General features: G+C 62.6%; 53 protein-coding genes and 2 tRNA genes (2 of these 55 running past the window's edge). 22 read left to right on the top strand and 33 right to left on the bottom strand.

Features of this window, described 5'->3' with window-relative positions; genetic code table 11:
- Together guaB and IB262_RS14800 are read right to left on the bottom strand one after the other, a co-directional pair.
- Nucleotides 1–427: the beginning of an IMP dehydrogenase gene (gene guaB, locus IB262_RS14805; protein WP_034800902.1), read on the bottom strand. 1076 nt of this gene lie to the left of the window's left edge; 427 of the gene's 1503 nt are visible here — the first part of the coding sequence; the start codon lies at nt 425–427; its stop codon lies beyond the left edge, outside the window.
- 204 nt (nt 428–631) lie between these two features.
- Nucleotides 632–1618: an MBL fold metallo-hydrolase gene (locus IB262_RS14800; protein WP_244546717.1), complete on the bottom strand. Its 987-nt coding sequence runs from the start codon at nt 1616–1618 to the stop codon at nt 632–634.
- Nucleotides 1619–1804: 186 nt separating this feature from the next.
- Here IB262_RS14800 and IB262_RS14795 point away from each other — a divergent pair, with 186 nt between their 5' ends.
- Nucleotides 1805–3214: a DHA2 family efflux MFS transporter permease subunit gene (locus tag IB262_RS14795; protein ID WP_034800899.1), complete on the top strand. Its 1410-nt coding sequence runs from the start codon at nt 1805–1807 to the stop codon at nt 3212–3214.
- Nucleotides 3215–3265: 51 nt separating this feature from the next.
- Here IB262_RS14795 and IB262_RS14790 read toward each other — a convergent pair whose 3' ends face one another.
- The 4 genes from IB262_RS14790 to IB262_RS14775 all read right to left on the bottom strand — a co-directional run bounded on the left by IB262_RS14790 (nt 3266) and on the right by IB262_RS14775 (nt 8036).
- A complete protein-coding gene (locus IB262_RS14790; RefSeq protein WP_034800896.1) occupies nt 3266–5032 on the bottom strand; it encodes a penicillin-binding protein 2 in 1767 nt (588 codons plus the stop codon).
- 298 nt (nt 5033–5330) lie between these two features.
- Nucleotides 5331–5711 carry a VOC family protein gene (locus tag IB262_RS14785; protein WP_090294905.1) on the bottom strand — a complete coding sequence of 127 codons (381 nt, stop codon included), beginning with the start codon at nt 5709–5711 and terminating at the stop codon, nt 5331–5333.
- Between the two features lies 1 nt (nt 5712).
- Entirely contained in the window at nt 5713–6450 is a 738-nt protein-coding gene (locus IB262_RS14780) for an RlmE family RNA methyltransferase (RefSeq protein WP_034800892.1), read from the bottom strand.
- Nucleotides 6447–8036, bottom strand: coding sequence for a Ppx/GppA phosphatase family protein (locus IB262_RS14775; RefSeq protein ID WP_060516471.1), 1590 nt, complete (start codon nt 8034–8036; stop codon nt 6447–6449). Before IB262_RS14775 ends, IB262_RS14780 begins: the two co-directional genes overlap by 4 nt.
- Before the next feature lie 317 nt (nt 8037–8353).
- Between IB262_RS14775 and IB262_RS14770 the strand changes: the two genes are divergently transcribed.
- The 8 genes from IB262_RS14770 to IB262_RS14735 all read left to right on the top strand — a co-directional run bounded on the left by IB262_RS14770 (nt 8354) and on the right by IB262_RS14735 (nt 15983).
- Nucleotides 8354–8427, top strand: a tRNA-Gln gene (locus tag IB262_RS14770).
- A 213-nt stretch (nt 8428–8640) separates the two neighbouring features.
- Nucleotides 8641–11619 (top strand): AAA family ATPase, encoded by a 2979-nt coding sequence (locus IB262_RS14765; RefSeq protein ID WP_110818513.1) that lies wholly within the window; start codon nt 8641–8643, stop codon nt 11617–11619.
- 45 nt (nt 11620–11664) lie between these two features.
- The gene (locus tag IB262_RS14760; RefSeq protein WP_348646917.1) at nt 11665–12792 is read left to right on the top strand and encodes a YcaO-like family protein; all 1128 of its coding nucleotides are present in this window, start codon (nt 11665–11667) and stop codon (nt 12790–12792) included.
- The gene (locus tag IB262_RS14755; RefSeq protein ID WP_034800884.1) at nt 12782–13540 is read left to right on the top strand and encodes a TfuA-like protein; all 759 of its coding nucleotides are present in this window, start codon (nt 12782–12784) and stop codon (nt 13538–13540) included. Before IB262_RS14760 ends, IB262_RS14755 begins: the two co-directional genes overlap by 11 nt.
- Before the next feature lie 62 nt (nt 13541–13602).
- The gene (locus IB262_RS14750) at nt 13603–14814 is read left to right on the top strand and encodes a hypothetical protein (protein ID WP_110818515.1); all 1212 of its coding nucleotides are present in this window, start codon (nt 13603–13605) and stop codon (nt 14812–14814) included.
- Between the two features lie 17 nt (nt 14815–14831).
- Nucleotides 14832–15320, top strand: coding sequence for a hypothetical protein (locus tag IB262_RS14745; RefSeq protein WP_034800879.1), 489 nt, complete (start codon nt 14832–14834; stop codon nt 15318–15320).
- A gap of 24 nt (nt 15321–15344) precedes the next feature.
- The gene (locus IB262_RS14740) at nt 15345–15608 is read left to right on the top strand and encodes a hypothetical protein (RefSeq protein ID WP_034800877.1); all 264 of its coding nucleotides are present in this window, start codon (nt 15345–15347) and stop codon (nt 15606–15608) included.
- Between the two features lie 126 nt (nt 15609–15734).
- Nucleotides 15735–15983, top strand: a complete 249-nt coding sequence (locus IB262_RS14735) for a hypothetical protein (protein WP_034800874.1) — start codon at nt 15735–15737, stop codon at nt 15981–15983.
- A gap of 36 nt (nt 15984–16019) precedes the next feature.
- Here IB262_RS14735 and IB262_RS14730 read toward each other — a convergent pair whose 3' ends face one another.
- On the bottom strand, nt 16020–17159 hold the full coding sequence (locus IB262_RS14730; protein ID WP_034800872.1) for a fumarylacetoacetate hydrolase family protein: 1140 nt from the start codon (nt 17157–17159) through the stop codon (nt 16020–16022).
- Between the two features lie 261 nt (nt 17160–17420).
- Between IB262_RS14730 and IB262_RS14725 the strand changes: the two genes are divergently transcribed.
- On the top strand, nt 17421–17837 hold the full coding sequence (locus tag IB262_RS14725) for a hypothetical protein (RefSeq protein ID WP_210337641.1): 417 nt from the start codon (nt 17421–17423) through the stop codon (nt 17835–17837).
- A 127-nt stretch (nt 17838–17964) separates the two neighbouring features.
- Here IB262_RS14725 and IB262_RS14720 read toward each other — a convergent pair whose 3' ends face one another.
- Nucleotides 17965–18582, bottom strand: coding sequence for a TetR/AcrR family transcriptional regulator (locus IB262_RS14720; RefSeq protein ID WP_034800870.1), 618 nt, complete (start codon nt 18580–18582; stop codon nt 17965–17967).
- A 105-nt stretch (nt 18583–18687) separates the two neighbouring features.
- On the opposite strand from IB262_RS14720, the gene IB262_RS14715 reads away from it, so the two are divergent.
- The gene (locus IB262_RS14715; RefSeq protein ID WP_034800868.1) at nt 18688–19428 is read left to right on the top strand and encodes a 3-oxoacyl-ACP reductase family protein; all 741 of its coding nucleotides are present in this window, start codon (nt 18688–18690) and stop codon (nt 19426–19428) included.
- A 74-nt stretch (nt 19429–19502) separates the two neighbouring features.
- Here IB262_RS14715 and IB262_RS14710 read toward each other — a convergent pair whose 3' ends face one another.
- From IB262_RS14710 to IB262_RS14700, 3 genes are all read right to left on the bottom strand, one after another.
- Complete coding sequence (locus tag IB262_RS14710; protein WP_034800866.1) at nt 19503–20756, bottom strand: FAD-binding oxidoreductase; 1254 nt, start codon at nt 20754–20756, stop codon at nt 19503–19505.
- Nucleotides 20757–20820: 64 nt separating this feature from the next.
- A complete protein-coding gene (locus IB262_RS14705) occupies nt 20821–21324 on the bottom strand; it encodes a TIGR00645 family protein (protein ID WP_082566270.1) in 504 nt (167 codons plus the stop codon).
- A gap of 155 nt (nt 21325–21479) precedes the next feature.
- Nucleotides 21480–21644 (bottom strand): DUF1328 domain-containing protein, encoded by a 165-nt coding sequence (locus tag IB262_RS14700; RefSeq protein WP_034800864.1) that lies wholly within the window; start codon nt 21642–21644, stop codon nt 21480–21482.
- Nucleotides 21645–21868: 224 nt separating this feature from the next.
- On the opposite strand from IB262_RS14700, the gene IB262_RS14695 reads away from it, so the two are divergent.
- A complete protein-coding gene (locus IB262_RS14695) occupies nt 21869–22063 on the top strand; it encodes a hypothetical protein (protein WP_060584342.1) in 195 nt (64 codons plus the stop codon).
- Between the two features lie 106 nt (nt 22064–22169).
- On the opposite strand, the gene IB262_RS14690 is transcribed toward IB262_RS14695, so the two are convergent.
- Both IB262_RS14690 and IB262_RS14685 read right to left on the bottom strand, forming a co-directional pair.
- Nucleotides 22170–22367, bottom strand: a complete 198-nt coding sequence (locus IB262_RS14690; RefSeq protein WP_090294925.1) for a CsbD family protein — start codon at nt 22365–22367, stop codon at nt 22170–22172.
- A 61-nt stretch (nt 22368–22428) separates the two neighbouring features.
- Nucleotides 22429–22752 (bottom strand): hypothetical protein, encoded by a 324-nt coding sequence (locus IB262_RS14685; RefSeq protein ID WP_034800858.1) that lies wholly within the window; start codon nt 22750–22752, stop codon nt 22429–22431.
- A 491-nt stretch (nt 22753–23243) separates the two neighbouring features.
- On the opposite strand from IB262_RS14685, the gene IB262_RS14680 reads away from it, so the two are divergent.
- Complete coding sequence (locus IB262_RS14680) at nt 23244–23492, top strand: glycine zipper domain-containing protein (RefSeq protein ID WP_034800856.1); 249 nt, start codon at nt 23244–23246, stop codon at nt 23490–23492.
- A 46-nt stretch (nt 23493–23538) separates the two neighbouring features.
- Here the strand turns inward: IB262_RS14680 and IB262_RS14675 are convergent, their stop codons facing one another.
- Nucleotides 23539–23757 (bottom strand): NepR family anti-sigma factor, encoded by a 219-nt coding sequence (locus tag IB262_RS14675; RefSeq protein ID WP_060584014.1) that lies wholly within the window; start codon nt 23755–23757, stop codon nt 23539–23541.
- Between the two features lie 188 nt (nt 23758–23945).
- Here IB262_RS14675 and IB262_RS14670 point away from each other — a divergent pair, with 188 nt between their 5' ends.
- On the top strand, nt 23946–24743 hold the full coding sequence (locus IB262_RS14670; RefSeq protein ID WP_034800852.1) for a response regulator: 798 nt from the start codon (nt 23946–23948) through the stop codon (nt 24741–24743).
- Between the two features lie 18 nt (nt 24744–24761).
- Here the strand turns inward: IB262_RS14670 and IB262_RS14665 are convergent, their stop codons facing one another.
- From IB262_RS14665 to IB262_RS14630, 8 genes are all read right to left on the bottom strand, one after another.
- Nucleotides 24762–25907, bottom strand: a complete 1146-nt coding sequence (locus IB262_RS14665) for an AI-2E family transporter (protein WP_034801402.1) — start codon at nt 25905–25907, stop codon at nt 24762–24764.
- 122 nt (nt 25908–26029) lie between these two features.
- Nucleotides 26030–26200 carry a hypothetical protein gene (locus IB262_RS14660; RefSeq protein ID WP_089044705.1) on the bottom strand — a complete coding sequence of 57 codons (171 nt, stop codon included), beginning with the start codon at nt 26198–26200 and terminating at the stop codon, nt 26030–26032.
- A 177-nt stretch (nt 26201–26377) separates the two neighbouring features.
- Nucleotides 26378–26725: a RidA family protein gene (locus IB262_RS14655; protein ID WP_060516475.1), complete on the bottom strand. Its 348-nt coding sequence runs from the start codon at nt 26723–26725 to the stop codon at nt 26378–26380.
- Nucleotides 26726–26905: 180 nt separating this feature from the next.
- Nucleotides 26906–27736, bottom strand: coding sequence for a dipeptide ABC transporter ATP-binding protein (locus IB262_RS14650; RefSeq protein ID WP_034800847.1), 831 nt, complete (start codon nt 27734–27736; stop codon nt 26906–26908).
- Nucleotides 27733–28575 (bottom strand): ABC transporter ATP-binding protein, encoded by an 843-nt coding sequence (locus IB262_RS14645; protein ID WP_082566271.1) that lies wholly within the window; start codon nt 28573–28575, stop codon nt 27733–27735. Before IB262_RS14645 ends, IB262_RS14650 begins: the two co-directional genes overlap by 4 nt.
- Before the next feature lie 2 nt (nt 28576–28577).
- The gene (locus IB262_RS14640) at nt 28578–29486 is read right to left on the bottom strand and encodes an ABC transporter permease subunit (protein ID WP_034800846.1); all 909 of its coding nucleotides are present in this window, start codon (nt 29484–29486) and stop codon (nt 28578–28580) included.
- A 10-nt stretch (nt 29487–29496) separates the two neighbouring features.
- A complete protein-coding gene (locus IB262_RS14635; RefSeq protein WP_034800844.1) occupies nt 29497–30501 on the bottom strand; it encodes an ABC transporter permease subunit in 1005 nt (334 codons plus the stop codon).
- Nucleotides 30502–30705: 204 nt separating this feature from the next.
- Nucleotides 30706–32301 carry an ABC transporter substrate-binding protein gene (locus IB262_RS14630; protein WP_034800843.1) on the bottom strand — a complete coding sequence of 532 codons (1596 nt, stop codon included), beginning with the start codon at nt 32299–32301 and terminating at the stop codon, nt 30706–30708.
- A gap of 647 nt (nt 32302–32948) precedes the next feature.
- Between IB262_RS14630 and IB262_RS14625 the strand changes: the two genes are divergently transcribed.
- Together IB262_RS14625 and IB262_RS14620 are read left to right on the top strand one after the other, a co-directional pair.
- Nucleotides 32949–33662: a helix-turn-helix transcriptional regulator gene (locus tag IB262_RS14625; protein WP_051659566.1), complete on the top strand. Its 714-nt coding sequence runs from the start codon at nt 32949–32951 to the stop codon at nt 33660–33662.
- 10 nt (nt 33663–33672) lie between these two features.
- Nucleotides 33673–34128, top strand: a complete 456-nt coding sequence (locus IB262_RS14620; protein ID WP_090294929.1) for a response regulator — start codon at nt 33673–33675, stop codon at nt 34126–34128.
- Between the two features lie 64 nt (nt 34129–34192).
- On the opposite strand, the gene rirA is transcribed toward IB262_RS14620, so the two are convergent.
- Entirely contained in the window at nt 34193–34657 is a 465-nt protein-coding gene (gene rirA / locus IB262_RS14615; RefSeq protein WP_034801384.1) for an iron-responsive transcriptional regulator RirA, read from the bottom strand.
- Nucleotides 34658–34849: 192 nt separating this feature from the next.
- Between rirA and IB262_RS14610 the strand changes: the two genes are divergently transcribed.
- Nucleotides 34850–35890 (top strand): Fe(3+) ABC transporter substrate-binding protein, encoded by a 1041-nt coding sequence (locus IB262_RS14610; RefSeq protein WP_034801382.1) that lies wholly within the window; start codon nt 34850–34852, stop codon nt 35888–35890.
- A gap of 80 nt (nt 35891–35970) precedes the next feature.
- Here the strand turns inward: IB262_RS14610 and IB262_RS14605 are convergent, their stop codons facing one another.
- From IB262_RS14605 to IB262_RS14595, 3 genes are all read right to left on the bottom strand, one after another.
- Nucleotides 35971–37026: a M48 family metallopeptidase gene (locus IB262_RS14605; protein WP_090294930.1), complete on the bottom strand. Its 1056-nt coding sequence runs from the start codon at nt 37024–37026 to the stop codon at nt 35971–35973.
- Nucleotides 37016–38107, bottom strand: coding sequence for a DUF898 family protein (locus IB262_RS14600; protein WP_090294932.1), 1092 nt, complete (start codon nt 38105–38107; stop codon nt 37016–37018). Before IB262_RS14600 ends, IB262_RS14605 begins: the two co-directional genes overlap by 11 nt.
- A gap of 233 nt (nt 38108–38340) precedes the next feature.
- Nucleotides 38341–39837 (bottom strand): CoA-acylating methylmalonate-semialdehyde dehydrogenase, encoded by a 1497-nt coding sequence (locus IB262_RS14595; protein WP_034800841.1) that lies wholly within the window; start codon nt 39835–39837, stop codon nt 38341–38343.
- A gap of 128 nt (nt 39838–39965) precedes the next feature.
- On the opposite strand from IB262_RS14595, the gene IB262_RS14590 reads away from it, so the two are divergent.
- A complete protein-coding gene (locus IB262_RS14590; RefSeq protein ID WP_034800840.1) occupies nt 39966–40847 on the top strand; it encodes a LysR family transcriptional regulator in 882 nt (293 codons plus the stop codon).
- A gap of 31 nt (nt 40848–40878) precedes the next feature.
- Here the strand turns inward: IB262_RS14590 and IB262_RS14585 are convergent, their stop codons facing one another.
- Nucleotides 40879–42642, bottom strand: coding sequence for an adenylate/guanylate cyclase domain-containing protein (locus IB262_RS14585; RefSeq protein ID WP_060584011.1), 1764 nt, complete (start codon nt 42640–42642; stop codon nt 40879–40881).
- 248 nt (nt 42643–42890) lie between these two features.
- Here IB262_RS14585 and IB262_RS14580 point away from each other — a divergent pair, with 248 nt between their 5' ends.
- Nucleotides 42891–43091, top strand: coding sequence for a hypothetical protein (locus IB262_RS14580; RefSeq protein ID WP_060516485.1), 201 nt, complete (start codon nt 42891–42893; stop codon nt 43089–43091).
- Nucleotides 43092–43140: 49 nt separating this feature from the next.
- Here IB262_RS14580 and IB262_RS14575 read toward each other — a convergent pair.
- Both IB262_RS14575 and IB262_RS14570 read right to left on the bottom strand, forming a co-directional pair.
- Nucleotides 43141–43217: transfer RNA gene (locus IB262_RS14575), tRNA-His, on the bottom strand.
- A 189-nt stretch (nt 43218–43406) separates the two neighbouring features.
- A complete protein-coding gene (locus IB262_RS14570) occupies nt 43407–43856 on the bottom strand; it encodes a phasin (RefSeq protein ID WP_034800834.1) in 450 nt (149 codons plus the stop codon).
- A gap of 230 nt (nt 43857–44086) precedes the next feature.
- Between IB262_RS14570 and IB262_RS14565 the strand changes: the two genes are divergently transcribed.
- Complete coding sequence (locus tag IB262_RS14565) at nt 44087–47785, top strand: PAS domain-containing sensor histidine kinase (protein WP_110818516.1); 3699 nt, start codon at nt 44087–44089, stop codon at nt 47783–47785.
- Nucleotides 47786–47877: 92 nt separating this feature from the next.
- Entirely contained in the window at nt 47878–49560 is a 1683-nt protein-coding gene (locus IB262_RS14560) for an iron ABC transporter permease (protein WP_090295126.1), read from the top strand.
- Nucleotides 49561–49847: 287 nt separating this feature from the next.
- Here the strand turns inward: IB262_RS14560 and IB262_RS14555 are convergent, their stop codons facing one another.
- Nucleotides 49848–51800, bottom strand: coding sequence for an acetoacetate--CoA ligase (locus IB262_RS14555; protein WP_090294935.1), 1953 nt, complete (start codon nt 51798–51800; stop codon nt 49848–49850).
- 186 nt (nt 51801–51986) lie between these two features.
- Between IB262_RS14555 and IB262_RS14550 the strand changes: the two genes are divergently transcribed.
- A complete protein-coding gene (locus IB262_RS14550; protein ID WP_090294936.1) occupies nt 51987–53804 on the top strand; it encodes an AsmA family protein in 1818 nt (605 codons plus the stop codon).
- A 78-nt stretch (nt 53805–53882) separates the two neighbouring features.
- Here the strand turns inward: IB262_RS14550 and IB262_RS14545 are convergent, their stop codons facing one another.
- The 3 genes in view from IB262_RS14545 to IB262_RS14535 are tightly spaced (at most 4 nt apart) and all read right to left on the bottom strand, a layout consistent with a single transcriptional unit that may run on beyond the window.
- Nucleotides 53883–54701, bottom strand: a complete 819-nt coding sequence (locus IB262_RS14545) for an ABC transporter permease subunit (RefSeq protein ID WP_090294938.1) — start codon at nt 54699–54701, stop codon at nt 53883–53885.
- 3 nt (nt 54702–54704) lie between these two features.
- Nucleotides 54705–55616 (bottom strand): ABC transporter permease subunit, encoded by a 912-nt coding sequence (locus IB262_RS14540; RefSeq protein ID WP_034800826.1) that lies wholly within the window; start codon nt 55614–55616, stop codon nt 54705–54707.
- Nucleotides 55617–55620: 4 nt separating this feature from the next.
- Nucleotides 55621–56416: the 3' portion of an ABC transporter ATP-binding protein gene (locus IB262_RS14535; RefSeq protein ID WP_176960278.1), read on the bottom strand. The gene runs 347 nt beyond the window's last position; 796 of the gene's 1143 nt are visible here — the last part of the coding sequence; its start codon lies off the right edge, out of view; its stop codon occupies nt 55621–55623.

Below are 56416 nucleotides of genomic sequence, written 5' to 3'. Positions count from 1 at the left end.
CGAGGCGGCCCTGCTTCTGGCCACCGGCACCGCCGTTTTCAACGACCGGGATGCCGGAAATGCCATGCTGCTTCATCAGGCCGAGCGCATCGGCGAGCTTGGCGTCGGGACCGATGGTCACCGGATTGACGACCATGCCGCTTTCGAACTTTTTGACCTGGCGAACCTCTTCGGCCTGCTCGGCCGGCGTCAGGTTGCGGTGGATGACGCCGATGCCGCCGGCCTGCGCCATGGCGATTGCGAGACGCCCTTCGGTCACCGTGTCCATGGCCGACGACAGGATCGGCAGGTTCAGGTCGATGTCCTGGGCAATGGTGGTCGCGATGTTGGTCTGACCCGGCATGACTTCGGAATGCCCGGGCAGGAGCAGGACGTCGTCGAAGGTCAAAGCCTCCAGACCAGTTGCCGTTTCGATGATGCGCGCCATGGCCAATTCCCTTCAAATAGCGAAAATCCCCGGGGACGGGCTGCGATTTGTCCACCGGGCGACTTCAAAGCGTGTCTTGGAAGTTGGCGAGGGCTCGTAACACGGATATGTCAGGATGAAAATAGCCAAAGCCGGGAAATGTCCCGCCGTCGGCCGATATTTGTTGCAGAGCAGCAATTTCGCGCGAAGAGGCGCGGCAACCGATCAGATATCGAGCTGATAGCTTGCAGGCACGAAACGGTAACCCTCGCCCTGCTTCTCGACGAAACCGACCGCAGGAAACGGCATGTGGTAGCCGATAAAGGGCAGCCGTTCGCTGGCGATCATGTCGAACACCCGGCGGCGCGTCTCTGCTGCCTTCGCCTTGTCCATGTCGAAGCGCACTTCCCAGTCCGGCCGCTGCAGCGACAACACATAGTGGTTGGCGGTATCGGCCGTCAGCATCAGCGCTTTGCCGTCGGAATCGAGACGGAACACCATGTGCCCCGGCGAATGGCCGAAGGCGGCAATGGCCGAAATGCCCGGAACGACCGCGGCACCGTCGCCGATGAAGGTGGTCTTTTCCGCAAGCGGCACGACCTTTTCCAGCACGGCCTTGTGACCGTTTTCTGCTGGCGTGCCGGCGCGCGCCGGATCTTTCCAGAAGGCGTATTCGACTTCGCCCATCACATAGCGGGCATTGGCGAAGGCCGGTTTTTCGGCCTCCATGAGGCCGCCGATGTGATCGCCATGCATATGGGTTACCACGACAACCGAGACCTGCTCCGGCGAATAGCCGGCAGCGCGGATCCCGTCGAGCAGGCGGCCAGCGCCGGTCTCCCGACCGCCCTCGCCCATGCCGGTATCGAAGAGCACGAGGTCCGATCCGGTATCGACAAGAACCGGCGAATAGCTGTTGAGCAGCGCATCGGTCGGCAGGAAGTTCTGCTGCAGCAGTTCGGCCACCGCCTGTTGCGGCTGGTTGGTGCCGTAGGTCTCGTGCGGCTTGTCGCTGACGCGAGTGCCGTCATTGACGACAACGATCTTGAACGCGCCAAGCTTGAGCATTCTTGTCGGAGGGCTGGCTTTCATGCCGGTGTTTTCCGATTTTTCCTGAGCGACTGCAATGCCCGTCATCAGCGAGGGCGCTGCGAGCACGCCGAGCGTTCCCGCTCCCATCAAGGTCCTGCGCTTCATCGACATTTCACTCATGGTTCGTTTCCGCTTTCTGTTGGATCCGTTGCCATCGGCGGCAACTCGGCCAGAACTAGCGTCTTGACAGCAAAGGCCAGTCGGGATCACAGGCTTTTGATCCGCAATCACCGGTTTTGCCCCGACAAAAGCCATGACCGGCATTATTAGCTTCTGCTTATCGCTGACCGTCCGAAGCATCGTTTCATGAACCGTATCGTCCCGATGATCCTTGCCGTCGCTCTTTTCATGGAGCAGATGGACTCGACCGTGATTTCCACGTCGCTGCCGGCAATCGCCCGCGACATCGGCGTCGGGCCGATCACGCTGAAGTTGGCGCTGACCGCTTACATGGTGGCGCTGGCGATCTTCATCCCCTTGAGCGGCTGGATGGCCGACCGCTTCGGCGCCAAGAGGATCTTTCGCGCGGCGATCCTGGTCTTCATTGCCGGATCGATCTTCTGCGCCATTTCGAACAGCCTGCCCGCCTTCGTCTTCTCCCGGTTCCTGCAGGGAATGGGCGGCGCGATGATGACGCCGGTCGCTCGCCTCGTGCTGGTTCGCGGGACACCGCGCAGCGAACTGGTGTCGGCCATGGCACTGTTGACGATCCCCGCGCTCGTGGGTCCGCTTGCCGGACCGCCGCTCGGTGGCTTCATCACCACCTACTTCTCCTGGCACTGGATCTTCCTGATCAACGTGCCCGTGGGCATCGCCGGCTACATCCTGTCGGGCATCTACCTGCCGAAGATGGAGCCGCTCGATCCGCCGCCGGTCGACGTGCTGGGCTTCCTGCTCGGCGGGATTGCTGCCTCCGGCATCGTCTTCGGCCTGTCGGTGATCAGCCTGCCTGCCCTGCCCCCCGTTGTCGGCATCGCCTCGGTAGCGATCGGCCTTGTTTCGGCCCTGCTCTACATCCGCCATGCGCGGCGTCATCCGGCCCCGGTCCTCGACCTGAAGCTCTTCCGCGACAACGCCTTTCGCGCCGCTTCGATCGGCGGCACGATCTTCCGCATCTCGGTCGGCGCCGTTCCCTTCCTGATGCCGCTGATGCTGCAGGTGGGGTTCGGCCTCAATCCGTTCCAGTCCGGCCTCATCACGTTCATCGGCGCGGTCGGCGCGATTACCACGAAGTTCTACGCGCGGCGCGTTCTGGCCTTTGCCGGCTTCCGTACCACGCTCATCATCGCTGCGATCATTGCGGCGATCACCACCTTCGCCAACGGCTTCTTCACGCCGGAGACGCCCTATCTGGTGCTGATCACTATCCTCCTGATCGCCGGCTTTGCGCGCTCGTTCTTCTTCACCAGCGTCAACGCGCTGTCTTTTGCCGATATCGACGATGCGGATGCCAGCAAGGCGACCTCGATGAGCGCGGTGCTGCAACAGATCAGCCTGGCGCTCGGCGTTGCGGTCGCCGGCGCGATCCTCGAAATCGAGACGAAGCTCAGCGGCGGCCCGTTGCAGCTCGACGATTTCCACACCGCTTTCATGATCATCGCCGCCGCCAACCTGATCGCGGCGATCCCGTTCCTCACCATGGCGAAGAACGCCGGCTCCTCCGTGTCGGGACACCGGCTGCCGGCGCGCGAAGTCGAGACGGCTGCGGGGAAATGATCCCTTGGGCACCGACTGATCGACGGTGCCTTCCCAGCAACGGTGCCGGCCTTAGTAGTTGGCCAGCCACTGTTCGGCGCCCAGGTCTCCAAACCGGGGCTTCACCCCAAGGAGCGGCGCAGACCGACCGATGATCGACTTGACCATCGGAGCGGCGTTGGCCGCGGCCGTCCGCCCGCCGTTTTCTCCGGTTTTCGGCGCGTCGATGATCGACAGCACGATGTATTTGGGCTTATCCATCGGGAAGGCCGCAAGGAAGGCGTTGAAGTTGATGTCCTTGGCATAGCGGCCGTTGATGACCTTGTCGGCCGTGCCGGTCTTGCCGCCGACATGGAAGCCTTCCACCTGCGCCCGCCTGCCGGAGCCCTTCACGCCGTTCCAGTTGTAGAGGAAGCGCATGTCGGCGCTGGTCGTTTCCTTGATCACCCTTTGCGAGACGAACTTCGTTTCCTCCGGCGAGCGCGGCAGGAAGGTCGGCGGGATCAGGTGTCCGCCATTCATCAGCGCCGCGGCGGCGACGGCCGTCTGCAACGGCGTGGTCGCCACGCCGTGACCGAAGGAGATCGTCACTGAATTGATCTTCTTCCACGTGCGCGGTTGGGTCGGGATGGCGACCCCCGGCATTTCGGTTTGCATGCGGGACAGGAGGCCCATCTTCGTCAGGAACTGCTGGTGACCTTCGATCCCGACCATGTCGGCAACCGCCGCGGTGCCGATGTTGGAGGAGTACTGGAAGACCTCCGGGATCGATAGCGGACGGTTCTTGCCCTTGAAGTCCTTGATGGTGAAGCCGCCCATGCGGATCGGCCGCGACGCGTCGACGACCGAGTTCAGGTTGACCTTGCCCGCGTCGAGGCCCATCGCCAGCGTGAAGCTCTTGAAGGTCGAGCCCATCTCGAACGTGGCGTTGCTCATCCGGTTGAACCAGCCCTTTTCGTACTCCTTGTCGACGCCGCCGCCAGGCAAGGTTCGCGAGGGTTCGTTCGGATCGTAGTCGGGTACCGAGGCCATGGCGAGCACCTCACCGGTCTCTGCATCGAGAACCACAGCGCCGGCCGCCTCGGCCTCATAGTCGGTCATCGCGTTGGCGACCACTTCGCGCACGATGTTCTGGACGCGCAGATCGATCGACAGCCGCACAGGCTCGAGCGAGGCGTTGCTGGTAAGGCCAGCGGCCCGCAGATCGGCAAAGCCCTGCTGGTCGAGATAGCGCTCGATGCCGGCCAGCCCCTGGTTGTCGACATTGACGTGACCGAGGATGTGCGAAGCGGTGACGCCGCCGGGATAGAAACGGCGCTTTTCCGGGCGGAAGCCGATGCCGGGTATGCCGAGCGCCAGAATGTCCGACTGCTGCTTCGGCGTGAGCTGGCGTCGCAGCCACTGGAATGCCGATCCGGACTGGAGCTTGCGGTGCGTATCGCGCCAATCGAGATTGGGGATCACGGTCGCGAGCTTCTCGACGACCTCGTCGGCGTCGACGATCTTGCGCGGTTCCGCATAGAGCGACATCGTGTTGAGATCGGTCGCCAAGAGATGGCCGTTGCGGTCGACGATATCCGGGCGAGAGGCGATGACATGGCCGCTGCCGCCGATCGACGCGGTTTCGGCCGGCGCCGACAGGCCATATTGAACCAGCCGCCCGCCGACGACGAGAAAGACGACGGCAAAGCCGGCGATCAGGATCCCCACCCGCTGCCGCGCCTGGTTCCTGCGGCCGGCGCTGGTGCCGATGATCACCCCCGGCTTGCCGGCACCATTCCTCTTGACGGAAAAATGCGCGCGGCTTCTGAGCCGAACGGCAAGCGAAATCATCGACATCCAGGTACTTCCACATGCAGCCAACCGGGCACGTGCTCGACCCGTCGCCAATCGTCGATCGGCAGCCAGCGCTCGGTGAAATTTAAACCTTAGGAGGTCCTAATGGACCAGATAGTAACACCAGAGTTGCACTCAACTGGTTAATGGCCGATTAACCACGATGCGCCGTCTTTGGGGGGACCGGGTTTTGGAGGGCGATCAGGAGTGCGGCCGATCGGCACAAGCCGGCCTGGCCCCGTGGCGCCTGCGTGCTTTCGCCATCAGGAAATCGTTGGAAACTCGGCGCCCAAGCGGCAGGTTACTCCGGCCGCTCGCAGACGGCGGCGATCTTGTTGCCGTCGTGATCGCGAACCCAGGCACCATAAAAATTTGCGTGAAACGGGCGTAGGCCCGGCGCACCCTCGTCCGTGCCGCCATTGGCAAGGGCTGCGGCATGAAAAGCGTCGACGGCGGCGCGGGTCTCGGCGGCAAGCGCGATGCTCACGCCATTGCCATAGGTGGCAGGCGCGCGGTCGAAGGGCGTCACAACCCAAAAGCGGATGCGATCGCCCTCAGCGCCATAGCCGATCTCGGTCTCGTCCCGGCGCTGCCGGTGGTAGCCAAGGGTCGGCATTACCGCATCGTAGAACGCACCGGCGCGTGTCAGATCGTTGCTGCCGACGGTGACGTAAAGCAGCATGTTATTTGGCCGCTTCGTCTTCGGTTTCCGTTTCGCTGCCGGCCTGCTGGCGCCCCTTGAAATCCTTGGCAAGCAGGAACATCTCGACCGATTCGGCGCGCGAGGAGGCCGGCTTCACATGGATGACCTGACGGAAATTCTGCTTGAGCATGTTGAGCAGCTCGCGCTCGGTGCCGCCCTGGAAGGTCTTCGCCAGGAAGTGCCCGCCCTTGGCCAGCACGTCGACGGCGAAATAGGCCGCGACCTCGCACAGATGCATGGTGCGCAGGTGGTCGGTCTGGCGGTGGCCGGTCGTCGGCGCCGCCATGTCGGAGATCACCAGATCAGGTGTTCCGCCGATCGCTTCCATCAGCTTGCCCGGCGCTTCCGGATCGAGAAAATCCATCTGAAGAATGCGCACGCCCGGAAGAGGGTCGACCTCGAGGAAGTCGATCGCCGCAACGCGCGGATCGGTATCGGTGGAGTTGGTGACCTTGGCGGCAATCTGCGACCAGCTGCCGGGGGCAGCGCCCAAGTCGATGATGCGGCGCGCGCCGCTCAGGATCTTGTGCTTCTCGTCGATCTCCAGGAGCTTGAACGCCGCGCGGGCGCGGTAGCCCTCGAGCTGCGCCCGCTGCACATAGGGGTCGTTGATGTGGCGCTCGATCCAGCGGCGGGAGGATGCCTTGAGCTTGCCCTTCTTGACCTTCTGGCCAAGCTTGCGGCCGCTACGGTTGGCGCCGACGGGGGGTTTCGTCATGGTTTGTTTCCTTCGTGGCTGCCGGAGGCATTGGAACCGCGCTGGTGGCGGCGCGGCCGCGAGCGGCGCCAGGCGCCGTCGTCCGCCATCATATCGGTGAGCAGGCCTTCGCGCAGGCCACGATCGGCAACCCGCATGCGGGTCGACGGCCAGCGCCGGCGGATCGCTTCGAGGATGGCGCAGCCGGCAAGCACCAGATCGGCGCGATCAGGGCCGATGCAGGGATTGGCGGCGCGCGCGTCGAAATCCCAGGAGAGAAGCCGCGCCTGCATGGCCGAGACTTCGTCGTCCGTCAGCCACAGGCCATCGACGCGGCGGCGATCATAGCGCGGCAAGTCGAGATGCACGCCGGCAAGCGTCGTCACCGTGCCTGACGTGCCGATCAGGTGGAAACCGCTGCCCGACGTGCCGTTCGCCAGAGCTTCGACAGGCGGGCTGTCGAAGCGGGAAAGCATGCCTTCCACTTCCTGCACCATCGCCTCGAAGCTTGCCGGCGTCACATGCTGGCCGCCATGGCGCTCCGAAAGCGTCACGACGCCGACCGGCAGCGAGGTCCAGTGGGTGATGTGGTTGGCGAGCCGGTTCGAGCGCGAATCACCGATGCGGATGACGGCGATCTCGGACGAGCCGCCGCCGATATCGAAGAGCACGACCGAGCGCGTCTCGCGATCCACCAGCGACGAGCAGCCGGAAACGGCAAGCCGTGCCTCGGTTTCGCGGTTGATGATTTCGAGATCGAGACCGGTTTCGCTCGCAACCCGCTCAAGGAAGCTTTCACCGTTTTCAGCCGCGCGGGCAGCCTCCGTCGCAATCAGGCGGCTGCGGCGAATGGTACGGGCGCCGAGCTTCGACGCGCAGATCTTCAGCGCCTCGACGGCACGCTCCATCGCCTCGTCCGACAGCCGGCCGCTGGCACCGAGCCCTTCGCCGAGACGGACGATGCGCGAGAAGGCGTCGACCACCCGGAACTGGCCGGGACGGGTCGGCTGAGCGATCAACAGACGGCAATTGTTGGTGCCGAGATCAAGTGCGGCATAGAGCGGCGCGGGCGGTTCGCTAGCAGCGATATAGGGTGCACGCGGTTGTTCGCCGCGATTGCCCGAACGCGGCTGTGCGCCCGCCTGACCGCCGCCGGCGGCAGAAGTCTGCCGCGCATTGCCGCCGCCATCGGCGCCACGCTGCTGCGCCGGCTGGCGCTCGCCGCTCGTCAGCGGGCGCCCCTGGAGCCCGCGGCGGTGCTTGGCCTTCTTGCTGCGCTTGTGGCCCTTGCGTTCGCCAAGCGACGCATCGACGACCTGAACGCCGCTGCTTTGCGACGCGGATCCGGCCTGAGCCTGCTGTTTTGCTGATTTCGAACGACGCCGCCGCTTGCGCTTGCGCGCCGGCTCCGTTTCGTTCTCTCCTGCGGGACGCCCTGCCAAACCGGCTGCGCCGGACTGGCTGGCAATTGCAGACGGCGAAGCAGACGACTTGCGTCGTTTACGCTTGCCCTTGCCGTTGCGCGGACCGAGCTTCGATCCATCACTGCGGCCTGCTGCCGACGCCCCGGATTCGGACGGCTTATCGCCGTGATCGGGGTCTTTCACTTGTTTCAACCATGGCGCCGCGCAAGGCCTTAGGGCCGCTCAAGGCGCTCTCTCGATTTTTCGTTGGCGCGACTGTACCAGCGCAACCCCCATTCGCCAAACTTTTTTTGAGAACCGGCTTGTGCACAACAAAGGCGTCGGGCGCCCGAACCCAGCAAACACACCGGGTTGAGCACCTGGGTCCCTGTTCCGGCCACCCTCGATGGCTGCGATCTCACTTCAGCCGCGATTTTTTTTGCAAAAGGTATTTGCATCAGCCGCCGATTTGTTTATAAGCCCGCCAACCACACCGACGGGCTTCGCTCCGACGGCGGCTTTGGGGAATAGGTTAACGGTAGACCCACGGACTCTGACTCCGTTAGTCCTGGTTCGAATCCAGGTTCCCCAGCCAATCTTCTCTCTTTAAATCCTTGATTTTCAGATCGCGCTGGATGTCGCTTTGACATCATTGGCGGCCCGATACGGCGCCGAAATCCCTGCCCACCGTAAGCTCCGTCACCTCTGAGGTAGGAATATTAGGATATTCTGCCCCATGGTCGCTTGCCTATGCGTGGCAAATGGAGTGGGATGTGGTCAACTCGGCTGACGTTGGGCGATGGCGAGAATGAAGGGGTCCGATTCGCAAATTCAGCTCGGCGGCGAAAGGCGCCAGGTGACGGCGGTTTTCTACGATATCGTCGGTTCGACCGAGCTGTTGCTCAGCAACGACCCGGAGAAATACCTCCGCTCCATCGCCAGTCTCCACAACAGTTCGGAAGACATCATTCGCCGCCATGGGGGCAATCTTAGCCGGCGGCTTGGCGACGGCGGATGCGGCTACTTCGGCTATCCGGCGCAGGTCGAGGACGCAGCCGAAATGGCCGTCCAGGCGGCTCTGGAGCTCATTGAGATGGCGACCCGGCAAAGCCACCGCCCGCGCACGGTACCCTTCAAGTTGCGCGTCGGCGTCGCAACCAGCGTCGTCGTCCTCTCCTCCGACGGCAAGGATATTGTCGGCACCGCACCGATACTGGCGGCGCGGCTTCAGGCGGAAGCGCAGCCTGATACGGTCCTTGTTGCCGAGGCAACCTACCAGCTCACTCGAAACAGGTTCGACTATACTTTCTTGCGCGACGCCGCTCTCAAGGGCTTCTCTGAACCGTCGGCGCTGTGGCAGCCTCTTGCCAGAAGCCCCGGATCTCTCCGCGACCGGTCGAACCCGGCGCGCGGCGCGCCGATGGGCGGGCGCGAGAAAGAACTGGCGCGGCTCACAATCGAGTGGAACGCCGCAAGCAGCGGCGCCGGCAGATCGGTCGCCGTCACCGGGGAAGCCGGTATCGGCAAGTCCCGGCTCGTCGCCGAACTGCGCCGCTCGCTCGGGCGCGAAAACGATGCCGATATTCTTCTGCAATGCGATGCACGGATGACCGGCGAGCCCATGCAGCCGCTGATCGGCTTTCTGGAAGCAAGCGTGGGAAAGGATGTCCTGCAGCGCGGCAACGCACCGCAACTGCGGGAGGCCCTGCACGGCATAGGGCTTCCCGTCGATGAGCGCGCGGCGCGCGCGATCGCCACGTTTACCGGCGGCGATTCGCGACGCAAGGCCGGCAATATCCAGGTTGCCGATCTCTCCGGCGAGGCGTTCCGAAAGGATGTCATCCGGGCGGCCGTGCAGATCCTGTGCGCCGGCGAGGCGGCCAAGCTCATCGTGATCGAGGACGTGCACTGGGCCGACAGCATGACCCTGACGATGCTCGAGCACCTGGTGAGCCACGCTCGCCATCGTCCGGTTCTCGTGGTCCAGACCTCGCGTGGACCGACGGCGGTTGCAGCCGCCGAAAGCCTGCCCCTCCAAGGCCTCGGAACCGCGGCGATGAAGAGCCTAGTCGCCTCCGTATGGGGCGGCGCGCCACCCGCAGGCCTAGTGTCCTTCATTCTGCAGCAATGCGACGGACTGCCGCTTTATGCCAAGGAGCTCGCGCTTCTGCTTCGCAGCCGGCATTCCGTCGCGCCTGCCGCCGCCAGCTGGACGAAGCTGCTCGTCGAAGAAGGCGTTTCGTCGCTGAACGATCTCCTAGCCGTCAAGCTCGCGAAGGTTGGAAGCGCGCGCCGCGTTGCCCAACTGGCAAGCGTCATCGGCAGGGAGTTCAGCGTCAGCCTGCTCAATCGGCTGCTCGATGGCGCAGCGGCAGCCTCGCTCGAAGCGGACCTTGCCGCACTCGTCGCGCATGGCGTGATCGAACAAGGCGCCACATCCAACGACGCCTTCCAGTTCCGCCACGTGCTGCAGCACGAGGCGACCTATGGCAGCCTGCTTCGCACCGACCGGCGCAGGTTCCACAAACGCATCGCCCAATTGCTAAGCGAGGAGGACGTGCCGAGCGTGCCGCCAGCCGTGGCCGCCTGGCAATGCGCCGAAGCTGGCCTCCATCTCCAGGCGGCGCAATTTGCAATGAAGGCGGCGGAGGCGTGCGTCCTGCGATCGGCGATGCGCGAGGCCCGCCAGTCGCTCGATCTTTGCGCCCGCGAGATTGCGGCGATGCGGCGGCACGTGGATCGCCGTCCGTTCCTGCTGGACCTGCTGCAGCTTCAGGGCGTCGTGGCGACGGCGCTCGAGGGCGAAGGGTCGCAACTGGCCCGCCGGACCTACGCGCGCGCCATTTCACTGCTCAAGCGCGACGGCTCCGCCAACCGCGAAGAGCGCCTGCCGCTTTATTGGGGCTGGTGGTTCACCGCTCCGAACATTTCTCTGCAACAATCGCGGGCGCGCGTGCTGGTGAGCGACATGGAGGGCGCCCGGGATCCCGAAACGCGGCTTCAAGCTTATCATTGCGGCTGGGCGACGAGCTTCCATGCAGGCCATCACGACTACTGCCTGGACTGCGTCGGCAAGGGCATCGCCCTATATGACGCGGAACGGGCGCTTCGCAATCGCGCCTTCTACGGCGGCCACGACGCCAAGGTCTGCGGCCTTGGCGAAAGCGCCTTGTCCTACCTTCTGACGGACGCACACGAACCGAGCGAGGCGGCCATCCGGCAATGCCTGGAGTGGGCCGACAGGACGGAGCATGTCGGCAGCATGGTGCATGCGCTCTACTACGGAATCGTGTTGCGTCGCTGCCAGCAGCGATATGAAGACGTGCACAGCCTCGGCGAACGCATGCTGGCGCTCGCCGACGAAAATGGCCTGGTGGCGAGCCAGGCGCGCGCCAATATGTACTGCGGCTGGGCGGAAGCCATGGCCTCGTCACCGGAGCGGGGCGCTGCGCGCTTCGAGGAAGGGCTGCGCCTCCAAAAGCTCACGGGGACCGACGACAATCTGTCGATCCACAGCGACATGCACTCCGAGATCCTGGAACGCATGGGAGATCCCGGAGCGGCGGTCGTCCCGATCGAGAACGCCATCGCGCTTGGCCGCAAGAGCGGCCAATGGTTCTGGCTTGCGGAGCTCTACCGGCGAAGGGCGCATCTGCGGCTGGCGCTCGGCGACGCTCCTGCGCGGGCACGGCGCGACCTGCGATATGCCTTGCAATCGGCCGAGACGCAGGGCGCCGAATGGCTGGCCAAGCGCGCCGGGCACGATTTGCGACATCACTTCGGCTAGTCGGCGATGGCGAGCGTTTCGTTCCAGGACCGATCGCTCGAGGGCGTGCTGAACGCCCCCTCCCCAGCCCCTCCCGACACCTGGCAAACCGTGGAGAAAATTCTCGCCCTCCGACGGGATTTCGGGATCACCCGCCTCGGATCGGTAACCGGGCTCGATCGGATCGGCATACCGGTCGTGCAGGTGGTCCGCCCGGCCTCGCGCTCGGTTTCGGTCAATCAGGGCAAGGGCCTCAGCTATGCCCAAGCCGCCATCTCCGGCCTGATGGAATCGCTTGAAGGATGGGCATCGGAGCGCATACCGGCGGAGCGCGTGTGGCGGGCCAGCCTTGCGGACATGAATGCCGACGGGATGTGGTCGCATCTCCATCCGGCTGCAACGCCGCCGGCCGACAGCAACGATCTCGCCTGGATTTCAGGCTGGGATCTGATCTCCGGCTCTTTCCGGCCCGTGCCGCTGGCGGCGGTCGACACAAATTACGTCATCCCCTCTCCGCATCCGCACTGGCTTCAACGCAACACCACCGGGCTTGCCGCAGGCACGAGCCTGCAGCAGGCACTGATTCACGGCTGCCTTGAGATCCTCGAACGCCACGCGCATCATCTGGCCACCCGGCGGCCGCACTTCTTCGACCGCTACCAGATCGGTGTCGACACCATTGGCGGAGGCAAATCCGGCGAAATCCTTGGCCGGCTGCGCCAGGCGGGGCTGGCTGCGGGCGTATGGGCGTTACCAAGCCCGAGTGGCCTGCCCGCCTATTGGTGTCATGTCATGGAAGACCCGGCGCGGGTTCCGCTGGCCCCCTTGCCGGCGTCTGGCTTCGGCTGCGACATCGATCATGACCCCGCCCTTGCCAAGGCTCTTCTCGAGGCGTGCCAGTCGCGCCTCGGCGCCATCGCCGCGACCCGGGAAGACGTGATTGGCCGCTTCTACGCCCCACCGGAACGAAGCGAACTGATCGCCTGGTTCGAAACCCTGTCGCGCGGCGGTCTGCCCTTTCCCGAAAATGAGCCTGCGCACGGGGGCGAAAACCCGTTACCGGCCATTCTCGAGGCGATGGTCGCCGCTGGTGTCAAAGCGGTCGTCGTCGTGGTCCTGTTCTCGGACGAAGCGCTCCCTCTGCATGTGGTCAGAGTGGTTGCCCCGCCCCTGGAGGTGAGCATTGAGGAGTGAAACGATCGTCTTCCTCGGACCAACGCTGAGTGCCGCCGAGGCGCGAGCACAGCTCGATGCGACCTATCTTCCGCCAGCCGGGCAAGGGGACGTCGTGCGCGCCGTGCTGAAACATCGTCCAGCGGTGATCGCGATCATCGATGGCGAGTTTGCGCAGCGGCCGGCGGTTCGGCACAAGGAGATCCTCTGGGCCTTGGCAAAGGGCGTGTATGTCTGCGGCGCATCCAGCATGGGCGCCGTCCGCGCGGCGGAACTCAGCGACGAAGGAATGATCGGCTATGGCTTCGTCTACCGTTGGTATCGGCGCACGAGGCTTGCCGACGACGCCGACGTCGCTGTGGCGATGGCGCCGCCCGAACTGGGTTCAAGAGCTCTCACCGAAGCCCTCATTGACATCAGACTGACACTGAAACAGTCTGAACGAAGGGGCATCATCACACACGAACTGCGCGTTGCACTCGAACAGGCGGCACGATCGCTTCATTATTCCGAGCGCAGCTACAGCACCATCCTCGACAGTGTCAGGAATAATAACAACGACCCTGATATTGAGCGATTAAGACGTCATCTCGCAATCGGATTACCGAGACAGAAGAAACTTGACGCAATCGAACTACTAAAGGCGATCTCCACCTTTAAACTTCGGCGCAAAGGCCCGGACAAGAGCAACGCGTTCGAGATGACCGAGGCTTTTGCATACGATCTTCAATACGCTGAGCTGCTCGATGAAATATTCCGAGCGGATTAGTACGAACAAGTTAATCGAATTCTACAATCACAGGTGATATTGAAACCGCGAGAGAGGCCAACATGGATGCCGCCGCTCACACGTCCGACGCCGACCCGGGCAGAGCCGCTTCACCGCGTCTCGGAACGCGCTTTCTTGTCTTTCCGCAACCCCCATACATTCCAGGTTACGAGAAACCCGAGGTGGTCTGGCTCGCCCCTTCGGCAGGCGGAATTACGGCCGGCCCGTCCGACCGGCGCATGTATGTCGCCGATCCGCTCGAAACCAAGAGGCCCTATGCCTACCCTATCCTGCCGCCCTATGCCGGCGCACTCTGCCCGCCGGTGGAACCGGACGCTGACGGACATTTCGATTACATCACGCCGGACTCGCCTGCCTTTCTGGCGACACACAGCTTTGCCTGCGCACGGCGCGTGCTGGATATCTTCGAGGGCTATGTCGGGCGCGAAATCAGATGGTTCTTCGAACCGACCCTGAGCCGGCTGGAGATCATTCCGCACATTGCCGACTGGGACAACGCACAATCGGGCTTCGGCTTTGTGGAATTCGGGGAAAGCGAACCTGCGAGAGTGACGTCGCGATTCGCGCTCAATTTCGATTCCGTCGCCCATGAGATGGGCCACCTGATCCTTCTCAGCGAACTGGGCCTGCTTGAGGGCGACGGCGCCGGCAGTGAGTTTTTTGCCTATCACGAAGCGGTCGCCGACTTCGCATCGCTGCTCGGCTTGCTGCATTTCGATACAGCCGCGGAGCGCATCCTGCGCCGCACCGGCGGCAACCTTTTGATCAACAACGAACTCGATCGCTTCGCCGAGCTCAGCGACGAAAGGCAGATCCGCACCTTCAACAATTCGCTGCGCGCGGGCGACGTCAGCCATGAAGTGCACGATCATTCCAAGCCATTTGCCGGAGGGCTCTTCGACTGCTTGGTCGAGGTCTATCAGACACTGCTCTTCGAGCGAGGACTGTCCGACCTCGATCCTCGCCAGTTCGGCAACCTGCGCCAGCAACTGGCGCCAGAGCTCATCGAAGCGACGTTGCGCCCATCAAGAGCGGACTACGAGCTGAAGCACTTTGCCAGCAAGGCTGCCCTAGAAGAGGCCCGAGACATCGTCGGCGAGAGCGTCGTTCGCTCCTGGCGGTTTCTGGAACCCGACGACGTCACCTTCGAAGCGGCAGCGGAAGCCTTTTTGACGGCCGCCGATCGGGGACGTGGTCGAGCCTATGTCGAACAGTTTGAAGATTGCATGCGATGGCGCGAAATTCTTTGGTGAAACAGAGGGAGAACGAGATGGACTACGAACATGTACCGGCACCGGCAACTGGCAGATACAAAGCGGACGAGCTTGTTCTCTACGGCGTCAAGCTCAACGCAAACGATGACTACGGCAGGTTCGATATCGGTGAAGGCCATAGTACCGAGCTTCGGGTCCAACTGTTTAAGGATGGTGGCGGCCTCAAGGCGGGCGACTACTCTATCGTCTTGGCCTACGGCTACGCATTCGACGGTCATTGCTACAGACTGGATTCGCATCGAATCTTCATCGTGACAGGCCCGAAGGCCGAAGCAGCGGTCGGTTGCGGCTTCGATTCGATCGCAGGTGCATCCTATCAAATGTGGCGCATTCGGGCATCGACAGAGTTGATTGAAATCGCGACTAGCTTTGGCGATGCGCAGACGCTCATTCTAGACGCGAACCTGCCCGGAAAGCGGTCGCCGACCTCATATGCGATCACCCAATCGATGGCGCATCGCGACCGCCGACTAAACCGCGACTAGCCGGACTCTCTAACGGAGAATGTCATGTCGATCACCTCAACCGTGAAATTTAAGCAGGACTGCAACAATTTAACGATGATAGACGAATTGCCCGGCAGCTACTGCGTGGACGACAAGTTGGAACCTATCGTCGGGCGCAGCGTCAAAAAGGACACAAGCCTCAAATTCTCGGCTGATACAAACAACGGCATCGCAGACGTGAGGATCACTGGGGACATCAACGGAACGCCGCATGACGACAGGTACGATCTGGAGGACCTAAGTAAGGGAATCACTTTCCCCAAGTAGGTGTCGGTACGCACTCGGTCGAAAGCCGCACGCTATTCATCAGGTGGCTAAGGTCGACATTGGCGGCTTCGGCCAAACAAGCGCATGATCACACCTCTCCCGAAACGATCAGGCGGAGGAAGACTTATGCTCGATACCGATAGAAAAGCGGATGCAGCCTATGCGATCGAGTACATCCAGGAACATCCGGAAGCCGGACTTTGCCAGGAGGGTCGGCGCTGGTGGATTACCCCAAACGCCAACGAGACGGATGGGCGGGTTTTTTCCATGGATACGGTGGAGGCCATACGGCTCCGGGATGATGCGCGCCTACGGGCCGTGCCTGACATTGCGCATGCGGGTCGGTCGCTCTGGGTTATGCGGGACATGACATAGTGACCGTGCAGACGCGTTCGGCCGTGAGCTTGCTCCTTACAGCAGCCGCCGTCCTGCCAGATTGCGCATCAGCGCCGCTGCGCCAAAGCTCCAGGGCGCACATTCGGTCGAAAGCCTGACCGTGTTGGTCAGCGACCCGAGTTCGGCACTGGCGATCGTCACCACGTCGCCGAGCTTGTGGGTGAAGCCCTGGCCGGGCTCGTCGCGGTCTTCGACGGGCGCAAAGAGGGTGCCCATGAACAGCATCAGGCCATCAGGATACTGGTGGTGCGGGCCAATCGTCTGAGCGACGAGGTCGAGCGGGTCGCGGCTGATTTCGGCCATCGAACTGCGGCCGGTCAGGCGGTAGCCGTCCTCGCCTTCGACCAGGAGCGTCAGTTCGGCCTTGCGGACATCGTCGATCCCGTAGGTTTCATCGAAGAGGCGGATAAAGGGACCGACGGCGCATGAGGCGTTGTTGTCCTTGGCCTTGCCGAGAAGCAGCGCCGAGCGCCCCTCGATGTCGCGCAGGTTGACGTCGTTGCCGAGGGTGGCACCCCTCACCTGACCGCTCGACGAAACCGCGAGCACGATCTCCGGCTCCGGATTGTTCCAGCGTGAGGCCGGGTGCAGGCCGACATCGGCGCCCGGGCCGACCGCCGAGAGAACCTGCGCCTTGGTGAAGACCTCCGCGTCCGGGCCGATGCCGACCTCCAGATACTGCGACCAGACGCCCTCTTCGATGAGGGCTGCCTTGACGCGGGCCGCCTCCGGCGAACCGGGCTTCAGGTTTCGCAGACTGTCGCCGATGACGGCTGTGACGCGGGCGCGGATCGTTTCGGCGCGCGACGCATCGCCCGCCGCCCGCTCCTCGATGACGCGCTCGATCATCGAGCGCGCGAAGGTGACACCACAGGCCTTCACCGCCTGCAGATCGCAGGGCGCAAGGAGATGCAGGGCGGACGGATCCGCCTTCTGTCCGAGGCAATCCTCGAGAGCGACAAGCCGCTCGCCCTGGGTGGAGCGGACGTGCGCAACGGGATCCGGGTGTTCGAGGAGGTCGCGCATGGTGGGCGCTGCCTTCGAGGTGATGTCGAAGAGCGCGCCGTCACGGATCACAACTACCGACGGGCCGCCGACATCGGCTCGCCAGGCGCGACCGACAAAGGTGCCATTTTGAAATACCGGATCCGCCATGCCGTTCTACCCTCCCGTGAGCGCTACCATCATGCAGCGGAAACCTCCGCTGTAAAGCGGGCGACGACGATCGAACGTCCCTTGGGTTGTAGCGGTCGGAACATTGCAAATTTTCACGCGTTTACGGTTACGGCGCGCCGATCCGAGCGCGCCCCGCCGCTCTGTCTCGCGAGCGCACGAAATCCGGCGCCCACCGCTGCCCCGGGAAGGTTCAGGAGCAGCCGGCCGAGGCCACGAGGAGATCAAGAAAGGATCAACGCAATGAACCAGCACGAAGAGTTCAAGGAAAAGCCGGTCATCGACCCCGTGACTGGGCAGCCGCTGCCCCAACCCACTGCGCAAACGCACCTCAGCGACGTACCTGTCGAGCCCCCCAGACGCAGCAGCTGGCCAATCATCATCATCCTGCTCGCCGGCTTGGTGCTGGCGTTGATCGCCTGGCTGCCGGCCGAACTGAGCCGCGACACCGCCAACACGGCAGCGCCGCCGTCGACCACCGACCAGCCGGCAACCGGAACGACGGGCCAGGCCACACCGCCGGCCGATACGGGCACGGCTCCCGCCGGTGGAACGACGACCCAGCCGGCCCCGGAAGCAACGCCGCAGCAGGGAACACAGGGCGCTAGCCCGAACTCGACCCCTGGCACGACACCCGAAATGACGCAGCCGGCGCCGTAAGCAGGACGGAGCACGCGCAAACCGGTGGGCCGGAGGCTTTTGATCTCCGGCCCTCGCGTCGTCGTTCACCTGAACAAAAATCATGAGGCCGAATGACGGATCGGCTGTGTCCGTTAGACGTCGTTCGTCAGTCCGGCCGGATGTTTGCGGATATCATCGCGTCCCAGCCGGCTGCGGCGCAGTCGGCGATCGCGACCAGGGTTTCCCGCGTGGCGCCGTCGCGCGCCTGGATCGACATGCCGTGCTGCAGCGAGGCGACGTAGGCGGCAATCGCGGCGCAGTCGACACCCACAGGCAGTTCGCCTTCCTCGACTGCGCGCTCGAAACGCTGCTCCAGAGCCATCTGCTTCTCCAGCCGACGCAGCTTCAGTGCGTCACAGACCTCCGCATCACCACCCGCCATCTGCGGTGCCGACAGAACCACCATGCAGCCTCTCGGCTCGCCACGCTGTGTAAAATTCTCGGCCGTGCGTCTCAACAGGTCGTGCACCGCCGCCTTTGCGGTCGGAACCGTCTCCAGTTCATCCCAGATGCCGGCACCGTCGGTGCGGCCGTAAAGGTCCACGGCCTCGATGAAGAGCTGCGCCTTGCTGCCGAAGGCAGCGTAGAGGCTCGGCGGGTTCAATCCCATGGCCCGAGTCAGATCCGACAGCGAGGTATTGTCATAGCCCTTGTCCCAGAAGAGCTGCATGGCGCTTGCAAGCGCCTCGTCCCTCGAAAAATTGCGTGGCCGCCCGCGGCTCATCTCGGCTGATCCTTTTTTGTATCGATCAATACATAAATCGCTTGACAGCGGATGGCAAGTCGTTTCCCCTTATATGTATCGATCACTACAGATTTGGAGAAACCAGTGACGAGTTTGAAAGACAAGGTGGCCCTGGTGACGGGCGGCAGCCGCGGCATCGGTGCAGCGATCGCAAGGCGCCTGGCGAGCGACGGCGCAACCGTGGCGGTGACCTACAGCCAGTCGAAAGAAAAGGCCGAGGCGCTCGTGGCGGAGATCACGGGGGATGGCGGCAGCGCACTGGCGATCCAGGCGGACAACCGCGATCCGGGCGCGGTTGAAGCCGCCGTCAAGACGGTCGCGGAAAAACACGGTCGCATCGATATCCTCGTCAACAATGCCGGCATCTTCGACGCCGGAACGGTGGACGAGGTGACTGAGGAGGATTTCGACCGGACGATCGACGTCAATGTGAAGGCGGTGTTTCTCGCCACGCGCGCCGCTTCGGCGCACATGCCGGATGGCGGGCGCGTCATCAACATCGGCAGCAACCTCGCCGCCCGCGTCCCATGGCCGGGCATGAGCCTTTATGTGCTGAGCAAGAGCGCGCTGATTGGCTTCACCAAAGCGGTGGCGCGCGATCTCGGGCCGAAGGGCATCACCGTCAACATCGTCCATCCTGGCTCGACCGACACGGACATGAACCCGGCCAACGGCGAACATGCCGGCCCGCAGCGCGGACTGATGGCGATCCCGCGTTTCAACGAGGCGAGCGACGTAGCAGGCGTCGTCGCCTGGCTGGCGGGGCCTGACGGCCGCAGCGTAACGGGCGCCGAATTCACCATCGACGGCGGCACCAACGCCTGATCAGGCAAGGAACAAGGCCGGAAACGCAGCGTCCGGCCTTTTCCTACTTCGTGATGCTATGGCTTCGGACCGTGTCAGGCCAGGAAACGCTCCGGCCGGTAGGGCGCGATGTCGATGACCGTCTTTTCGCCGGTCATGGCTTCCGCCAGCGCCCGACCGGTGACCGGCCCAAGCGTCATGCCGTGATGGGCATGGCCGAAGGCAAACCACAGGCCCTCGTGACGCGGCGCCTTGCCGATAAGCGGCATCATATCCGGCGTGCAGGGACGCGCGCCCATCCAGGGTTCTTCGTCGCGACGTTCGGCAAGCGGGAAGAATTCGCGCGCCACCCGCTCGGCCCGCGTCAGCTGCACCGGCGTCTTCGGCGCATCGCGCCAGGCAAATTCCGCACCCGTCGTCAAACGGATGCCGCGCAGCATCGGCGCCAGGAAGTAGCCCTTTTCGGCATCGAGCACCCAGTTGTTGAGCTGCGCGCCGTCCTGCATGCCGTAGTGCATGTGGTAGCCACGCTTCACAGCCAGCGGGAAATGATAGCCGAGCTTGCGGGTAACCGTATCGGCCCAGGGGCCGAGCGCCACGACGACTTCGCGGGCTTCCAGCGGCCCTTCCGGGGTGGCGACGCGCCAACCGGGACCTTCGAGTACGTGTTCGGTCGTCGCCGCATCGCCGGAAATCAGCCGTCCGCCCAGGGACTGGAAGTAGGCGAGATAGGCCTTGTTGAGGCTGTGCGGATCGCGGATCGACCAGGGATCGCTCCAGCGCAGACCGCCGACGAGATCGGCCTTGATCGACGGCTCCAGCGTCTTCAGCTCGCTCGTCGAAAGCTTCTGGTGGTTGACGCCGAAGCCCGCCGAGAGCTTTTCCGCTTCCTTGTACGCGGCGTCGCGTTCCTTCTCGGTGCGGAACACCTTCATCCAGCCGTCCTTACGGATGAGGTCGCCGGCTCCGGACGCCTCGATCAGATCCTGATGTTCGGTGATCGAATGCTCGATCAGCGGCGCATAGAGCTGGGCGATGCGCCGGTGCTGGGTAAAGCCGGAATGCCACCAGTAGCGGGCGAGGAACGGCACCAGGCCCGGAAGGGCGCGGAAATGGTAATGGGCGTCGATGGTGTTGTTGAGCGCGTAGCGGAAGAGTGCGCCGAAATCATGCGGGAAGCCGTATGGAAAGACGCCTTCGCGCTGGATCAGGCCGGCGTTGCCGTAGGAGGTTTCCTCGCCGGGGCCACGACGATCGAGCAGCACCACCGACTTGCCGCGGCGGGCGAGATGGATGGCGGTGGAAATGCCGACGATGCCGGCGCCCAGAACCACTACGTCAGTCTTCATCTCAGGCTGCCCCGTTGCTCGATCAAGACAAACCGCGGCTTTGCGTGAAGCCGCGGCACCAATATCACTTCTTCTTCAGCGCATTCATGATTTGCTCGAGATAGCCGAGCAGTACGGCCGAGACGACAAAGGCCAGATGTATGATCGTCGCCCACATCAACTGCTCGCTCGAATATTGCTGCGCGTTTAAGAAGATCTGCAGCAGGTGGATCGAGGAAATGGCCACGATCGACGACGCAACCTTGATCTTCAGGCTGCCGGAATCGAGCTTGCCGAGGAAGGAGACCTCCGCATCGCCTTCGTCGAAGCGGCTGACGAAATTCTCGTAACCGGAAATCATCACCATCACGATCAGGCTGGCCACGAGCGCTGCATCGATCAGGCCGAGCATCGCCAGAATCATCTGCGCATCGTCATAGACGAAGACCATGCTGGCGATCTTCAGCAGCTTGAAGGCGAACGAGATGCCGTAGAGGGCAAGTGCCGCGACCAGGCCAAGGTAGAAGATGACGAGAAGCCAGCGGCTGGACAGGATGATCCGCTCGACGAGCAGTTCCAGCGATTTCATGATGTTCGATACCCCGGGGCGAAAACGACAATTGGGGCATCAATAGCCAAGCGGGCCAGCAAGGGCAAGCAAGACGATTCGGCCACCAAACACATCGAGGGCGGCTGTGACGCCGCCCGTTTCCTGTTTATGCCTAACAACTCAAATAGGGCCGCTCAGCCGCGGCGCACCAGGCCGGCAACGAGCGAAATCACCAGAAAGACCAGGAAAAGGAAGAAGAGGATCTGCGCGATGCCCGCGGACGTGCCGGCAATACCCCCAAACCCAAGTACACCCGCTATGATTGCCACAACGAGGAAGACAAGCGCGTAGTATAACATAGCAATTCTCCTTGCCTAAATCACTGCAATGCAAACGCGATAGCTTTCAATTTGTTCCAGTTCTCGATCAAAATCGGCGCGCGGAATTCCGTGGCGTCACTCGACATTAATATTCTGTTTACGATGAAAGACGAAAGAGTCCCAAATCGGCACGGTTTGCACCGGAAATGCCCGGAACCTTCGCAATACTCTGACGTTCTTCATCCATGGAACGCAGGGTCGAAATGAAGATGCCGACAGCACATATCTGGAAAACGGCGACCGAAGCCGGACGGGAGCGGACGCATCTCTCCGATAGAAATCTTCACATCGGAAAGACGATGCGCGACCTGTACACGGACGGCGAAGAACAAAGCGCCAAGCTTCAGTCTCTGCTTGAAGAACTTCGCAGGCGAGAGGCCAAGGCAAAGAAGAAATAAGCGCGATGCGCATGACAAACAAAAAGCCGCGCGACAGGTGTCGCGCGGCTTTTGTCTTGGCGTCGTTCTTCCGGGGAAGCAAGACTGACTGCTTGCCGCGAACCGCCTAGCGGCGCGACATCCAGTCGTCGATCTGCCGCTCCGCCTCGTCACGTGCAACGCCGTATCGCGCCTGGATCCGCCCGGCGAGTTCTTCCCTGCGGCCATCGATGATATCGAGGTCGTCGTTGGTGAGCTTACCCCACTGCGACTGAGCCTTACCCTTCAACTCGTGCCATTTGCCTTCAACAATGTCCCAGTTCATTTCCGATCCTTTCGGTTGATGCAGTCGCCCTAGCGCAATTGCCCAAGAGCTACCGGTGAAATCAGTTGCGAGCCTTGGCGCCGCTTTCGCTTCGCGCGGCAACGGCATAGCTGCCGTCATCGACCTTGACCTCGACCTGCAGACGGCCAGGCGCCTTCACCTGCCACTCGATGGTCGCGTCTTCTACGAACAGCGCCGGATCGACTTCCGCGCAGGCCCCGTAGGCGTGCTTGAAGCTCGTCGATGTCGCCTCGATCGCAGGCGAAAGCAGTTCGCGGCATTCGTCTACGGTCTCGAAAGCCACGGTGGGCGCCGGCACTTCGCGGCAGGCCTCTGTCGTCTGCATGCAGCCGACCAGGACCATGATGGCGGCAATGTGTTCCATTCGCATGCTCCCTTGCGTCAAACTCCAACAGCAAACGGAAATGTGCGATCTGCGGTTCCGCGAATGGGCGCGAAATATTTCCTGGAACCTTGGCGTCAGCTGCGCGTTTGAGCGGCCCAGAGACGGCCGGGAGGCGTCATTCGCCCACAGCGTTCAGCGGGCGACCACGGCCCACAACCGGGACGGACATCGCCCGTCGGCCACCCCAACAATGGAACAAAAATGCCCCGGTCTCGTTTTCGCAACGATAACAAGCGCTGCGACCGCGGCCGAGCGACGGAGGATATACTGGCGAGGCAAGGACACACCACAAGCGGCTCGCTCATTGCGAGCGCCGAAAGGTAACATCAAAAGTCGATCAGGACGGCGCGGCATCGGGTACGGGCTATGCCTCATTGTCGTCATTCTGTTCGTCACCAGTCGCGGGCAAATCGATTTCACCGAAAATTGATTCTCAGTTCAACAAAGCAACCCTCGGATAGGAACGCGTCATGAAGAAGATACTTATCGTAGCAAGCCTGATCCTCCCCCTCGCGGCATGCACGCAGACAGAAAAGGGCGCGGCGATCGGCGCAACCGGCGGTGCCATCGTCGGCGGTGCGGCGACGGGCAATGTCAGGGGTGCGGCCGTGGGCGCGGCCATCGGCGGCGTCGCCGGCGCGCTCATCGGCAACGCCAACGAACCGGGCCGCTGCATCTATCGCGACCGCTACGGCCGCCGCTACGAAGCCGCCTGCTGATCGGCGCATCTCATAAAGAAACGGGCAGCCGCCCGTTTCTTCCCCCTCAAAGCGGAACCCCACCCTTCGACGGGACTTTGGCCGCAGCCTCCGCTTCATCGAGTTTTTCAAGAAGATTGAGAAAGAGTTCCGGAACGGGCTCCTGCTCCAGCGACCGATAGAGCGCCTTCAAGCTGGTGCCGATCGAGCCGCCGATTTCGAGCGTTTCGGCAGTGCCTCCGCGCTGTTGGCCTACGCCGCCGTGCTTTCCGGTTTCTTCATCCATGCTGCGTCCCACCACCGCTTAGTCCTTCACGGCTTTTGCTGCCCTTGCGAAATCGCCGGCACACCGTTTCGAACACGTCCCCCATTTGCTCTAAGCCGAAAAACGTGTTCAAAACATCCATCTATTCCGCCCCATACCCCCTATCCTCAGAAATCAAACGAATCGCATTGCACGTAAGGAAGTCGTTGATGTCACTTTCGACCCGGATTGCGCCCCACCTGCCCTTTCTGCGCCGTTACGCGCGGGCCGTCACAGGCTCGCAGGCCGCAGGCGACGGCTATGTGGCCGCCGTTCTCGAAGCCCTGATCGAGGATATCAGCCTCTTTCCGGAAGCCTCGAACGACCGGATCAGCCTCTACAAGCTGTTCTGCTCGCAGTTCGAAAAGATCTCGATCGACCGCAGCGAAAATGCCTCACCGTTCGCATGGGAAAAACAGGCGGCCGCCAATCTCTCGCTGATCGCGCCGGCGCCGCGCCAGGCGTTTCTGCTCGTATCGGTCGAGGGTTTCTCCATCGCCGATGCGGCCGAGGTCATGAACCTCAGCCAGGCCGAGTTTTCGAAGCTGCTGACAGTCGCCTCGGAGGACATTTCGCACCAGGTCGCAACGGACGTCCTGATCATCGAGGACGAGCCGCTGATCGCGCTTGATATCGAGGATATGGTGACCAGCCTCGGCCACCGCGTCACCGGGATCGCCCGCACCCACGGCGAGGCGCTCGATCTCTACCGCAAGACCTCTCCGAAGATGGTTCTGGCCGACATCCAGCTTGCCGATGGCAGCTCGGGCATCGACGCCGTCAACGAGATCCTCACGCAGGCCGCTGTGCCGGTGATCTTCATCACCGCCTTCCCCGAGCGGCTGCTGACCGGCAAGCGGCCGGAGCCAGCCTTTCTCGTGACCAAGCCGTTCAATCCGGACATGGTGAAGGCACTGATCAGCCAGGCGCTGTTCTTCGACGAGCACGCACGCTCTGCCCGGCGCTAGGCCGGGCAACACATCCCCTTATCCGGGCAGCTGACGTTCAGGCGGCTGGTCGCTGATTTCCTCGACGATGGCGAGGACGATGAGAGAGAGCGGCAGCGCCAGCATGGCGCCGACCGCCCCCCACATCCAGGTCCAGAACACGATCGCCAGGAAGATCAAGAACGGGTTCACCTCAAGCTCGTTGCCGAGGATGGCCGGAATGGCAAGGTTTTCCATCGCAAGGTGAACGACGAAGAAGGCCACCGCCGGCGCCAATGCCAGCCACAGCACCTCGTGCGTCATCAGCCCCGCCACCAGCAGGCTCAGCGTCATCGCCGTGACGCCGAGATAGGGAATGAAGCTGGAGACGAAAGCGAACAGGCCCCACAGCGGCGCCATGCCCAGACCCCCGACAAAAGCGATCACCGTCGTAACGAGGCCGAGCGAGAAATAGATGACGCTGGCGATCGAGAAGTATCGCGCCAACGCATCCTCGATGCCGTTCATGATGCGAATGGCGCTAAGCCGCCGCTCACGGCTGGCAAAGGCAAGGATGACCGCCTTGCGCAGTTGCAACCGTCCGAGCAGAAACAGGCCGAGTGCTGCGAGAAAGATCAGTGTCTGCACCAAAGCGGGTGTCAGCCCGGCGGCGGTGGCGGCAAGCATCGGGCCGGCATTCTTCATGACGGTATCGGCAATCGCATCGTTGCCGACGCTGCGCGCGACGGCCAGACGCAGCCACTCGAACCGGTCAATGAACGGCATCACCCGCGCCACCACGCTTTCGGCAAGCTTCGGCGCCTCCGAGGCGAGCGCCGTCAACGGACCCAGGAGGGCATTGACGAGCCACGAGAGGCCGGTGACGAAAATGATCGCCAGCAGCAACCCTCCGAAAATCGGCGGCAGGCCATAACGCGCCAGTCCGTCGGCCGTCCGGCCGAGCACGACGCCGACGACGATTGCGAGCGTGATCGGCAGGAGGATCGTTTCCATGGCGTAGATGCCCGCGCATGCGGCAATGGCGAAGAGGCCGATAATACTCCAGGCGACCATCAGATCGATGCCGTCGCGCCGCGGGGCTGTCGATGGCGCCGCCGTCGCCACAGCAGCCTCTTCCTCGACGATCCACCGCGCACGCTTGCGCTGCTGGGCGGCACCCGCCCGACGCAGCGTATTCGCGATCATGCCTCGCCGTCCTTCAGCCAGGGCCGCGCGCGGTTCGTTCGCGTTTCCGGTCAACAGATCAGGCCGCCCTGCCTTTTGCTCCGGCCCGGCTTGCGGCACATCGCGTGAATGATCTTGCACGGTCAATGGTGTTCCGGCGGGAAGACATGCAGGGTCAGCGACAATAGGCCAAGCCCCAGAATGATGACGAGCAAGGTATGGGCGACACCTGCGGCGGTGTAGGGAAGAAGACCGAAACCGATCATGACGCCCGCCAGGAGAAGGACACAGACACGGGGCAGCCAGTAAAGCATAGACAGTCCTCCCAATCGTGGCGGCCGGTTTTGGCCTGCTTCTTCGGATTGGACACTTAACGTGCCGGTGCGCCGTTTGGTTCCGCGCAAGGGAACTGAAATGGGAACGAAAAACGCCGCCGGACGGCAGTCCGGCGGCGCAGGAATAAGAAGACGGGAAATCCCGTAGCGCAGGCCTTAGGCGGCAGCGGCGACGACGATGACTTCGACGAGGTATTCCGGGGTCGCGAGCTTGGCTTCGCCGGTGGCGCGAGCCGGGGTGTGGCCCTGCGGTGCCCAGGCGTCCCAGACCGAGTTCATCTTCGGGAAGTCTGCCATGTCGGCGAGCCAGATGGTGGCCGAGAGGATGCGGGTCTTGTCGGTGCCGGCGAGCGCCAGAAGACGGTCGACTTCGGCAAGCGCCTGCTTGGTCTGCGTCACGACATCGTCACCGGCGTTGCCGACCTGGCCGGCGAGGTAGACGGTGTTGTTGTAGACCACGGCCTGGCTCATACGGGGGCCGGTTTCGAAACGCTTGATTTCCATGAACGTGTTCCTGAGGTTGGGCCGAACGATCGGTCCGGCCAAAAAGCGGCTGCCCGCCGCCAAGAGGCGAGAAGTGAAGGCGGCGCGACACCTCTACACCATCAAGCCCCCAAGTCAAAGAAGCCGGGCATTGGCTGCCCGGCTTCTCTTGTTTCTTCAGCAAAAATCAGCAGCGGCGGATCAGGCCGCCTGCTTCTTCTTGGCAAGGCGCGCCTTGATGCTCTCGACATCCGCACGCGGCGTCGCTGCAAACAGCGTCTTGGTGTAGCTGTGCTTCGGGTCGGCAAAGACCTCGTCGCGGCTGCCGTATTCGACCGCTTCGCCGAAATACATCACCATGACATCATCAGCGATATAGCGCACGACAGAGAGGTCGTGGCTGATGAAGACGTAGGTGAGCTTCAGTTCGTCCTGAAGGTCGGCGAGCAGGTTCAGCACCTGTGCCTGGACCGACAGGTCGAGCGCCGACACCGGCTCGTCGAGCACCAGCAGCTTCGGGTTCAGCATCAACGCGCGCGCAATGGCGATACGCTGGCGCTGGCCGCCCGAAAACATGTGCGGATAGCGGTTGAAGTGCAGCTCGGTGAGGCCGACCTTCTTCAGCATCGTCATCGCCCGGTCGCGACGTTCGTCGGCCGGCGTGTCGGTGTTGATGACCAGCGGTTCCATCAGGATGTCGCCGATCTTCTGGCGCGGGTTGAGCGAGCCATAGGGGTTCTGGAAGACGATCTGCACCTTGCGGCGCATCTCCGGCGTCATGTCGCCTTTGGAGATATCGATCTTCTTGCCCTCGATCAGCAGTTCGCCGGAGGTCGCCGGGTCGATCAGGGTGAGGATGCGGCCCAGCGTGGACTTGCCGCAGCCGCTTTCGCCAACGATCGCCAGCGTCTTGCCCTGTTCGACGGAAAAGCTCACGCCTTTCAGCGCATGAACCGTCTTTGCCTTTTTGATGAGGCCGCCGGGGATATGGTAGTCGCGCACCAGATTGCGCGCTTCGAGGATCACGCTCATTGGGCCGCTCCTTCGTCGACGAAGAGTTCGGAAATCGTCGGCAGACGATCGCCGGTCGCGTTGTCAGGCAGCGCCGCCAGAAGTGCGCGCGTGTAGTTGCTCTTCGGGTTTTCGAAGAGCGTCAGCACGTCGGCCTCTTCCATCTTGCGGCCCTTGTACTGCACGACCACCCGGTCGGCAGTCTCGGCGACCACGCCCATGTTGTGCGTGATCATGATCAGGCCCATCTTGTGCTCGGCCTGCAGCCTCATCAGGAGGTCCAGGATCTGCTTCTGGATCGTCACGTCGAGCGCGGTGGTCGGCTCGTCGGCGATCAGGAGCTTCGGGTTGCAGGCGATCGCGATCGCGATCATCACGCGCTGGCACTGGCCGCCCGACATCTGGTGCGGATAGTGGCCGAGCCGCTCGGCCGGATCGGGAATGCCGACCGCCTCGAACAGTTCGATTGCGCGCTTGCGGCGACCGGCCTTGTCGAGGCCCATGTGGATGCGCAGCACTTCCTCGATCTGGAAGCCGACGGTGAAGCACGGGTTGAGGCTGGCGATCGGCTCCTGGAAGATCATGGCAATATCCTTGCCGACGATCTTGCGCCGTTCGTTTGCCGACATGCCGAGCAGGTCGCGGCCGTTGAAAGTGAGCTTGTCGGCGGTCACTTTCGCCGTCCAGGGCAGAAGCCCCATGGCGGCCAGCATCGACACGGACTTGCCCGAGCCGGACTCGCCAACGATCGCAAGCACTTCGCCTTCATGGACCTTCATCGACACGCCGTTGACGGCGCGGAAGGGACCGGAGGCCGTCTGGAATTCGACGACCAGGTTTTCGATTTCGAGAAGCGCCATGATCAGGACCTCTTCAGCTTGGGATCGAGCGCATCGCGCAGGCCGTCACCCATAAGGTTGATCGCCAGCACCGTGATCAGGATCGCGATACCCGGAAGGGTCACCACCCACCAGTGGCTGCTGATGAACTCGCGGGCTTCGGCGAGCATCGTGCCCCATTCCGGTGTCGGAGGCTGTGCGCCCATGCCGAGGAAGCCGAGGGCCGCAGCGTCAAGGATCGCGCTCGAGAAGGAGAGCGTCGCCTGGACGATCAGCGGCGCCATGCAGTTCGGCAGGATCGTCTTGAACATCAGACGGCCATGACCAGCGCCGGCCACCTTGGCGGCAACGACATAGTCACGGGTCTTTTCGCTCATGACGGCAGCACGCGTCAGGCGCACGAAGTGCGGCTGGAAGACGAGCGCGATTGCGATCATGGCGTTGACGAGGCCCGGGCCGAGGACAGCGACCAGCACGAGGGCGAGCAGCAGCGACGGGAAGGCGAGGATGATGTCCATCACGCGCATGATGACGGTATCGACCCAACCACGGAAGTAGCCGGCGATGACGCCAAGCGCGATACCGCCGACGAGCGACAGGGTCGTGACGATGACACCGACGAACAGCGAGAAGCGCGTGCCGTAGATCAGCCGGGACAGCATGTCGCGGCCGACGGCGTCGGTGCCGAGCAGGAAGCCGGCGCGGCCGCCCTCCTGCCATACCGGCGGTACCAACACCGCATCGCGGTACTGTGCCACCGGATCGTGCGGTGCGACCCACGGTGCGAAGACCGCGAGCAGAACGAGGAACACGAAGAACACGAGACCGATCACGGCGCCGCGGTTCTCGGAGAAGTAATACCAGAACTCGGCCAATCGCGCCCGGCGGGACGGATCGGTCGAAACGGTGCTTGTTGCAGCAGCTTGAGACATGACGCCCTCCTTAGTGCCGGATGCGCGGATTGATGAGACCGTAGAGCAGGTCGACGATGAGGTTGACCAGCATGATCACCGCGGCGATGACGAGCAGGCCGCCCTGGATGACGGCGTAGTCGCGACGCGACACCGAATCCACCATCCACTTGCCGATGCCCGGCCAGGAGAAGATCGTTTCCGTCAGGATCGCACCGGCGAGCATGACGCCCACCTGCAGGCCGATGGTGGTGACCACCGGGATCATCGCATTGCGCAGCGCATGGACGCCGACGACCCGGAAGGTCGAAAGGCCCTTGGCCCGTGCCGTGCGCACGTAGTCTTCGGAGAGAACTTCAAGCATCGCCGAGCGCGTCTGGCGCGCGATGACCGCAAGCGGAATGGTTCCAAGCACGATCGTCGGCAGGATCAGGTGGCTGACGGCCGACTTGAACGCGCCGGCCTGACCGGACAGGAGCGAGTCGATCAGCATGAATCCGGTTACCGGCGGGAAGAAGTACATCAGCGAGATGCGGCCGGAGACCGGCGTCCACTGCAGCATGCCGGAAACGAGCATGATGAGCAGCAGGCCCCACCAGAAGATCGGCATGGAGAAGCCGACGAGTGCCGTCCCCATCATCGCCTGGTCGACGGCCGAGCCGCGCTTGATCGCAGCAATCACGCCGGCCGGAATGCCGAGAATGACCGCAAACAGGATCGCGCAGAGCGAAAGCTCGACGGTTGCCGGGAACAGTTCGAAGAACTGATCGATGACCGGCTTCTTGGTAACGATCGAGGTGCCGAAATCACCCTGGAGCACGCCCCAGAGATAATCGAGGTATTGCACCACGATCGGCCGGTCGAAGCCGAGTGCGTGTGAAATTTCCGCATGTCGCTCCGGCGACATGACGCGCTCGCCCGAAAGCAGCGCAACCGGATCGCCCGGAAGCAGGCGGATGAAGGAGAAGGCGATGATGGAGACGCCGACGAAGGTCGGTATCAGGACAGCCAATCGCCCCAAGAGAAATCGGAACATGTTAAACCCCGCGCCATGTTGCCGCGGCATTGTATCCCGCCGCTGGCACCACCGCATGCTTTCCCACTTAACGGCCAAGCATACAGCAAGTCGAAATGCCACAGCGACCTTTTGCGCTCCAGCCGGAACTCAGGGTCGCTATAGTGGATGCAAAGAGGGGCGCTTGCCCTTGGCAAACGCCCCCTTAAGGATCAGTTAACTAAATTACTCGGTGATGTCCACGCCGTCGAAGGCAAAATCACCAAGTGGGCTCTGAACGAAGCCCTCGACGTTCTTGCGCATCGGCACGACCGAGAGCGAGTGGTCGATCGTCGCCCACGGCGCTTCGCGCTTGAAGACGACCTGCGCCTCTTCGTAGAGCTTGGTGCGCTCTGCGGGGTCAGAGGTTTCCTTCGCCTTCTTCACGAGAGCATCGAATTCCTGGTTGCACCACTGTGCACGGTTGTTGCCGCCGACAGCGTTGCAGCCGAGAAGCGTGTCGAGGAAGTTGTCCGGGTCGCCGTTGTCGCCGGTCCAGCCGAGGATGACGGCACCGTCACGATCCTTGGCCTTGGACTTGTCGAGGTATTCGGCCCATTCGTAGGAGACGATCTCGACCTTGACGCCGATCTTGGCGAAGTCCGACTGCATCAGTTCAGCTGCGCGACGGGCGTTCAGCATGTACGGACGCGAAACCGGCATTGCCCAGAGCTTCATCGACAGGTCCTTGACGCCTGCGTCTTCGAGCATCTTCTTGGCAACTTCGGGCTCGTAGGTGTCGTCTTCGATCTTGTCGTTGTACGACCACATCGTCGGCGGGATCGGGTTGACGGCCGGCTGGGCAGCACCCTGGAAGACGGCATCGACGATCGCCTGCTTGTTGATCGCCTTGTTTAGCGCCTTGCGGACTTCCGGCTTGTCAAACGGAGCCTGCGTGGTGTTGTAGGCGAGGTAGGAGACGTTGAGGCCGGCCTGTTCCATGACCTTCAGGTTCGGGTCTGCCTTCATCTTCGAAACGTCGGCAGCATTCGGGAACGGCATCAGGTGGCATTCGCCAGCCTGGAGCTTCTGGAAGCGAACCGAAGCGTCAGACGTGATCGCGAAGACGAGGTCGTCGATCTTCTGCTTGCCACCCCAATAGTCCGGGTTTGCCTTGTAGCGGATGACGGCATCCTGCTGGTAGGCGACAAAAGCGAACGGACCGGTGCCGAGCGGCATCTGGTTCATCTGCTCCATCTTGCCGTCAGCCTGCAGCTTGTCGGCATATTCCTTCGACAGGATCGAAGCAAACGGCATCGCGATGTTGGCGAGGAACGGCGCTTCCTTGCGCGTCAGGGTGAACTTGACGGTCAGGTCGTCGACCTTCTCAACCGACTTGATGACTTCCGGGAAGCCCATGCCGGCTGCGTATTCCCACGAAGCGCCAGCAATGTACTTGTTCCACGGATTGTCAGCCTTCAGCTGGCGCTCGTAGGAGAACACCACGTCGTCGGCAGTGAAATCACGCGACGGCGTGAAGAATTCGGTGGTCTGGAACTTGACGCCCGGACGCAGCTTGAAGGTGTAGACCAGGCCGTCGTCGGAGATCGTCCAGCTTTCGGCGAGGCCCGGCTCAACTTCGGTCGTGCCCTTCTTGAACTCGAGCAGGCGGTTGTAAACCGTGTGCGCAGCCGCGTCGAAGGTCGTGCCGGCGGTGTACAGGCCCGGGTCAAAACCCTCTGGCGAACCTTCCGAGCAATAAACGAACGTCTTCGACCAGGCGGAGCCGGCCATCAGCGTGGCAAGCGCCGTCGCTGCAAACAGAGTAGTGAGCTTTTTCATGAGCTTTGCTTCCCAGATTTGTTTTTGTTCTCGTGTTTTCCTGACGCGGAATGCCGTTGCCCCCGGTCAAGGCCGGATGGAACGACATTTGGCGTCGCATTGCAATAAGTCGCCGCAGAAATTTGTCTATGCGAAAAATTCGTCCGCAGGTAGAGCCGGGATATTCGTCCACTGTTTTAGAATCGCCTGACAAAACAGTACACCGCGGCACCTAAAATCCACGACGTTCCGGCCACTTCCACAGGGTCTGCAGCCTCCCCCGCCAGCCCCTTGGGCGGCGCGATGCCACACCGGGGAAGCCACCTTGGTTCCGGGTGAATACCCCTACCGAGAATGCCGTGATCGTTGGCCGCACGAACACGCGATTCGGCCTCGACAGGTTTTCGTCAATCCCAAGATACTATGGTAGAAATCCCGAACGGGATTGTGCAATAAAATGTATACAAAACTCGGGGGAGATATTCGACGTGCCCAGACGTCCTTGGGAGGGACCGGCAGCCGCCTTTTACAGCTTTCAGTCGCTCGGTGGGCTTGCCGAGGGACGCGCATGACCCTGCCTGTCGGCAATACCGGCAACGCACTTTGCCGATTGATCGCTGCGGCTCGCGGGATAAACTGCCGCACGACGATAAGGGGATAGCCAGTCCGTGGCGGCTTTGCTGGAAAATCACAGGCGATACGACCTTCGCGACGAGCTAGAGAAGGCGCTCAACCGCGTCGATTTCTTCCGCATTTTTCATACCATGGCATTGCGCTACGGCTTCAGCCATTTCGGCATTCTGCAGCTCGGCAACGAGAACGACGCCTGCATGCTGTCCACCCGCCTAGTATTGCACGACCTACCATCCGGGCTCGCGGAGGAATACGACAAGCGCCATCGCTTTGGCGACTCCGTGTTCTACAAGACGCTGCACCGCTCGGCGATCTCGTCGGTATGGCGGGCGGACGACCCCGGCTGCGACGCCAGCCAGAACCTGCTGGTGCAGCTCGGTTTCGAACTGCTCGTCAGCGTACCGGTGCACGCAGCTTCCACCGGCGCGCGCTATGCCGTGCTCTTTCTCGGAGACGGGGAGGATATCGGCCGGGCCGAGCATGTGGCGCTCGCCTATGACGCGATCGCCGCCTTCGACTATTTCTATCGCATCGCGCTTGCCAACAAGGCCGGGATGGGACTGACGCCGCGCGAAACCGAAATCCTCAAGTGGATCTCGCATGGCAAGACGGCAAGCGAGATTGCGCTCATCGTTTCGGTGTCGGAGCACACGGTGAACTCACACACCGCAACGATCCTGAAGAAACTCGACGTCGTCAATCGCACCCAGATGGTGGCGAAGGCAATCCGAGAGCAGATCATCCAGTAGCAGCCGATGCGTGGCCGCGTTTCGCACCGCCACGCCCAACGAACGGGACGCCCGCCATCAGCAAGGGTATTCGGTCATGACGCGAAAAGCACACATCCTGCTCGTTGACGACGACCCGGCAGAAAACCTGATCCTGCGCGCGCTCATCCGCAAGGTGAGCAGCATCGACATCGAGCTGCACTACTGCCAGACGATCGACGATGCGCTTGCATTCCTGCGCTCGGGCAAACCCATATCGATGATCCTGCTCGACAACCGTCTGCGGCCGCAGCTCGATTTCCGCGAGACGGTCCCGGCCCTCCGGCATCAGGGCTATATCGGCCCGATCGGGGTAATCTCAGCATCGCTCGCCGATGCCTATTTTCAGAATCTGGAGGAGTACGGCGCCGATTTCCGCATCGACAAGGCTGAAATCGACCCCACTGCGATCGACTTCATATTGCGGGAATATCTACCGCAAGAGTAACACCCGGCGGCACTTCAGCCGCCAGGTCATGCCGCACCATTTGCGCGGGCGTTGCTCGGAGATATCAGGCCGCCGAGGTCTGCGGACGCTTGGTTTCTTCCAGACCGAGCAGGAAGTTGATCTGCGGGCGCGCCTTGACCAGGTCGTCAATCGTGTAGCCCTGCAGCACTTCGAAGAAGGCGTTCAGCGCCTTGCGGAGCGCCGAGTTCAGGCCGCAGCTGTCGACGAGCGGGCATTCGATCTCGCCCGCCTCGAAGCACTCGGCCATCGCGAAACTGTCTTCCGTCACCTTGACGACGTCGAACAGCGTGATCGCCGAAGCGGGCTTCGGCAGGCGCACGCCACCGTTACGGCCACGCACCGTTTCAACGAGGCCGGCCTTGGTCAACGGCTGCAAGATCTTGAAGAGAAACAACTCGGAAACACCGTAAGCCCTGGCGATTTCGGGAATGCGGCTGAGCTTTTCCCCGTTGGCGGCGCAGTACATCAACATGCGAACCGCGTAGTTCGTTTGCTTCGTCAGACGCATCATTCACTCCGGCATCGAGAGGTTCACGAACTCATCATATAGGACGGATCGTAGTTTGGAACAATTCCAAAAAGCCAGAAAAATCACTTCTTGTTGAGCGTTTACGGTTTCCTGATTGACTGTTTTCAGCGCTCCGGTCAGAAAGATGAGGAATTTTGTTAACTTAGCTCAAACAAGAAAATGGAGGAAGCGATGTCCGTTTCAAGAGCAGCGATGGGCGTTCTGTCCCTGACGGCAACCCTGCTGGCAACGAGCGCCGCCTGGGCCGATGGTGAAGTCAATATCTACTCGTACCGGCAGCCCGACCTGATCAAGCCGCTGCTCGACGCCTTCACCAAGGAAACCGGCATCACCACCAATGTGCTCTTCCTCGACAAGGGCCTCGTCGAGCGCATCCAGGCCGAAGGCGCCAACTCGCCGGCCGACGTGATCCTGACCGTCGACATCAGCCGCCTGACCGAAGCCAAGGATGCAGGCGTAACCCAGCCTGTCGTCAACGAGACGATCAACAAGGATATCCCGGCGCATTTCCGCGACCCTGAAGGCAACTGGTTCGGCCTCACCACCCGCGGCCGCGTCGTCTACGCATCCAAGGAGCGCGTCGCCCAGGACGACATCACCTATGAAGAGCTTGCCGACCCCAAGTGGAAAGGCAAGATCTGCACCCGCGACGGCCAGCACTCCTATAACATCGGCCTCTTCGCTTCGATGATCGCCCACCATGGCGAAGCCGAGACCGAGAAGTGGCTGACCGGCCTCAAGAACAACCTCGCCAAGAAGCCTGACGGCGGCGACCGCGACCAGGCCAAGGCGATCCTGGCCGGCGAATGCGACCTGGCACTCGGCAACACCTACTATGTCGGTCTGATGATGACCAACGAGAAGGAGCCGGAACAGAAGGATTGGGCAGCGGCGATCAAGGTACTCTTCCCGAACGCCAAGGACCGCGGCACGCACGTCAACATTTCGGGCATGGCACTCGCCAAGAATTCCCCGAACAAGGACAACGCGCTGAAGCTGATGGAATTCCTGTCGGAAGGCGAAGCCCAGAAGATCTACGCCGAGCAGGTATTCGAATATCCGGTTCTGCCGGGCGCCGAGCCGTCTGACGTCGTGAAGTCCTTCGGCACGATCAAGCCGGACGAACTGCCGCTCGCCGACATCGCCGCAAACCGCAAGAAGGCTTCGGAACTGGTCGACAAGGTCGGCTACAACGACGGTCCGCAGGACTGATCAACAAGGCAATTGCTTGAATGCGAACAGCGGGCCACCGGCCCGCTGTTTTCGTTTCAACAAGCGAAATTCAAGGAGGCTCATTGCGCCTTGGCGCGCAACTCCGCGGCGTAGTCGAGGATCGCCTTGCGCCGCTCCGGCGTCCCTGGATGCGTTGAGAGAATGCTGGTGTCGCCGTGATCGTCTAGCTTCTTTTCAAGCAGGTCGAAGAAGCGCGCGGCCGCCGTCGGATCTCGCCCTGCCTTCTGCATCAGCTCGACCGAGTGTCGGTCGGCAGCAGTTTCCGCGCCGCGCGAATAGGAAAGCGACAAGAGACCAGCGCCCTGCACCAGGACGTCGTCCACGCCCGAACCGATATCGCCGCCGATCATCATGATGAGGCCGGCAACGCCGGCAGCACGGTAGATCTGCCGCAGACTATGTTCGAGCTCGACATGGCCGATCTCGTGCGCCAGCACGCCAACGATCGTTTCGGTATCGTCCCCGGCAAGTTCGATGAGCTCGTCGGTGACGACCAGCGTGCCATCCGGAAGCGCAAACGCATTTGGTCCGACCACACCGCCCTTGCGGAAATTGAGCGTGTAACCGGCCTCGCCGCGGCCTGATCGGGCGGCGATTGCCTTGAAGCCGTCGCGGATCCTTTCCTGCCGCTCAATCGCCAGCTGCGTTTTGTCGAACAGTGTCTGATCCATCGTCTCCATCGTGCCCTTCGACATCATCTCCGGCACGATCGGCGGGGTCACGAGGACGGCGACCTCAACGAGCGCAGGAACCGCATAGCGATAGATGGCAACGCCGCACAGCACGGTGGCTGCGACGACGGCGATGAGACGTGGACGAAAGCGCTCCCATTCGTGGATGTGGTTGACCCTGCCATTCAGCTTCAGAAAACGATCGACTGCCTCGTTGTCCGGCGTTTCGAACAACGAACCGTCTGCAAATTCGACGCGACGCGGTATCGCTCCGACGCGGTCGGAAATATCGACACTTGCCAAGGTGCCACGGGCAAGTTCGGTGCTCGCATCGTCTACGGCCCTAAGGCTGCCCCCCTCTTCCAACAACCGCGAGGGCACCGACCGGCTGGAACCGGCCGGATGCCACTCGCCACGTGCGATCTCGATGCTGCTAGAAGCCAAAATCGAACCCTTCGAAATCCATGAATTCCGCTCCAACCGCCGACGCTTCCGCTTCGATTTCGCTCATCAGCGTTCCGACGGCGCCAAAGACGGTTACGCCCGTCAGGGCCCATTTGTAACGGGCCATGCGGACAGCCGCCCAAGGTCGCAGCAGGCCCAGCGTCAGGATGGTGACGACGAAGTTCGATATGGCGATCCACGTGTAGCGGCCCCGAGAAAGACCGCTGAGGAACCGATGTTTTCCGTCAAAAACCGTCGCCCCCCAAACGGCGTTGCGCACGGCTGCACTGTAGAACAACGCGATGACTGCGTAGAAAGACATGGACGCCACATATCCTGCGCCCAAGCCTACCCATCCCCACCTCGGATCGTTCAGCGATTGGAGCAAACTTGGCGATGCGCGAAGCGTTCCCATCAAGATCGCGAAGACAACAACGCCAAGAACCAGCGCAAGCCCCACACCCAGGAACATGCCGCGATAGAGCGGGCCGAACGGCGGGTTGGTCTCAAAGGCCCTGCCGCCAAAGCGCAGGTTCGATCCGACGTAGCGCCCAACCCATCGGCTTGCGAGCGGCGTCAGTAGGCCCAAGGTGATAATGGAAAGGAACCCGCCCAGAATGAACGCCTTGAAGGCACCGCCCATCGTGCCGACGAAGTCGAAGCGGACGTTGCGGTAGCTCGTCACCCGTGCGCTGAAGCGCAACCCGCGTGCGGCCAGCCAGGGAACGAAGAAGAGCGAAAGCAACAATAACGCGATGCCGACGATCGGAACGAATGTGAGCAGAAGATTGTAGAGGATCAGATAGCCGAAAACGATCACTCGCCCGATCAGGATCTGCTTGCCCTTGGCATGGTACTCGAAGGTACGGCCGAGCAGAACCGTGTTTCCGTAGAAGTATCGGTTGCGCCGGACCTTTGCCCAGGCGGAATAAATGCCAAGCGTGACGATCGTCAAAAACACGTTGACGATCCAGATGCCGAAATATTCCTTGCCGCTCCCCATGAACGAGAAACGGTGAAAATCGATCGACACGTCGCGTGTCGGCGCTGCTTGAACCGACGTCGCTTCAGCCACGACCATGATGGGCCCCTCCGTCCATCCTTTGTGCATCGGGCGCGCCGCAATGCGCTCCGACAGCACATGATCAAACACAAATCGTCTGGTGCGCCCCCGCCCGCCAGACTGCCGTTGGAGCAGCGATCAATTCACGACCCTTGCCCACGGTTCGCAAGTTAGTTGTGCCGTATCGCCGAATGCAACAAAAAAGGGCCTCCCGAAGGAGGCCCCGAGGCGGGAGGATCTTTATCCCGTAGTTACTTCATCGTCGGCATGACGAACTCGGCACCGTCCTTGATGCCCGAAGGCCAGCGCTCGGTGATGGTCTTGGTGCGGGTCCAGAACTTGATCGAGTCCGGGCCGTGCTGGTTGAGATCGCCGAAGGACGAGGACTTCCAGCCGCCGAAGGAGTGGTAGGCGAGCGGAACCGGGATCGGAACGTTGACGCCGACCATGCCGATGTTGATGCGCGAAGCGAAGTCGCGGGCCGCATCACCGTCGCGGGTGTAGATCGCGACACCGTTGCCATACTCGTGCTTCATCGGCAGGTCGAGGGCTTCCTCGTAGGTCTTGGCGCGGACGACCGAGAGAACCGGTCCGAAGATTTCCGTCTTGTAGATGTCCATGTCCGGCGTGACGTTGTCGAACAGGCAGCCGCCGATGAAGTGGCCCTGCTCATAGCCCTGCAGCTTGAAATCGCGGCCGTCGACGACGAGCTTGGCGCCTTGCTCGACACCGCTGTCGATCAGGCTGCGGATGCGCTGTTCGGCTTCCTTGGTGACGACAGGGCCCATATCGGCCTTCTCGTCGGTGTAGGGGCCGATGCGCAGGCTTTCGACCATCGGGGTCAGCTTGCTGATCAGGCGGTTGGCGGTCTCTTCACCGACCGGGACGGCAACCGAGATCGCCATGCAGCGCTCGCCGGCCGAGCCGTAGCCGGCGCCCATCAGGGCGTTCGCGGCCTGGTCGAGATCGGCGTCGGGCATGATGATCATGTGGTTCTTGGCGCCACCGAAGCACTGGGCGCGCTTGCCGTTCATCGCCGCGGTGCCATAGACGTAGCGGGCGATCGGGGTCGAGCCGACGAAGGAAACGGCAGCGATATCCGGATGCGTCAGGATCGCGTCGACAGCCCCCTTGTCGCCGTTGACGACGTTGAGGATGCCTGCCGGCAGGCCAGCTTCGATCATCAGTTCGGCAAGGCGGATCGGAACGGACGGATCACGCTCGGACGGCTTCAGGATGAAAGCGTTGCCGCAGGCGATGGCCGGGGCGAACATCCACATCGGGATCATGGCCGGGAAGTTGAACGGGGTGATGCCGGCGCCGATGCCGACGGCCTGGCGGATCGAGTACATGTCGATGCCGGGACCGGCACCTTCGGTGAACTCGCTCTTCTGCAGATGCGGAATGCCGATGACGAATTCGCAGACTTCGAGGCCACGGATGAGGTCACCCTTGGCGTCTTCGATCGTCTTGCCATGCTCGCGCGACAGGATCTCGGCGAGCTCGTTCATGTTGGCGTTCAGAAGTTCGACGAACTTCATGAAGACGCGGGCGCGGCGCTGCGGGTTGGTGGCCGCCCACTTCGGCTGTGCTGCCTTGGCGCTTTCGACGGCTGCCGAAAGTTCCGCGTCGCTTGCCAGCGCCACGGTGCCCTGCACTTCGCCGGTTGCCGGGTTGAAGATGTTGCTGACGCGGCCGCTCTTGCCGGCGACGCGCTTGCCATCGATGAAATGACCGAGTTCGTACATGAATGGTTCCTCCAGATCTTGATTGTGGCGGCATGATCGCACTACGATTTCAACAAATCAATTTCCGATATTCAGCAACCGTTGTGCAAAAATTGAAGTCCAACGGTTTTGTATAGGATTGTCGCACTATGAACTGGGACGATGTCAGAATGTTTCTAGCCGTCGCGCGGACCGGACAGATCCTGGCCGCATCCAAGCGGCTCGGCGTCAATCATGCCACGCTCAGCCGTCGGGTGACTGCGCTGGAAGAGGCGATGAAGACACGGTTGCTCGTTCGTCGGCCGAACGGTTGCGAACTGACCGCCGAGGGCGAAATCTTCCTTGCGGCAGCCGAGCGCATGGAAACGGAAATGCTGGCGGCGCAATCGCAGATCGGCCGGATCGACACGGCGATCGCCGGCACGGTGCGCATCGGTGCACCCGACGGTTTCGGTGTTTCTTTCCTCGCGCCCCGGCTCGGCCGGCTGACGGCGCGCTATCCGGAATTGAAACTGCAGCTCGTGCCGGTCCCTCGGTCTTTCTCGCTGTCGCAGCGCGAGGCCGATATCGCGATCACCATCGAACGTCCGGAACAGGGGCGCCTCGTTTCCTCGAAGCTCACCGACTATACGCTCGGCCTCTACGCCTCGGCGGACTATCTCGAAAAGCACGGCACGCCGCAGACGATCGACGATCTCCGGGAGCACCGCCGCATCGGTTACGTCGAGGACCTGATCTTCACGCCGTCGCTGAACTTCTCCGCCGAAATCATGCGCAGCTGGGACGCGTCGTTCGAGATCTCCAGCGCCACCGGCCAGACGGAAGCGGTGCGTTCCAGCGCCGGCATCGGCATTCTGCACAATTACATTGCCCGCCATGCGCCGGAACTAAAACGTATCCTGCCGGAAACGACCATCCGCCGTGCCTACTGGACCACCTATCACGAAAGCGCGCGCGATCTCGTGCGCGTTCGCACCGTCGTCGCCTTCCTGCAGGAACTGGTGACCGCGGAGCACCAGATCTTCATATGAAGCGCTCAAGCGCCTGACGTCGGCGCCGCACCTATAGCGAAATCCCGGCCTCCCGCAGGCCGTCAATCAGCCGCGGAATGACGGCCGGATCCTGGTAAGGCATCGCCCGCTTGAAGTGGTCGATGGAAAAGTCCGGATTGACCTCGAAGACCTCGTGCCAGTAGCGCCGCGCCTCCTCATGGCGTCCGGTGCGGCCATAAAGACAGGCGAGATAGAAGCGCGTCATGTCCGAACGCGGTGCCAAGGCCAGGCGCCGCTTGAAGGCAATCTCGGCTTCGTCGAAACGGCCGAGATTGAGCAGGGTCCGGCCGAGGAAATGCAGCGCCAGGTCGAACTGCGGATCGAGCCGGTGGGCGCGGGTATAGAAGGGCAAGGCCTCCTCGAACTGGCCCAGGAAATCCCTGATCGTGCCGAGCTGCGTGTGACCGCCGGCGGAGTTCGGGTCGAGCTCGATCGTGCGTTGGGCGGCCCGCTCGGCCTCGTCGAAGCGGCGCTTCCAGCAGAGCGCAATCGCGAGCGCGTGGTGGCCGTGGGGCTCGTGCTCGTCGGTCTCGACGGCCTTCTGTGCAAGCTTGAGAGCGCGCTCGATATTGTCGACGGTGCCACCGTTCCACCGGTTGATGTAGTCGGTCATGGCAATGATCGCGAGCGACGCATAGGCCGCGGCAAGCGCCGGGTCGATGGCGATCGCACGTTCGAGCATGCTGCGCGCCTCCGCAGACGATACCGCGTCGAACCGCAGGATCGCCTGACGCGACCGCACGAGCAGATCGTAGGCCTCCGGGTCGACCTTGCCGCGCCCCTCGCGCCGCTCCGTTTCGCCGGCCGTCAGCTTCACCTTGAGCGCCGTCACGATGGTGCGCGTCACCTCGTCCTGAACCTCGAAAATATCCTCGATGCCGCGATCGTAGCGCTCGGCCCAGAGATGGCCCCCGGTGGTGCCGTCGATCATCTGAGCGTTGATGCGAATGCGGTTGGCGGCGCGGCGCACGCTGCCTTCCAGCACATAGCGAACGCCGAGGTCGCGGCTCACCTGGCGGATATCCGCCGACTTGCCCTTATAGGCGAAGGAGGAATTGCGGGCGATGACGAAGAGGCCGGAGACCTTCGAGAGATCGGTGATGATGTCCTCGGTAATGCCGTCGGCGAAATAGCCCTGCTCCGGATCGCCGGACATATTGTCGAACGGCAGCACGGCGATCGACGGCCGGCTCGGAAGCTGCGGTGGCACCTCGGCGGCGACCTTGATGGGCGCGTCGGCATACTCGTCCGGCGACCAGCTCCAGATATGCACCGGCCGCTCGATGTTCTTGACCTCGTGATGGCCGCTGTCGACGAAAATGAGATCGATGCGGCCGTGCACATATTCGTGCACCCCGTCCGAAATCGCCACGCCGCCGGGCCTCGCAAGCGCCTCGATCCGGGCTGCGACATTGACGCCGTCGCCGTAGAGGTCGCTGTCGGCGACCATGATGTCGCCCATGTTGATGCCGACGCGCAGCACGATTTGCTGATCGTGGGGCACGTCCGCATTGGCGGAGATCATCGCCCGCTGCAAGGCAGCCGCACATTCGACCGCGTTGACCGCGCTGGAAAACTCGATCAGCACGCCGTCGCCCGTTCGCTTGAACACCCGGCCCTGGTGGGTTTCGACGAGCGGTTCCAGCACTTCGCTCCAGCGCGCCATGAGTTGCGTATAGGTGGTTTTCTCGTCTCGCTCCATCAGCCGGCTATAGCCAACGACATCAGCAGCCAGGATGGCGGCAAGCCGCCGTGTGATGGATTCTTTGGCCATGGATTGCGACGCCTTACTGGGAATCCTCTTGGCAAAATTTTACCGGCGGATGAGCCCTATGTCCATTCGAACCGGATCCGACCCGCGCCCAAGCGCTAGCCCGAATTGGGTATTGCCGCGACAGGAACCTGGCGCGGTATCCCGACGTTGCCTTCACAGGGAATTGAGCTGCTTGCTCAAGGCGATGGCTGCGAGCACGCCGGTCGCAATCGGCTCGCGCTCCCGTTTCGACAAAGGAGTGTGAAAGGATGCTTGTGTCCATACCGGGCCGGCCGATCCTGCCGGGTGAACTCACCAAGATCGACGATGTCTTCAAGGAAACACTAAGAGAGCGAGAGCTGTCGCGCCAGTCGGCAGAGGCAACGGCGCTCGCCGCCCGGCTGATCGAACTTTATCAGAATGGCGTACAGGATGTGGTGGCGCTCAGAGCCTTGGCCAAGCTGTTCTGACGAAGCAAGGCGCCCCGCAAATCGCGATACCTATCGTATAGGGAAGAAATGGTACGGTTGGTGGGAATCGAACCTACGACCTCAGGTGCCACAAACCTGCGCTCTAACCAACTGAGCTACAACCGCACATAAAGCGACATCAGTCGCTTGGCGGCTCACATACGGAGACTTCCGTCGCTTTGCAAGCCTTAACTTGAGATTATCCTGGAAAAAATCCGGATGGCAAGCCATCCGGATTCTTGGTTTTGGGCGCAGATGGCAGAATTCGGCGACAGCGGTCTGTCGCCATCGTTCAGCCGGCGCGGTCGGTTGACTTTAGACCTTCTTGAAGGACGACATCGCCTTTTCAGCGGCGTCCTTGCCCGGCTTGGTGACGTTTTCGGCAACCTTCTTGGTGGCTTCCTGCATCGACTTCGCCTGCTCGACCGCGAGTTCGGCCTGCTTGCGGACAAAGCTCGTCTGCAGTTCGACGAATTCCGACAGCGACTTCACGCCGAGCAGCGCTTCCATGTGAGACAGCGAGTTTTCGGCATTGGTGCGCAGTGCGTCGATGGCCTTGAGACCGAGTTCGACGGAGCCGGTCTGGGCGCTTTCGAGCGTTGCTTCAACGGTCTTCGTTGCCTCTTCGGCAGCGGTCTTCATCTTGGCATAGGCTTCCTTCGACTGGACGGCACCCTTTTCCGCGAAGTCGCGGAAGCTGTCGGTGAACTTCGCCGGGTCGAAAGAGGAAAGGGAAAATACGTCGTCGGTCTTCTTGGTAGCCATGAAAGCGCTCCTTGGTGTCTGGCCCTCTTCAGAGGCGCCGTTGATTGATGCGCATTATATAAACTACTTGCTTGTGCATTGCAATAAAATTGTGCAGTGCACAAAATCCGGAGAATTAACCTTTCGCGCTGAAAGCCGTGACGAAGCTCCGGCCCTCGCTGGACCCTTGCGGGCCTGCCGGGTATTAATAGAGTGTTAACCCGCAAGCGATCCGTCAATAGGCCCCCTTTATGCCCGCGAGACAGTATCCCTTCATTGATATCGCCGTGCATGCGCGGGTGCGGGAGCATTTTGCCCGCGGCGACGCGGCGATCCTGTTTTCGCGGGACTTTGCGCGCATTCTCTGGGCCAACGACCAGGGCGCGGCCTTTTTCGGCGCCGGGTCGATCTATGATTTCATCGATGCGGGACCGGATCAGGGCGAGCTGTCGCTGCGTCAGCTCAAGGCCGCGGGAGCGCAGCTCGTGCGCGCCGGCGACCGGCGCCAGCTTTCGATCCGGAAGTTCTCGGGTTTCCGCGGCACACCGCTCAATGTGAGCGTGGAGATGATCCGCGTGCGCCCGGACGAGGACGCGGTGCTCTTTACTGCACCGCATTCGGGCACGCCGCTGTCGCTTGAGGATCGTGCTGCGCGCATGATCGCCGGCCTCGACGGCCCGGACACCCACATGGCCGTTCTCGATGGCAACGGCGGCATCATCGCACACTCGCCGGGCTTCATCGATCTCGGCATGTCGGACGAGACGCGCAAGCAGCTCGTCGATACGGTCGGCCGAGACCACGACTGGCTGATCAAGCGCCCAGTCGCAACGCGGAAGGGGCACCTGCCGGCCGCGGTCGGCAAGATCGCCGACGAACCGTCGCTGCATCTGCTCTTTGCTGTCGAGACCATTCTCGGCACGCTCGATCCGGACGAAGAGACCTCGGCGGCGCAAGTGTTGCCGATCCTGCCGCTGGCCGAAGAGCTGGAACCGACCGCCGAGACACCGGCCCCGGAGGCAAAGGATATCGTCGAACCGGCCGAAGCGCCGGTCGAAAGCGCTGCACCAGCCGAAGACGCTGCCCTGGCCGACGCATTCGAACAGGCGGAGTCCGTCGAAGCGGTTGCCGCGCCACAGGACGATGGCGACCTTGAGGACGCAGACGTCCACGTCGCTGCAGGCCAGGTCGCTCTACCGGAGGAACCGGAGGCGCTTGCCGCCGCAGGTGCGGAAACTTCGGCGCAGGGCGTGGAGCCAGCGGAAGATGACGGCGAGCCGGCGCTTGCGGTCGCGACCGACGTGACCGCGACCGACACGCCGGTTGCCGCGGAAATCCCCGTGACGGAAGAGGTCACTCGCGAGGATGAGACGGTAGAGGCGACCGATGCCGGCACCACTGAAACGGAGCAGGCCGACTTCGCCTTCGTGCCCGGCGGCCGTGCGGTACGCTTCGTCTGGAAGATCGACGCCGAAGGCCGCTTCAGCGAGATTTCCGAGGAATTCGCCACCGCCGTCGGCCCGCGTGCCGCCGATGTGATCGGCACCACCTTTAACCACGTGGCAGCACGCTACGACCTCGATCCTGATCAGAAGATCGGCGCGCTGCTGCAGCGCCGCGACACCTGGTCGGGCAAGACGATTTTCTGGCCCGTGCAGGGCACCAGCCTCAAGGTTCCGGTCGACCTGGCGGCCCTGCCCACCTACTCGCGCTCACGCGAATTCGACGGCTTTCGCGGTTTCGGTATCGTGCGCCTTGCCGATGCCGTCGAAGACGAACACGCCAACGGCCTGACGTTCGGCGCCGCAACGGACATGACGGCAGAAGCTGCCGCGGAAGCGACGCCGTCGGAAGACCACGCGCATACTCCAGCGGTCGATCCTGAGACCGTCGGCCCTGAGATCGAGGAGCGGTCCGCCGACGAGGTGCAGGTCGTCGCGCAGAGGTCCTCCGAAACGGAGGCCGAGCCTGTCGCAGCTGCGCAGGATCGTGATGCGCCCCAAGACCAGACCCTCACCTCCAGCGAGGAGGCAGAGGCAGAGCCGAACCATGCAGCCGAAGTTGCCGCAGACGAACAGGTCGCCGCAACTGACGATCTCTTCCAGGGAGAGCGCCCTGCCCTACAGCTCGTCGACAACGCTGAGCCCCCCGTCTCCGACAAGATCGTCGAGCTCGAGAAACATCGCGCGGCGACCGCGCTGACGCGGGGCGAACAGGCGGCGTTCCGCGAGATCGCGCGGCAATTGGGCGAGCATTTTGGCAGGCCGGCGGAAACCGCACCCGCAGAGGAAAGCGACGCAGCGGCCGATGCAAGCACACCCTTCCCGGTAGACGCGCACGAAGCCATCACTTCCTCGACGCCAGCGGCAGAAGAACAGACTGGCGCGGAAGAAACCGGAGAAGAGACCGACGACGGCGCAGCCGAGGACGAACAGGCGAACGTGCATCTCGAGCAGCAAGCGGCAGATATCGGCCTTAGCGGCGAGATCCTCGACAGCCTGCCAATCGGTATGCTCGTGCATCGCGGGGAAGAGCTGCTGCACGCCAATCCGGAATTTCTGCGGCTCACCGCCTATGGCGACCTCGACGACTTTGTCCGGGAAGGCGGCCTTGACGCACTCTTTGCCAATGGCGAAGAGGCGACCGACCAGGAACCCGACGGCACGATGATGCTGATCCGCAGGGACGGTCAGATGCGGCCGGTCATCGCACGGCTGCACACGATCCGCTGGGACGGCCGGAGCGCGCTGATGCTGGCGCTGACGCCGGCAGCCGCGAACGCGCCGTCGACCAAAGCAGACGATGCCATCTCCGGTGACGACGTCGACCGTCTGAAGACGGAAATCGACGAACTCAAGTCCATCCTCGAAACCGCGACAGATGGCGTCGTGATTCTCGGGCATGACGGCGACATCCGCTCGATGAACCGCTCGGCAAGCGCGCTCTTCAACTATGACGAGGGCGAGATCCGCGGCAAACCTTTCGCCGCGCTCTTCGCTCACGAAAGCCAGAAGGCAGTGATCGACTACCTGCACGGGCTTTCCGGCCACGGCGTCGCGAGTGTGCTGAACGACGGACGCGAGGTGATCGGGCGGGAAGCGAATGGCGGCTTCATTCCGCTGTTCATGACCATCGGCCGGCTTTCGGCCTCCAATGGCTTTTGCGCCGTGATCCGCGACATCACCCAGTGGAAACGCACCGAAGAGGAACTCCGGAACGCCAAGCGCGCCGCGGAAACGGCCAATGCCCACAAGACCGAGTTCCTCGCCCGCGTCAGCCACGAGATCCGCACGCCGCTCAACGCGATCATCGGCTTTTCCGACATGATGGCGAGCGAGCATTTCGGCCCGGTCGGTCACCCGCGCTACATCGAATATGCCGGCGACATCGGCCGGTCGGGCCGCCACGTGCTCGATATCGTCAACGATCTGCTCGACATCTCGAAGATCGAAGCAGGCGAAATGGAACTCGATTTCGGCGCCGTCGAGATCAACGACGCGGTCTCGGAAGCCGTGTCGCTCGTCCAGCCGCAGGCCAACAGCCAGCGCGTCATCATCCGCACCTCGCTTTCGGCAGCCGTGCCGAACGTCGTGGCCGACGGCCGGTCGATCAAGCAGATCGCGCTCAACATTCTGGCGAACGCCATCCGTTTCACGCCGTCGGGCGGCCAGATCGTGGTGTCGACCTCCTACGAGGCGAACGGTAGCGTCATGCTGAGGATCCGCGACACCGGCGTCGGCATGACCCGCGGCGAACTGGACCAGGCGATGAAACCGTTCCGGCAGGTGACGACAGGCGCGCGCAAGCGTGGCGACGGCACCGGGCTCGGGCTGCCGCTCACCAAGGCGATGGCGGAGGCGAACCGCGCCCACTTCTCGATCACCTCGGCACCCAACGAGGGAACGCTGGTGGAAATTTCCTTCCCGTCACAACGCGTCTTGGCGAACTGAGGCCGGATGCTATAAGGAAATGTTGACTTGTGGTGGCCAGTTTGCTGGCCGCCCTTGGCCATTTCTTGCCGTCATGCCGCGGAATCGATCGATTGCAGTCCACATCTCAGAGCATCAAGCGCCGCCATGCGCGTGCCGGAACCGGTCTTTCGCATCCCCTGCTGGCGACATGGGCCGGATTGACATCGGTCATCGTGCTGATGCCGATCATCGCGATCGCCTGGCTGGCGATCTCGGGCGGCGGCGGCGACTGGCCGCATCTGATGCAGAACGTCATTCCGCGCGCCACCGGGCGCACGCTGCTCTTGATCTCGCTGACGGGTGCCGTGACCGCCTTCGCCGGCATCCTCACGGCCTGGCTTGTCGCAAGCTGCGAGTTTCCGCTGCGGCGCTTCCTGTCGGCAGCACTGGTGTTGCCGCTTGCAATCCCCGCCTATCTCGCTGCCTATGCGTTCGGCGAGCTTTTCACCTTTACCGGGCCGGTGCAGGGACTGATCCGCGCGATCTTCGGCTTCAAGACGAGCCGTGACTACTGGTTTCCGGATATCCGCTCGCTCGGCGGCGCCGTGCTCGTGCTGAGTTCGGTTCTCTATCCCTATATCTACCTCGCCTGCCGTTCGATGTTCCTGATGCAGGGACGCGCGGCCGCCGACGTCGCCCGCACGCTCGGCGCCGGGCCGCTGAAGGTGTTCTTCCGCATCCAGATCCCGATGGCCCGCCCGGCCATCATGATCGGCCTGACGCTGGTGGCGATGGAAACGCTGAACGACATCGGCGCGGTCGAATTCCTTGGCGTGCAGACGCTGACCTTCTCGATCTTCGACACCTGGCTGAACCGCGGCAGCCTCGCGGGCGCCGCGCAGATCGCCTGCATCATGCTGGTCTTCGTCATCGGCCTGATGATGATCGAGCGGGCCGCACGGCGGCGCCAGCGCTTCTCCAGCCAGAAGACGACGTCCGCCGTCCACGATGCTGCCCGGCTCATACTGTCCGGCTGGAAGAAGTGGGCCGCCATGGTCGCCTGCCTGCTGCCCGTGGTTTCAGGCTTTGCCGTACCCGTGCTGATCCTCGGCAATTATGCGCTCAAGCGCATCGACCAGTTCATCGAGCCGCGGCTGCTCAACGCGCTCTTTCATAGCATCCTCGTCTCAGGTGCGACCGCAACGGTTACCGTTCTGCTCGGTTTCGTGCTCGCCTATGCTGCGCGCACGGGGCATTCTCGGGTGAGCGACATCGCCGGGCGGCTCGCCTCCTTCGGCTATGGCGTGCCCGGCACTGTTCTTGCGATCGGCGTGCTCTTCCCGCTGGCCGCTCTCGACAACATTATCGATGCCGGCATGCGCGATACGTTCGGTATCTCCACCGGGTTGATGATGACCGGCACCGGCTTTGCGATCATCTACGCCTGCAGCGTGCGCTTCCTCACCATGGCCGAGGGCTCGCTCGAAGCGGGTTTCCAGAAGCTTTCGCCGCATCTCGACATGGCGGCGCGCGCGCTCGGCCGGACCGGCGGCCAGACTTTGCGCACCGTGCTTTTGCCGATGATGCGGCCGGCGGTACTGACCGCCGCTCTCCTCGTCTTCATCGAGACGATGAAGGAGCTTTCGGCAACGATCATGCTCAGACCCTTCAACTTCAACACGCTCGCCACGCTCGTCTACGAAGACGCGTCTCGGGCCAAGGTCGAAGACGCTTCGGTCGCCGCGATGATCATCGTCGTCGCCGGCATGATCCCGGTCATCCTCGTGTCGCGGTCGCTCGAACGCCGCTCCTGAGCCCCGTTCAGCAAGGCCTGGCGGGCGAGAAACGCAAAAAAAAGGTGGCTGGGAGGCCACCTCGATAGTTGAATGCTAAACCAACAATCGCTCGAGAAGTAACGACGTCATGTCCGCGACGGCATCTCTGCCGAACGCCGATCCAACATCGATCGGCCTCAAGTTGGCATGACCATGCGCCCCCAATCCTTAACAAGACCTTACCCGCCGGATCCGCAATTTTAGGGATTTTTCAGCAAGTCTGAAGCCTTGGTTAATTCCAATCACGCGAATCCGTTAACGCGCCCTCAATTTTTAAGGGCATCCAGTCCGGCGTAAAGATCAAGCGCCTCGGGGTTGGCGAGCGCCTCCTTGTTCTTCACCGGACGGCCGTGCACGACATCGCGGACCGCGAGTTCGACGATCTTGCCGGACTTCGTGCGCGGGATATCGGCGACCGCGATCACCTTTGCCGGCACGTGGCGCGGCGAGGCGCCGACGCGGATGCGGTTCTTGATCGCCTTCGTCAGGTCGTCGGTCAGGGCGACGCCGGCGGCGAGACGAACGAAGAGAACGACGCGCACGTCGTCTTCCCAGTCCTGCCCGATGCAGAGCGCCTCTGCGACCTCCTCCATCTGCTCGACCTGATTGTAGATCTCTGCCGTGCCGATGCGCACCCCACCGGGATTCAGCGTCGCGTCCGACCGGCCGTGGATGATGATACCGCCGTGTTCGGTCCATTCGGCGAAGTCGCCATGGCACCAGACATTGTCAAAGCGCTCGAAATAGGCGGCGCGATACTTGGCGCCCTCGGGATCGTTCCAGAACATCACCGGCATCGACGGGAATGCCTTGGTGCAAACGAGTTCCCCCTTCTCACCGCGCACCGATTGCCCCTCGTCGTTCCAGACGTCGATCGCCAAGCCAAGACCCGGCCCCTGGATCTCGCCGCGCCAGACGGGCTTCAGCGGGTTGCCGAGGACGAAGCAGGAAACAATGTCGGTCCCGCCCGAGATCGACGCAAGCTGAACGTCAGACTTGATGCCTTCGTAGACGAAGGAGAAGCCTTCCGGCGACAGCGGCGAACCGGTCGAGGTCAACAGCCGAAGGGTGGAAAGATCATGCGTGTTGGCCGGTACGAAGCCGCCCTTGCGCACGGCGTCGATGTACTTCGCCGAGGTGCCGAACACCGCGAACGTCTCGGCTGCGGCATAGTCGAAGAGCACGTTGCCGTCGGGATAGAAGGGCGAGCCGTCGAACAGGCAGAGGGTCGCGCCGACGGCCAATCCGGAAACCAGCCAATTCCACATCATCCAGCCGCAGGTGGTGAAATAGAAGAGCTTTTCGCCGCGGCGAAGGCCGCAGTGGAAACGATGCTCCTTCAGATGCTGCAGCAGCGTGCCACCGGCCGAATGCACGATGCATTTGGGAACGCCCGTCGTGCCCGAGGAAAACAGCACGTAGAGCGGATGGCTGAAGGGCAAGCGTTCGAAGGTCAGGGTTGTTGCCGCAAACGGCGCGATGAAATCGGCAAGGGTTGCGCCACCCTCGATCGAGGCCGCCAGCGCCGCGCTGTCGCCGGCATAGGGAACGATCAGCGCCGGCACGCCAAGGGCCTTGGAGACCGCGCGAACCTTCACATCGACGTCCTGGCCCTTGCCGTTGTACCAATAGCCGTCGCAGGCAATGAACAGCTTCGGCGTGATCTGGCCGAAACGATCGAGGACGCCCTGCTCGCCGAAATCGGGAGAACAGGACGACCAGATCGCGCCGATCGAGGCGGTCGCCAGCATCAACGCGATCGTTTCGGGCATGTTCGGCATCATAGCCGCAACGCGATCGCCGGGGCCGATACCCTGAGCCTTCAGCGCCTGCTGCAGGCGCGACACGAGCGCGCGAAGCTCGTCCCACGACAGGCGATACTCGACCTTGTCTTCACCGCGGAAGACGAGCGCGTCGCCGTCGCCGGTTTCGCGAAGAAGGTTCTCGGCAAAGTTCAGCTTCGCGTCGGGGAAGAAGCGAGCATCGAGCATGCGGTCGCCGTTGACGAGGGCTGTTGCGCCGCGTTCGCCGATGACGCCGCAGTGCTCCCAAACCGCGGTCCAGAAGTCGCCGCGCTCGGCCACCGACCAGGCGTCGAAGGCATCGTAATCCGCAAAGGTTCTGCCGAAGCGTTTGCTGCTCCAGGCGATGAATTCGGCCATGGGGCTATGCGCAAGGATTTCCGGACCTGGAACCCACAACGGCTGCTCTGCGTGCATGCTTTCCTCCACTCCTGCTCCATGCCCTCTATACCATGCTGCATCGCAAAATAAACAGCACCGGAAAGCGCCTCGTCATCGCGTGGACGACATTTACCTGTCTGTTGCCTGTCCGTCGCATTTGATTTCTGAGGACCGAAGGCCTATCCAAGCTCACGTGACCCAAGCGACGGCGACCAGGCGGACATGAGACGTAAATTTCTGCATATGATGCGCGACGTACGCCTGTTGTCGCAGCTGCGGCGCCGCCATTTCCTGTGGCCGGCCGCGATCGGCGTCGGGCTTGCAGCCGGCTACAACGCCGTCCTGCCTCTGGTGATTTCGACGACGAACGTGCGTCCGACCGTGGAGCATATGCTGGACGCCTGGTCCGGCGGAAAGAGCCGAATATCGGGCAATCCCGAGATCAGCTTCTGGCCGGAACCGACTTTGACGCTCCGCTCGGCGACGATCGAAACTACGGATGGATCGTCCCGCAAGCTCGCGCATATCGGCAGCATTACCGCGACGTTCAGCCTGTTTTCAGCGATCGACGGCACACCGGCGCTGGACGATATCCGGCTGATCGAGCCCGTCGTCACGCTCGAGCGGCACACGGACGGCACACTCAACTGGCAGCGGCCGCACTGGCTGAGTACCCCGGACACACAGGCTGCCGAGAAGGATACGCCGTTCGGCGATGTCACCGTCGAAAACGGCCGCCTGCAGATCATCGACCTCGTCACCAACCAGACCCGGGAATTTTCCGGCATATCCGGAACCGTCTCCTGGCCTTCGTTCACCAAGCAGCTCAGCGCCCGGCTTTCGGGAAGCCTTGGCGGACAGACGGTCGCCTGGACGCTCGAATGCAACGAACCGCTGATGCTGCTGACCGGCCACGATGCGGCGCTCAAGACGTCGCTATCCTCGGCGGCGCTCAGTCTCTCGTTCGAAGGCAACGGCAATCTCTCCCCTGCACCGACTGCCGCGGGACGGCTGCAGGTTTCGACGGCCTCGCTGCAGGCCCTTGCCGCCTGGTACAAAGGCAAGGCGGCGGGCGCATTGCCGGACAGCGGCTTCAGCCTCAGCGCCAACGTCACCAGCGGTAAGGCCTCGCTGAAGCTCGACGAGCTTCAACTGACGCTCGGCGGTGCCAACGCGACCGGCATCCTCGACATCTCCACGCCGATCGACGATATCCACCGCGTCGAAGGCACGCTCGCCTTCGACCGCATCGATCTCAATGGGCTGCAGCCGTTCATCGACCCGCTGGAGCCGGACGAACTCACACAACAACTCGGCGACGCGTTCGCGCGCAGCTGGCGTGCCGATGTGCGGCTGTCGGCGCAGGAGGCACTGGTAGGCCCGCTACGGCTCGAAGATCTCGCCGCCGGCGTCATCATCGATCACGGGCGCGCCTCCATCGACGTCGCCGACAGCACCTATGCCAACGGCCGGCTCAGCGGGCGGCTCGCCGCTTCGGAAGAGGGGCTGGCCGGCGGTGGCCGTCTGGAACTGGTGCTGAAGAATGCCGACCTTGCTGCCGCCCTTGCTGACTTCGGTTTCACCGGCCCGGTTCCGACCGGCCGGGGCAATGTCAATCTGGACCTTACGACGGAACACCCGTTCTGGCGCGCGCAGGTGGCCGAGGCTTCCGGCCGCATCAGGCTTTCGCTCGCCAACGGCAACCTCACCGGCTTCGATGCAAATGCCTTTGCGAACCTTGTCCGGGCCGGCGAATTCTTTTCGCTGGCGCAGGCGAGCGATGGCAACTTCGCCTTCCAGACGGCGGATATCGAAGCCAGCTTCGGGGAAGGGTCGGCGCGGCTGAACCGAGCGCTCTTTGCCGGCCAGACCGGCAATCTCTCGGTCAACGGCGTCATTCCCTACCGCAGCGGCAGCCTGGCGCTCGCAGGCACCTACACCGACACATTGAATGCCGGGCAAAGGCTGCGTTTCTTCGTCGGCGGTTCCTGGCCGAATGCAGTGATCTCCCCCCTGTCGGTTCTTGGCGAACCCAACTGAAAACGGCCGGCGTCAGAGACACCAGCCGTCGGTTCGTGGCGGACAAGCCGCGTCACGCTAGTCTCGAATTCGCACCGTTCAGGACTGGGCGAAGGCCGCCCGCTCGTCCCGTTCGCGCTGCGCCTCGCGCTGCTTGGTGACGATCGAGGCAACGACCACCCCGATGGCGACGACACCGATGAGGATGGTGCAGATCGCGTTGATTTCCGGCGTCACGCCCAGCCGCACCTGACTGTAGATCTTCATCGGCAGCGTCGTGGCGCCCGGTCCCGTGGTGAAACTCGAGATCACCAGATCGTCCAGCGACAGCGTGAAGGCGAGAACCCAGCCGGAAAACACCGCGGGCGCGATGACCGGAAGGGTGATCGAGAAGAAGGTCGTGACCGGCGTGGCGCCGAGATCGAGGGCTGCCTCTTCGATCGACCGGTCGAAGCTGAGCAACCGCGACTGCACCACCACGGCAACGAAGCACATGGTGAAGGTGATGTGCGCCAGCGTGATCGTCCAGAAGCCGCGGTCGAGACCGATGGCAACGAACAACAACAGCAGCGACAGGCCGGTGATCACCTCGGGCATGACGAGCGGTGCATAAACCATGCCGGAAAACAGCATGCGGCCACGGAAGCGCGTGTAGCGGACGAGCGCCAAAGCCGCGAGCGTACCGAGCACGGTGGCGAAGGTCGCCGAGATCAGCGCGACGCGAATCGTCACCCAGGCAGCATCGAGCAGCGCCTGGTTATGCAAGAGCTGCGTGTACCACTTGGTCGAAAAGCCCGCCCAGACGGTGACGAGCTTCGATTCGTTGAAGGAGAAGATCACCAGAAGCACGATCGGCAGGTAGAGAAAGCCGAAGCCGAGCACGATCGAGGCGATGTTGAAGCGTGACCAGTTGCCCATGTCCTACCTCCCCTCGCTGTCGGCTTTGGCCTGGGCGTTCTGGAAGTAGACGATCGGCAACACCAGGATCAAAAGCAGGATCGTCGCCACGGCCGAAGAGACCGGCCAGTCGCGGTTGGCGTTGAACTCGTTCCAGAGCGTCTTGCCGATCATCAGTGTTTCCGAACCGCCAAGCAGGTCGGGGATAACGAATTCGCCGACGGCTGGGATGAAGACCAGCAGGCAGCCGGCGACGACGCCCGCCAGCGACAGCGGGAATGTCACGCGCCAGAAGGCGGTAAACGGCGTGCAGCCGAGGTCGAGCGCGGCCTCCGTCAGGGTGTGATCCATCTTCTCAAGCGACGAATAGATCGGCAGCACCATGAAGGGCAGATAGGAATAGACGATGCCGATATAGATCGCCCAATTGGTGTTGAGGATGATCAGCGGCTGGTCGATGACGTTGATGCTCATCAGGAACTGGTTGAGCAGCCCCTCGGGTTTGAGGATCGCGATCCAGGCGTAGACGCGGATCAGGAAGCTCGTCCAGAAGGGCAGGATCACCAGCATCAGCAGCGTCGGGCGAATGGTCTTCGGCGCTTTCGCCATACCGTAGGCAACCGGATAGGCGATCAGCAGCGTCAGCACGGTCGAGACGCCCGCGATGATGACGCTCGACACATAGGCGTTGAAGTAGAGGACGTCTTCCGTCAGCCAGACGTAGTTGTCAAAGGAGAATTCCCGCGCCTTTTCAAGGATGCCGGACAGGCCGCCGAAGAGATCGAAGACCGGCGTATAGGGTGGCATGGCCACCGCCGTCTGCGACAGCGAGATGCGGAAGACGATGAAGAAGGGGATCAGGAAGAAGAACAGCAGCCAGGCATAGGGGATGATGATGACGAGGCGGCTGAAGAGGGCGGATGCGACACGGGTCATGGCCTCAATCCTTCAGAACGACGCCGGCGTCTTCGCCGAAGGAAACCCAGACCTCCTGGTCGTAGCCGAGCGGATCCTCGACCGCGCGCACCGCGTTGAGCGACGAGGCCTTGATCACGCGTCCGTCCTTCAGGCGCACGTGGAAGACGGTCATGTCACCGAGATAACCGATGTCCCAGATTTCGCCCTGAACGGTGTTGACGGGCGCGTGCGCCGGCGGCTGGCGGCTGACGCGGATCTTTTCCGGGCGGACGGCGACGGCGGACTTGCCGCCGGCAGCCGGCGTCTCGGGCGATGCCATGCGGATCGGGAAACCGTTGGTGCCCTCAAGGCGCACATAGCCGCCCTCGGCGCCGGAAACAGCGCCCTCGAAAATGTTGACGTCGCCGATGAAGTCCGCGACGAAACGGGAGTTCGGCGCCTCGTAGATTTCGGCAGGCGTCGCCACCTGAATGACCTTGCCGTGGCTCATCACCGCGATGCGGTCGGCCATGGTCATTGCCTCTTCCTGGTCGTGGGTGACGACGACGAAGGTGAGACCGAGTTCCTGCTGCAGATCCATCAGTTCGAATTGGGTCTCCTCGCGCAGCTTCTTATCGAGCGCGCCGAGCGGTTCGTCGAGGAGCAGCACCTTCGGCCGCTTGGCAAGTGAGCGGGCAAGCGCGACACGCTGGCGCTGACCGCCCGAAAGCTGGTGCGGCTTGCGCTGGGAGAACTTTTCGAGCTTCACCAGCTTCAACATCTGGGCGACGCGCTCGGCAATATCCGCCTTCGGCATGCCATCCTGCTTCAGGCCGAAG

The organism is Ensifer sp. ENS02 (assembly GCF_014851885.1).
GTDB classification, from domain to species: domain Bacteria; phylum Pseudomonadota; class Alphaproteobacteria; order Rhizobiales; family Rhizobiaceae; genus Ensifer; species Ensifer adhaerens.
The sequence above is the reverse complement of the archived record's forward strand: the minus strand, read 5'-3'. Positions and strand labels throughout refer to the sequence as shown.

What these genes read in the sequence shown, in the direction of transcription:
- IB262_RS14550 (WP_090294936.1), top strand. Translation starts at nt 51,987, where the DNA reads ATGAGACGTAAATTTCTGCATATGATGCGCGACGTACGCCTGTTGTCG.
- IB262_RS14680 (WP_034800856.1), top strand. Translation starts at nt 23,244, where the DNA reads ATGAAGAAGATACTTATCGTAGCAAGCCTGATCCTCCCCCTCGCGGCA.
- IB262_RS14540 (WP_034800826.1), bottom strand. Translation starts at nt 55,616, where the DNA reads ATGACCCGTGTCGCATCCGCCCTCTTCAGCCGCCTCGTCATCATCATC.
- IB262_RS14800 (WP_244546717.1), bottom strand. Translation starts at nt 1,618, where the DNA reads ATGAGTGAAATGTCGATGAAGCGCAGGACCTTGATGGGAGCGGGAACG.
- IB262_RS14675 (WP_060584014.1), bottom strand. Translation starts at nt 23,757, where the DNA reads ATGGATGAAGAAACCGGAAAGCACGGCGGCGTAGGCCAACAGCGCGGA.
- IB262_RS14600 (WP_090294932.1), bottom strand. Translation starts at nt 38,107, where the DNA reads ATGGTCGTGGCTGAAGCGACGTCGGTTCAAGCAGCGCCGACACGCGAC.
- IB262_RS14565 (WP_110818516.1), top strand. Translation starts at nt 44,087, where the DNA reads ATGCCCGCGAGACAGTATCCCTTCATTGATATCGCCGTGCATGCGCGG.
- IB262_RS14570 (WP_034800834.1), bottom strand. Translation starts at nt 43,856, where the DNA reads ATGGCTACCAAGAAGACCGACGACGTATTTTCCCTTTCCTCTTTCGAC.
- IB262_RS14695 (WP_060584342.1), top strand. Translation starts at nt 21,869, where the DNA reads ATGAAGATGCCGACAGCACATATCTGGAAAACGGCGACCGAAGCCGGA.
- IB262_RS14670 (WP_034800852.1), top strand. Translation starts at nt 23,946, where the DNA reads ATGTCACTTTCGACCCGGATTGCGCCCCACCTGCCCTTTCTGCGCCGT.
- IB262_RS14660 (WP_089044705.1), bottom strand. Translation starts at nt 26,200, where the DNA reads ATGCTTTACTGGCTGCCCCGTGTCTGTGTCCTTCTCCTGGCGGGCGTC.
- IB262_RS14720 (WP_034800870.1), bottom strand. Translation starts at nt 18,582, where the DNA reads ATGAGCCGCGGGCGGCCACGCAATTTTTCGAGGGACGAGGCGCTTGCA.
- IB262_RS14795 (WP_034800899.1), top strand. Translation starts at nt 1,805, where the DNA reads ATGAACCGTATCGTCCCGATGATCCTTGCCGTCGCTCTTTTCATGGAG.
- IB262_RS14640 (WP_034800846.1), bottom strand. Translation starts at nt 29,486, where the DNA reads ATGTCTCAAGCTGCTGCAACAAGCACCGTTTCGACCGATCCGTCCCGC.
- IB262_RS14745 (WP_034800879.1), top strand. Translation starts at nt 14,832, where the DNA reads ATGGACTACGAACATGTACCGGCACCGGCAACTGGCAGATACAAAGCG.
- IB262_RS14700 (WP_034800864.1), bottom strand. Translation starts at nt 21,644, where the DNA reads ATGTTATACTACGCGCTTGTCTTCCTCGTTGTGGCAATCATAGCGGGT.
- IB262_RS14595 (WP_034800841.1), bottom strand. Translation starts at nt 39,837, where the DNA reads ATGTACGAACTCGGTCATTTCATCGATGGCAAGCGCGTCGCCGGCAAG.
- IB262_RS14580 (WP_060516485.1), top strand. Translation starts at nt 42,891, where the DNA reads ATGCTTGTGTCCATACCGGGCCGGCCGATCCTGCCGGGTGAACTCACC.
- IB262_RS14730 (WP_034800872.1), bottom strand. Translation starts at nt 17,159, where the DNA reads ATGGCGGATCCGGTATTTCAAAATGGCACCTTTGTCGGTCGCGCCTGG.
- IB262_RS14690 (WP_090294925.1), bottom strand. Translation starts at nt 22,367, where the DNA reads ATGAACTGGGACATTGTTGAAGGCAAATGGCACGAGTTGAAGGGTAAG.
- IB262_RS14555 (WP_090294935.1), bottom strand. Translation starts at nt 51,800, where the DNA reads ATGCACGCAGAGCAGCCGTTGTGGGTTCCAGGTCCGGAAATCCTTGCG.
- IB262_RS14750 (WP_110818515.1), top strand. Translation starts at nt 13,603, where the DNA reads ATGGATGCCGCCGCTCACACGTCCGACGCCGACCCGGGCAGAGCCGCT.
- IB262_RS14740 (WP_034800877.1), top strand. Translation starts at nt 15,345, where the DNA reads ATGTCGATCACCTCAACCGTGAAATTTAAGCAGGACTGCAACAATTTA.
- IB262_RS14735 (WP_034800874.1), top strand. Translation starts at nt 15,735, where the DNA reads ATGCTCGATACCGATAGAAAAGCGGATGCAGCCTATGCGATCGAGTAC.
- IB262_RS14610 (WP_034801382.1), top strand. Translation starts at nt 34,850, where the DNA reads ATGTCCGTTTCAAGAGCAGCGATGGGCGTTCTGTCCCTGACGGCAACC.
- IB262_RS14780 (WP_034800892.1), bottom strand. Translation starts at nt 6,450, where the DNA reads ATGACGAAACCCCCCGTCGGCGCCAACCGTAGCGGCCGCAAGCTTGGC.
- IB262_RS14710 (WP_034800866.1), bottom strand. Translation starts at nt 20,756, where the DNA reads ATGAAGACTGACGTAGTGGTTCTGGGCGCCGGCATCGTCGGCATTTCC.
- rirA (WP_034801384.1), bottom strand. Translation starts at nt 34,657, where the DNA reads ATGCGTCTGACGAAGCAAACGAACTACGCGGTTCGCATGTTGATGTAC.
- IB262_RS14765 (WP_110818513.1), top strand. Translation starts at nt 8,641, where the DNA reads ATGAAGGGGTCCGATTCGCAAATTCAGCTCGGCGGCGAAAGGCGCCAG.
- IB262_RS14685 (WP_034800858.1), bottom strand. Translation starts at nt 22,752, where the DNA reads ATGGAACACATTGCCGCCATCATGGTCCTGGTCGGCTGCATGCAGACG.
- IB262_RS14725 (WP_210337641.1), top strand. Translation starts at nt 17,421, where the DNA reads ATGAACCAGCACGAAGAGTTCAAGGAAAAGCCGGTCATCGACCCCGTG.
- IB262_RS14790 (WP_034800896.1), bottom strand. Translation starts at nt 5,032, where the DNA reads ATGTCGATGATTTCGCTTGCCGTTCGGCTCAGAAGCCGCGCGCATTTT.
- IB262_RS14650 (WP_034800847.1), bottom strand. Translation starts at nt 27,736, where the DNA reads ATGAGCGTGATCCTCGAAGCGCGCAATCTGGTGCGCGACTACCATATC.
- IB262_RS14635 (WP_034800844.1), bottom strand. Translation starts at nt 30,501, where the DNA reads ATGTTCCGATTTCTCTTGGGGCGATTGGCTGTCCTGATACCGACCTTC.
- IB262_RS14545 (WP_090294938.1), bottom strand. Translation starts at nt 54,701, where the DNA reads ATGGGCAACTGGTCACGCTTCAACATCGCCTCGATCGTGCTCGGCTTC.
- IB262_RS14665 (WP_034801402.1), bottom strand. Translation starts at nt 25,907, where the DNA reads ATGATCGCGAATACGCTGCGTCGGGCGGGTGCCGCCCAGCAGCGCAAG.
- IB262_RS14655 (WP_060516475.1), bottom strand. Translation starts at nt 26,725, where the DNA reads ATGGAAATCAAGCGTTTCGAAACCGGCCCCCGTATGAGCCAGGCCGTG.
- IB262_RS14590 (WP_034800840.1), top strand. Translation starts at nt 39,966, where the DNA reads ATGAACTGGGACGATGTCAGAATGTTTCTAGCCGTCGCGCGGACCGGA.
- IB262_RS14705 (WP_082566270.1), bottom strand. Translation starts at nt 21,324, where the DNA reads ATGAAATCGCTGGAACTGCTCGTCGAGCGGATCATCCTGTCCAGCCGC.
- IB262_RS14585 (WP_060584011.1), bottom strand. Translation starts at nt 42,642, where the DNA reads ATGGCCAAAGAATCCATCACACGGCGGCTTGCCGCCATCCTGGCTGCT.
- IB262_RS14785 (WP_090294905.1), bottom strand. Translation starts at nt 5,711, where the DNA reads ATGCTGCTTTACGTCACCGTCGGCAGCAACGATCTGACACGCGCCGGT.
- IB262_RS14645 (WP_082566271.1), bottom strand. Translation starts at nt 28,575, where the DNA reads ATGGCGCTTCTCGAAATCGAAAACCTGGTCGTCGAATTCCAGACGGCC.
- IB262_RS14630 (WP_034800843.1), bottom strand. Translation starts at nt 32,301, where the DNA reads ATGAAAAAGCTCACTACTCTGTTTGCAGCGACGGCGCTTGCCACGCTG.